Source organism: Myroides odoratus (genome assembly GCF_001549985.1).
Lineage (GTDB): Bacteria > Bacteroidota > Bacteroidia > Flavobacteriales > Flavobacteriaceae > Flavobacterium > Flavobacterium odoratum_A.
This window is the reverse complement of record NZ_LROZ01000022.1, coordinates 1-57,671: the sequence shown is the minus strand read 5'-3', so window position 1 is coordinate 57,671 and position 57,671 is coordinate 1. Positions and strand designations below refer to the sequence as shown.

Genomic DNA, 57,671 nt, shown 5'->3' with positions numbered 1-57,671 from the left:
TTTATTGTTGCAACGGTTATTCCGCTGTCTTTCTTGTTTGCCATTATTATGTTGAAAATCCAAGGATTGCCAGCAAACTTAATTTCTATGGGAGCCTTAGACTTTGGTCTACTCCTAGAAGGAACACTGGTGATTGTAGAACATGTCTTTGTTGGACTAGAAAAGAAAGCCCAAGTTGTTGGTATGAAGCGCTTCAATAAGATGTCTAAATTAGGAACCATCCGAAAAAGTGCAAGTAGCGTAGCAGGATATATTTTCTTTGCTTTATTGATTTTAATTGTAGCCTTAATGCCTATTTTCTCTTTTGAAAAAGTAGAAGGTAAAATGTTCTCTCCACTTGCGTTTACACTGGGATATGCGTTATTAGGTTCCTTAATCTTAAGCTTAACTTATGTACCTGCGATGTGTAAACTTCTACTAACGAAGAATATTGAGGAAAAAGAAAACTTCGTTTCTAGATTCTTTAAAAACTCCATTTACAAAATGTTCAATTGGAGTTTCTATCACAAAAAAGCTACATTTGCGTTATTTGGTTTAATCTTAGTGATTTGTGGAGTTCGTTTTCACTACTATGGTTCTGAATTCTTGCCTAAATTGAATGAAGGAGCCATCTATATTCGCGCTACGTTACCAAGTAGTATCAACTTAAATGAATCCGTTCGTCTAGCCAACGAAATGAAAGGTATTTTACGCAATTTTGAAGAAGTAAAATTTGTCTTAACCCAAACAGGTCGTCCGAATGACGGAACTGATCCAACGGGATTCTTTAATATTGAATTTCATACCCAGTTAAAACCCGAAAACGAATGGAAACGCTCTATTTCTAAGGATAAATTACTAGAAGAAATGCGCGTTGCCTTAGAGCAATATCCAGGAATTAACTTTGGTTTTAGTCAACCCATTCAGGATAACGTAGAAGAGTATGTAGCAGGAGTAAAGAGTTCTTTGGTTATTAAAATTTTTGGAGACAATCTTTTTGATTTAGAAAAATATGCCAACCAAGTCGCTCAAAGCATCAAAGATGTACCAGGAGTTGCTGATTTAAATATATTCAAGAACATTGGTCTTCCTGAATTGCGCATCTCTTTGAGTGATTCAAAAATGGCAAAATACGCTGTTACTACTGCAGATGCACAAGCTGTAATTGCCATGACCATTGGAGGGCAGGCAGCGACAACCTTCTATGAAAACGAGCGCATGTTTGATGTTGTCTTGCGTTTTGACAAGAATTACCGTGACTCTGCAGAGAAAATTGGAGATATTCTAATTCCGAGTTTAGATGGCAAACAAGTTCCTTTAAAAGAGATTGCAACGATTGATTATCATACGGGACCTGCTTTCATCTATCGCGAAGGAAATAGCCGCTATATTGGTATTGGTTTTAGTATTGAAGGCCGTGATTTAGGTAGTACGATTGCTGAAGCCAAAGCAAAAGTAGAAAAAGAAGTGCAATTACCTGCTATCAATAAAATGGAATGGGCAGGAGAATTTGAAAGTAAAGAACGAGCGGCTAAACAGCTAATTTTGGTTGTTCCGGTCTCTTTAGTATTGATTTTAATTTTATTATACTTCAATTTTGGCAATGTAAAAGATACGGCGATTGCTTCCTTAACCTTACCTTTTGCCTTTATTGGTGGATTTATTTCACTATGGGTAACAGGTACAACGTTTGGAATTTCAGCAGGTATTGGCTTTATTATTCTATTTGGGGTATCCACCATTGATGGTATTGTCCTCATTGGGGTCATGAAGGAAAACCTCAAGAAGCGAATGTCATTGGAAGAAGCAATTCGCGATGGAGTAAGAAGTCGTATTCGCCCTGTCATCATGATTGCTCTTATGGGATCGATGGGATTACTTCCTGCAGCATTGTCTAATGGTATGGGGTCTGAAATTCAAAAACCTTTAGCTATTATGATTGTTGGAGGATTAATCATCGGAATGATTCTAGCCTTTACAATTTTACCTCAAGTATTTTATTGGGCGTATAGAAATAATAGAGATGGGAAATGAGAGATGGATGAACGTTGAACGTCCCTAAATATGGTTGACTGTTAACGGTAAACTAAAAAAGGATGACTTGCGATTGCAAGTCATCCTTTTTTTTAATCTATGATTTACGATTTTTATCTGTATGTTATCTTAAGGAACGAAAAATCACATCCTAAACTTCTATACATTTTATCGGTTATTGATTATCGGTTTTTTACTTTCTCATCTCCGATTTCCAATTTCTCATCTCCAATTAATTTGTAAACAACAATTCACGGTATTTGGTCAACGTCCACAATTCATTGTCTACCATCATTTCTAATTTATCACTGTGGTAACGGATAATTTCGAAATACGGTTTCACTACGTGGCAATACATCTTCGCTTGTTCTTCGATGTCTTCAACTGCATTAGCGATCTTGCGTTGATCCACCATTTCAGCTACTTTAGTATTGACTTGAGCAATGTGGAATGATATTTTCTTCAATATACGCATTTGCTCTTCAGCATATTCTTTGTACTCTTCTTCTCCGAAAATTTCTTTCAACCCTTTTACGTTCTCAATAACTAAATTTTGGTACTTAATAGCAGTAGGGATTACGTGATTCTTAGCGATATCACCTAAAACACGTCCTTCAATTTGGATGCGTTTTACATATTCTTCTAGCTCAATTTCATAACGTGCCTCTACCTCTACTTTCGTCATCACCTGCATTTCTTCAAATAGAGCAATAGACTCTGGATATACTTTAGCTTTTAACGCTTCTGGTGTTGTTTTATGGTTGCTTAACCCACGTTTTGCAGCCTCTTCTTCCCATTCTTTACTATAACCATCTCCTTCGAATAAAATACGCTCACTTTGTTTGATATATTCACGTAATACGTTAAAAATAGCTTCGTCTTTTTTCAATCCATCTTGCTCAACCAAACGATCTACTTCCATTTTAAACTCTTTCAATTGTTTGGCAACAATCGTATTTAAAACGGTCATTGGGCCTGCACAGTTTGCTGTTGATCCAACGGCTCTAAACTCCCATTTATTTCCTGTAAATGCAAAAGGAGATGTTCTGTTACGATCAGTATTATCCAACAATACATCTGGAATTTTCCCTACTACATTTAATTTTAAATCTGTTTTTTCTTCTGGTGATAATTTACCATCTGTCACCTCTTTCAACTCTTCCAATACTTTGGTTAACTGTTGACCAATGAATACAGATACAATTGCTGGAGGTGCTTCATTTGCTCCTAAACGGTGATCATTACTTGCTGAAGCAATTGCTGAACGCAACAACTCTTCGTTGTCGTTTACCGCTTTAATTGTATTAATAAAGAACGTCAAGAATTGTAAGTTGCTCTTTGGCGTTTTACTTGGGCTTAATAGATTAATTCCTGTATCTGTAGCCAAAGACCAGTTGTTGTGCTTTCCTGATCCATTTACTCCTTTGAATGGTTTTTCATGAAATAACACTTTGAAATGGTGTTTTTCTGCTACTTTTTTCATCACATCCATCAATAATGAATTGTGATCTACTGCCAGGTTAATTTCTTCAAAAATAGGGGCTAACTCAAACTGATTGGGTGCTACCTCATTGTGTCTTGTTTTTACTGGAATTCCCAATAAGATACAGTGGTTTTCTAAATCGTGCATATAGTTTAATACGCGCGTTGGAATAGAACCAAAATAATGGTCATCTAATTGTTGTCCTTTTGCAGCAGTGTGTCCTAACAAGGTTCTTCCTGTTGTTAAGATATCTGGTCTTGATGCAGCTAAAGCAGCATCAACAAGGAAATATTCTTGTTCCCAACCCAAAGTTGGTGTCACTTTTTTTACGTTTTTATCAAAATAACGCGCTACTTCTGTTGCCGCATCATCAATTGCATTGATTGCTTTTAAAAGTGGCGTTTTATTGTCTAAAGCTTCTCCTGTATACGAGATGAATACAGTTGGAATACACAAGGTAGAACCAAAGATAAATGCAGGTGACGTAGGGTCCCAAGCTGTATATCCTCTTGCTTCAAATGTATTTCGGATTCCTCCATTTGGAAAACTAGAAGCATCTGGCTCTTGTTGTACCAACTGACCTCCATTAAATTGTTCTACAGGATCTCCATCAAATTGCGTTTCAAAAAAGGCATCGTGCTTTTCTGCTGTTGTTCCTGTTAAAGGTTGGAACCAGTGTGTATAATGTGTCACTCCTTTAGAAAGTGCCCATTCTTTCATCCCTAATGCGATGTAATCCGCTAATCGACGGTCAATCTTAATGCCCAACTGTGCATTTTTTACCGCCTGATAGGCTTCGGGTGTCAAAAATTGGCGCATCGATTTGTCATTAAAGACATGATCACCAAAAATTAATGATTTTCTACCCAGTTCTTCTACCTTCACAGCACTTCTTGAGGCTGCTTTTTCAATTGCTCGAAAACGAAATGTTGACATAATTACACTTTTTAAAGGGACACCCCCTATTTTTATGATGCAAAAATAATAAAAAACATAAAAAACAACACCACACCCCCTCTTTTTTTATGTTATTTTTTTTATTCATCTATTTACCTCTTTATATAAGGACATTTTTATATTGATATAGAAATCATTTTTCTATACCTCTATCTCCAAACGGAAGATCCAATCTATCTTATCCTATAGGATATGAATACTGTTAATTTCATTTGTCTCCTATATCGTATATCTTTTCAATACTTATCAAGCCAGTACCTTCTTTACTACGTAAAGAAAAAGATTCAATCTTTACTAGTACTTCAATAGACTGAAATTTACCTTGCCTTAAACCTATCCTGTCATACAAAAAAGAAAGACATCCCAAACAAAACATAAGTTTACAAAAAAAGCGATACTGAATCATCGGTATCGCTTTTCTTATTTTTTTATTTCATTTTTTTAACTGGTGAGTTAGTCAAATTATACTTTAAAAGTAATTCATCATAACTCAACGGAGTAGTATCCTTATTGGATGGGATAGCTGCGTTCTTTTGGATTGGGTCCTTTCCTGCAACATAAACTACTCTAAAAATCATATCCGTAACATAACCCGGCTGCTTTTCATCCCCTGGTACTCCATTAAATAGACCTAAAGGAGCCGTTGCACGTGCTACAATTTCAAAATCATCTAATCCAAAATTATAGATATACTCTAATTCTTCATCTTTTTGTGTTGTTGTATTCTCTACAAAATAACGCATAGGTAAAGGCGACCATATTGGATCTCCATTCTTATCCGTTTTTTCTAACACATAAACAAAAACAGCATCTCCAAAGTACACCTTCGTTGGGTGTTTTACAATTTGACTTGCAACATTTGCATTTAAATTTTGATTAAAACTTAAATGGTATTCAAACACATTTGCAATATCATTCCCACCTGGAGGTCCTTGCGGTCCACGGGGTCCTTCACAACTTACCGTAAACAAAGTTCCAAGTACTGCAACACATAATAATATCAATTTTTTCATAAGATTTTCTTTTTACTTTTTCCAAATGTATCGTTTAATTCATAATTAGAATCCTTTATTAAGACATTTTTAGCACTTTAAGTCGCTATAAACCTAACAAAATCCTCTTATATATTTCTAAAACTAAGATTCTTTTAGCAAAGAAAAAAACAAATTCCTAAAAAACGTATTTAATCACTTCAATCCTGTACTTTTATAAGGTAATTATTTAAAACTAGAACGAACACCATGAAAAAACTCGCTTGTATTTGTTTCGCTTTTTTAGGTCTCTCTTCTTTTGCTCAACAACTAAAACCTACCGTAGAGGTACAAGAGATTAAAAATAGCTTGCACTTGGCTCAAGATATTCAAAAACCATTTGCTACTGATTCCTTATATCAACTCACCCAGTACAAAAATTTGTATCGTTCTCCTGAAATGGGATTAACGAACCAATGGGGACTCTATTATAATGAAGAAAAGCAAGTAGCTGAAATGGTTATTCGTGGATCTGTTAACCGAGGTATTAGCTGGTTGGCTAATTACTACGCCGCTATGCTACCTGCCAATGGAACCATTTACCTCACTCCTGATCAACCTATTGCCTATCAATTCTCAGCAGATGAAAAAGCAAGTGTTCACGCAGGATGGGCCATTGCATCGGTTTATTTATTACAAGACATGAAACCTAAAATAGATAGTTTATATCAAACCAATCACAAAGAAATCATTATATCAGGTCATAGTCAAGGCGGAGTAATTGCCTACTTAATTACAGCCCAACTAAAACAATGGCAAAAGCAAAATATACTTCCTAACGATATTCGTTTTAAAACCTACACCTTAGCCGCTCCTAAGCCAGGAAATCTCTATTTTGCATACCAATATGAAAAGGAAATGAATCAGTGGAGTTACTCTATAGTCAATACACAAGATTGGGTTCCAGAAGTTCCCCCTACAACACAACGTTTTCAAGATTTCACTCCTATCAGCCCGTTCAGTCAAGATAATATTGACAAAGCCATTAAAAAAATCAGTTGGCCAAAAAGATGGTTTGCGCGTGGAATTTATAATCGCGTAAACAATCCCACAAAGAAAAGCGTAAAACGCTACGCTAAATTACTTGGTCCCTTTTTATTCAAACAAATACAAAAGACATTACCTGATTTACAAGAACCTGTATATCGTCAGGAAAGTAACTACAACCGCTGTGGCAATCCTATTGTATTAGATGGTTTACAAAATAAAACCTATCAAAAAAAATTCAATAATCCTGACAACACCATGTCTCATCATTTACCAAATGCTTACTTGTACTTGTTGGAAAACTAACTTTCATTTTTGCTTTTTGTGTTTTTGATCCAATTAATCTTAAGGGAAGTTCTGTATCACCCTCATTTAAACTGCACAAAAAACAGAAAGACAGAAAAGCAAAAAACTAAAACCTATAAAAACGCAAGAAATCAAACATAATTCCTAAAAATTATCACAAAAAACGACTTTACTGAAAAAAAAATTTAATATAAAAATCATACAGTTTACACAATGATAATTAAATATTAACGCTAAAAAAAACTTCGTTCCTTGTACTTCTTGATAAAAAACCAAACTTCCTTCAGTAATTTAACAGTGAAAAAATGCGATATTACTATTTTTCAATTTGGAAACTTAAGAAATTCTAAGTAAACTAGCATTGAAATTGCATTTATTCTAGTAATGCGATTTTAACCAACAAACAACACGAGCTAACCTTATGAAACTTGAATTATTTGAAGAAGTACAAAGTACGCTGCAGCACTTTGTACGGCATTTTTCTAAAATTGCCCCCTGTGGGAACCTTAATTCCCTTGCTTTTCAATATTATCACTTTAATAATTTTAAAGCAATGACCTCAACCTTATTTGAAGCCTTATTACATATCAATTATGCTCAGCTTCAAAAAAGTGAAGATAAAATAACCTACAATACTCCTTTTTCCCTTACACTCAATGAATCTTTAGGACTCATTAGGGAAATTGAATTCAACAAGATTAAACAAGAAAAACAAGAAAAAATACTAGCAGCAGTTCGTCAGGAAATTAAAGATAAGTTTAGTCATCAACCGGCTAATACATATACTAATATCCACTTCAACTGCCTAGATAGAACCAAACAAATGTGCTCCTTAGTTGGAACCATTCACATCTCTACAAATAGAGAATTTACAGTCAATCTTTTTTACTTAAAAATTGAGACTCAACTGGAAGACCTCCTTTTAGATTTTAATTTTTACCTCAAGGACAAAAACAAACATCAAACCATCTATCACAACTTATTACAAACAGAAACTGCCGATGATCTAAAACTACTTTCTCTACTACAAAACCACAATTTATCCCTAGAAGAATTTAATAACAACATCCTATATTTTTATGGGGATACGTTGACTAACTATCAAAGGAAAGAACGTTTCTTAAAGTCGCTTGAATTACTCCTTTTCTCTCAAAATTCAATGGAAGAAATTAAAATAGCATGCGAAGAAACTAGATCACCCTATAGTTTAAATCAGTTTTTTAATAACCCTCGAGGTTCTAGAGCTAATGCAGTTATCCGATATAATGTTAGTTAATGGTTGACAATAAACAATTAACAGTTTGCGGTTGGTCATAATAAATGATCAACCGCAAATTATTTTTTACCATATACTCCTGTTGCACAACCAAAAAAATACGTTTGATACTTCGTTGTTAAACCTGTTGATTGAAAAATAGTCTCAACTTCTTTTGCATTTTTAAATCGATGAGTATATTCCCAAAGCATTTTATACTCTCTTATCCCACCGAATAACATTTTTCCCAATAAAGGAATGATTGTACTGAGGTAAAAAGAATATAATAATTTCAAAACAATATTAGTAGGTTCAGAAACCTCAATGAATGAAAATTGCCCTCCTGGTTTCAAGATTCTTTTTACTTGTTGAGCTAAAATTTCTACCTGCTCTGGATTTAATGTTTTTAATCCAAAAGCACAAGTTACACCATCATAAAAATCAGAAGGTAGATCATTATGTAATACATTTTGCAATGTTACTTCAACTCGTCCATTAAATTTCTTTTTATTTTTATTTTGGGCATAAATCAACATACCCTCTGAAAAATCTAAAGCCGTGAGTTTAGCCTTAGGAAACGCCTGATGAATAGCGCCCCAAGTTTCTCCCATACCTGTCATTAGATCAATAATCTGAACTGGAGCAGTTGATGAAATTTCCATAGGCCGTAAAAACTGCTTTCTCCAACGAAGAGAAAAACCAAAAGAGGATAAATAATTTACTCTTTCATATGAACTACTCATTCGATTAAAAAGACCTTTAATATAGGCTTCACTATAAATACTTTCTTTCATTTTATTCTTGTCAAAAAAACAGTGCTAAATAACAAAAATAAAAAAGTTTCCTCATTAAATCCTATTGTATACTGATAAACAGTGAGTAAACGAATAACATTTTATTTTAAACTAAAAAAACAGTATATTTGTACTGAAGTGTATCACCTCTTTTAACTATTAATTCAAGTTAATGAAGAAATATTTATCCATAGTATTACTCTCGTTATCCGTACTTGTTACAGCAAATCCAATCATCAGTTGGAATTGTAGTGACATGAGTATGGCTATGGCTGGTTGTATGGAGATGGAGGAAGATGTGATGCCTTGTTGTGCTACAGATGGCATGGATAGTCATAGTAATATGGCTGACATGATTTGCTGTTCTCCTATGGCGCGTATTCATACCGTTCAGGCTGACTTGCAAATTGAACAAACGGCTACAACACCTAAAAACAAAGAAAAAAGAGCAGTAATTCAAGTAAAATGGTTTAATTCCAACTACTTGACCGATTTACAATCGGTTGATCTTACTGCTTCTTATACTACTCCTATTGCTGGTGATGGATTTAAATTTACTTCCGTCGACCGGCTTTCCTACATTTGTCTTTATCGTATATGATGCCGCTAAATCTCAGTTAGCCTCATTCTCTATGGGAGTTCTCCCTCTTTTGAGCTAACTCAGATCATTTTTCATTATTTTTTCGAAACCCAATTTCTGTTTAGTTTACACTAAAAAATAGAACGCACAACTGATTTATATTCAGTCATTTGTACGTGCTTTTTTTATATCTTTAACTAAAAAGATTGCTTAATTTGCATGAAAGATACTAATTCATGTGAAGTCCTTGGTGTTTCCTCTAGCGTATTATTAACACTTTAAAGAAATCTATATGCTTAATAAAATCATTAAGTATTTCCTACATAATCGATTAATTACGATGTTAATCCTAATTATCGTTATCGTATGGGGATTAATCACAGCCCCATTTAATTGGCATCAAAATCTATTGCCAAGTGACCCCGTTCCTGTAGATGCTATTCCTGATATTGGTGAAAACCAACAGATTGTAGCTACAGAATGGATGGGACGTTCACCCAAAGACATCCAAGAACAAATCACATACCCTCTAACGACTTCCTTATTAGGCGTTCCAGGAGTAAAAACCATCCGAAGTAGTTCGATGTTTGGTATGTCTTTCATCTACATTATTTTTGAAGAAGATGTAGAGTTCTACTGGAGTCGCTCTCGTATTTTAGAAAAATTAAACTCCTTACCAGCAGGAACACTTCCTGAAGGGGCTATTCCAACCTTAGGTCCTGATGCTACAGCTTTAGGTCAAGTATTCTGGTACACCTTAGAAGGTCGAAATCCTCAAACGGGAGAACCTACAGGAGGTTGGGATCCTGACGAATTGCGTACCATTCAAGATTTTTACGCGAAATATAGCTTAGCCGCTGCTGAAGGAGTATCTGAAGTAGCTTCTATTGGAGGCTATGTCAAAGAGTATCAAGTAGAAGTTAAACCCGATGCGATGCGTGCGTACAATGTGTCTATTATGGATATCATGAGCGCCATTCAAAAGAGTAACTTGGATATTGGTGCAGAAACCATTGAAATCAATAAAGCGGAATATTTAGTTCGCGGTTTGGGATACATCAAGAGTATCAAAGACCTTGAAGATGCCGTTATAACTGTGCGAAACAATGTTCCAGTTAAAATCAAAGACGTTGCTTTTGTCAACTTAGGTCCTGCTACCCGAAGAGGTGGTTTGGACAAGGAAGGTATTGAAGCAGTTGGTGGCGTTGTTGTTGCTCGTTATGGTGCTAATCCGATGGAGGTGATAGACAACGTAAAGGGTAAAATCAAAGAAATGGAAGCAGGTCTTCCACAAAAAACACTTGCTGATGGAACAATTTCTAAAGTAACAGTGGTTCCTTTTTACGATCGTTCTGGTTTAATTAAAGAAACTATCGGTACACTAGAGACTGCTTTAGCACATGAAATATTAATCTGTATTATTGTCGTTATCGTTCTTGTCATTAATCTCAGGGCTTCCGTCATTATTTCTAGTATTCTACCCATTGGTGTATTAGCGACTTTCATTATCATGAAATACATGGGAATTGAAGCTAATATTGTAGCCTTATCTGGAATTGCCATTGCCATTGGAGTAATGGTCGACGTCGGCGTCGTCTTTGTGGAGAGTATTATCCGCCACATGGAAGAAGAGCGAGAACGCGGGGTAGAAAGTCGAGGACAAGCATTTATCAACCTGATTATCAAAGCGGTTTCCGAGGTTTCTGGTGCTTTATCCACTGCCATGCTAACTACAATCATCAGTTTCTTACCTGTTTTTGCTATGGAGGCACAAGAAGGTAAACTCTTTAAACCTTTGGCTTACACAAAGACATTTGCCTTAGTTTCTGCTTTTTTACTAGGTATTGTTATTTTACCTACCCTAGCCTATTACATCTATTCGATTAAAACAGACAAGGCGAAAGTGCGTAAAATTGCCAATTACATCTTGTGTATTTTAGGTATTGCCCTGTGGATTTACACTGGAGTTTTTACTGCATTTGCCCTAACTTTAATTGGGATTAACAATCTTTATACCCCAACTTGGCGCAATGAAAAAATGGCAAACTATGTCAATGTAGCAATTACATTATTTATTGCTGTTTATTATCTAGCTATTGAATGGTTACCTTTGGGAACGCAAGCCAGTACAAGTCTTAACTTTCTTTTTGTTGTCTTAGCTATTGGTGTTATCCTAGGAGTATTGTGGTTGCTCGTGATTTATTATGAACAAATCTTGCGATGGGCATTAGCCAATCGTTGGAAATTCATGACTATTCCAATTATCACAGTTGTCTTTGGTCTATTGGTTTGGCTAGGCTTCAATACCTCTTTTGGTTTTGTTGCTAAAGGATTTGAAACTGTGGGTTGGAAATCCTTTAGAGAAACTGCCTTCTGGCAGAAATCTTCAGCTGCTTTCCCAGGTATTGGTGAAGAGTTTATGCCTAGTTTAAATGAAGGGTCTTTCTTATTGATGCCGACTAGTATGCCTCATACGGGAATTGAACAGAACTTAGCTTTTATTCAAACCTTAGATAAACGCATTCAACATATTCCTGAAGTAGAGCTAACTATTGGAAAATGGGGACGTGTCAACTCAGCCCTTGACCCTGCTCCTACGCAGATGTTTGAGAATACAATCAACTATAAACCGGAATATTTCTTGAATGAAGATGGACATCGAGAGCGTTTTAAAGTAGCCAAAAATGGAGCATTCGAGTTATTAGATGGTTCTACTTATGCTGTAGCAGATGGTTACCGTCAGATTCCAAGAGATAGTTTAATTCCAGATAAAAAAGGTAAATTCTTTAGACAATGGCGTCCAGAAATTAAAAATACAGAAGATATTTGGCAACAAATTGTCAATGTTTCTCATCTTCCTGGATTAACCTCAGCACCGAAGCTTCAACCCATTGAAGCGCGTTTGGTGATGTTGTCAACAGGAATGCGTGCTCCTATGGGATTAAAAGTTTCTGGCCCTGACTTAGAATCAATTGAAGAAGGAGGAAAAGCGTTAGAGACGGCTTTAAAAGACATTCCTTCCATCATGTCATCTACGGTATTCTATGACCGTGCAGTTGGAGCACCTTATGTTGAAATTCACCTGAATCGAAACAATATGGCACGCTATGGAATTACAGTTGCAGATTTGCAAGAAGTACTAGGAGCTGCTGTTGGAGGAATGCAACTGACAACAACGGTTGAAGGGCGCGAACGCTTCCCTGTTCGCTTGCGTTATCCAAGAGAATTAAGAGACAGTCCTGAAGCCTTAGGAAAACTATTAATCCCTACAGCTACAGGGGTACAAATTCCGCTTAGTGATGTTGCTGATATTACCTATGCCAAAGGGTCACAGATGATTCAAAGTGAGAATACCTTCTTATTGGGATATGTTATTTTTGATAAGATTAGTGGAAAAGCGGAAGTTGATGTGGTTCGTGAAGCTGATCAAATTTTAAAAACAAAATTGGAATCAGGTGAACTCACATTACCTAAAGGGGTAACCTATACGTTTGCAGGAAATTATGAACAGCAAGAACGCGCTGCACAACGCTTACTTTTTGTTGTTCCGATGAGTTTATTGGCCATTTTATTGATTTTATATTTCCAATTTAAAACCATCACAGCTTCCTTGATTCACTTTTCTGGTGTATTTGTTGCTTTTGCAGGTGGGTTCATCTTGTTGTGGTTATATGGACAACCTTGGTTTATGAATTTCTCTATTGGGGATATGAATATGCGAGATTTATTCCAAATGCACAGCATCAATTTAAGTATTGCCGTTTGGGTCGGATTTATTGCCTTATTTGGGTTAGCAACAAATGATGGGGTATTAATGGGAACTTATATACACGATACATTTGAAGCCAGAGGCCCAAAAACCAAACACGATATCCGAGAGGCTGTTGTTTATGCTGGACTTAAACGTGTTCGTCCTGCAGCCATGACAACCGCTACGGCCTTAATTGCACTGCTCCCTGTTATGACTTCAACGGGTAAAGGAGCCGAAATTATGATTCCGATGGCAATTCCAACTTTTGGAGGAATGCTCATCCAATCCATGACTATGTTTGTTGTTCCAGTATTTCAATGCTGGTGGAGAGAATGGGCCATTAAAAAAGAACAAAAATCAAATGAAAAATTCGTTGAAAATGAATAAGATATATGCTATACTTCTTGTTGTCTTGGGGCTATTTACACCTATGACAACGATGTGGGCACAAGAAAATAAGATTGATTCATTGGCCTACTATACCCAATTGGCACTAGAGAATAATCCTGGACTAAAATCGCAGCGATTAGCTTATGAAGCCTTTCTGGATAAAATTCCACAAGCTGGTGCATTTGAGGACCCTGAACTATCCATGGGCTTCTATACCAAACCCATGGATATTGTTGGAGGAAGACAAATTGGAGATATTACATTAATGCAGATGCTCCCGTGGTTTGGTACAAAAAAATCCGCCAAAAAGGAAGCCAATCACATGGCTAGCATGCAGATGCAACAATATAGAGAAGCAAGAGAAATGGTTATTCTACAAGTGAATACCCAATGGTATATCCTACAAAAGCTACAGCAACAAGTAAGTAATGCCAAACAAAATAAAGATCTTTTGGAACAATTAGAGCAATTGGCCATCAAAAAATTCTCTTCTCCTTCTGGAGCTACTGCCTCTAACAGCATGGCTTCGAGCACTCCTGTTGCATCTACCACAACGAATACCAGTGGTGGTATGGGCGGCATGAATATGGGTGGTGGTGCAACAGCAACGGCTAATATATCTACATCTACCTCCTCTTCCTCTAGCAGTAGCGCTATGGGGGGTATGAGCGGTGGTGGTAGTGGTTCTGGAATGTCCGATGTATTGCGCATCCGATTGGAAACCATTGAAATTGAAAATACCATCGAAAGTTTACAAGCACAAATCAAAGCAGAAAAGGTAAAATTCAACGCCCTACTTGATCAAGAAATCCAAGCAGCTGTTACTGTACCCCATGCCATTGAGAAAGTACCCTTTTTCCTCACAGATGAAGAAGCGCAAACCCTAATTGAATCCAACAACCCTATGTTAGCTATGCTAACAGAAGAAGGTTTAGCCTATCAGGCAAAATCGGCAATGGATAAAAAAATGAGCTATCCCATGGTAGGATTTGGGGTCCAATACATGATTATTGGCAAAACCAATGACCCTATGCTCGCCATGGGTGATATGAATGGAAAAGATATGATTATGCCGATGGTTACCGTGTCTCTCCCTATATTCAGAAAAAAATATAAGGCCCAACAAGAAGAAGGTAAAAAATGGTGGAAATCCAGTGAGGAAAAGTACAAAGACACCTACAATACTTTACTTGCCTCGTATTACAGCTTTAAAAACCAAGTGGAAGATACAGAACGTACCATTGCTTTGTTAGAAAAGCAAACCACCTTAGCAGAAACGACGTTTAACCTAATTGTCAAGGAGTTTGTAACGGGAAAAAGCGACTTAACGAATGTTATTCAAGTACAGCGCCAATTATTGGATTATCAGCTTAAAAAAGCAGAAGCCATCGCTAATTACAATACGCTAGTAGCCTCAATTGAAAATATCACGGCTACTCCTAACGATTTATAATACAGAAACCATGAGTAAATTAAACGATATATTTAAAAATAATGCAGTAAAATACGGAGCTATTTTACTAGTTGGACTTCTTTTGGGCTGGTTGGTTTTTGGAGGATCAGCTACACATGAACACAATGGAGAACCTGCACCAACAGAAGAGGCTGCAGTAGTTTGGACTTGTTCCATGCACCCACAAATCAAAATGGACAAACCTGGAAAATGTCCTTTATGTGCCATGGATTTAATTCCGCTAAAATCCGCAGGTGGCGGAGATGATGCAATTGATGATGACGCCATCCAAATGTCAAAAGAAGCCGTTGCTTTAGCGAATATTCAAACTACAGTAGTGGGTCGTCAGGATGCAGTCAAAGATCTGCAACTATATGGAACTATTCAGGTAGATGAGCGTTTACAGCAATCCCAAACCTCACACGTCAATGGGCGCATCGAAAAATTATTTATTAATTTTACAGGTGAATCCGTTAAACAAGGACAGCTCATTGCAACTATCTATTCACCCGATTTATTAAATGCACAGCAAGAGCTGTTAGAAGCGAAGAAATTAATCGATTTCCAGCCTTTATTACTCGATGCTGCCAAAGAAAAATTGAGATTGTGGAAAATGTCAGATGCTCAAATCAACAAAATCCTTTCAACGGGAAAAGTTTCACCTTATGTAAGTATAACGGCCAATACTAGTGGTATTGTAACAGCTAAAAATGTCAATCAAGGTGATTACATCAATCAGGGATCTGTCTTATATAGCATCTCTAATATGACTAAGCTTTGGGCCGTTTTTGAGGCGTATGAGGCTGATTTACCTTTCTTAAAAGAGGGAGATATGTTGGAATATACACTTCCCAGTATTCCTGGAAAAATATACCGCGGAAAGATTTCATTCATCAATCCTATTATTGATGCAACTTCACGTACAGCAAAAATTCGCGTAGAAACGGATAATAAGGATCAAGCTTTAAAACCGGAAATGTATGCTACAGCAACGGTTCAAGCGCCAATTCGCGAGCACAACAATCAATTGGTTATTCCAAAATCAGCGGTATTGTGGACGGGAAAACGTTCTGTTATTTATGTAAAACAACCGCATACTGATACACCCGCATTCAAAATGAGAGAAATTGTTTTAGGGCCCTCTTTAGGGGATAATTACGTAGTAACTTCAGGCTTACAAGATGGAGAAGAAATTGTAACGAGAGGAGTATTTACCGTTGATTCTAGTGCGCAATTGGAAGGAAAACCAAGCATGATGAACAACGATACACCTACTATTACAGCTGCAGCCAATGAAGGACATGCGATGTTTACTGTTTCAGGTAATTGTGATATGTGTAAAGCGAGAATTGAAAAAGCAGCAAAAAGCGTAGCTGGTGTAGTACGTGCAACTTGGAACTCCAAAGACCAACTACTACATCTCAACTATGATAAGACTAAAACAGATCAACGCAAAGTAAGTCAAGCCATTGCTCTTGCAGGTCATGATACTGAATGGGATAAAGCGTCAGATAAAGCCTATGATGCCTTGCCATCTTGTTGTTTGTATAGCAGAGATCAAGCCAAACACGGTCAACATCAAGCAACACCTGCTCAGCCAATGCCAAAAGAAGGGCATCAAGGACATGCCATGCTAAAAGTGAAAGGAAACTGTGCTATGTGTAAAGAGCGCATTGAAACAGCAGCTAAAAGTGTAGCTGGTGTTTCTACAGCTACTTGGGATGTCAATGCAAAGGTATTACACCTCAACTTTGACAAGGCTAAAACAGATGAAAAGAAGGTTAGTAAAGTCATTGCAGCAGCAGGACACGATACTGCTTTTGATCAAGCCCAAGACAAAACCTACAACAGTTTACACGGTTGTTGTCAGTATGAACGCTAATTTAGCTTAGAAACCAAGGGAAATCGCTAAAAAGAGAAGAATACAATTTTCTAATTTCCAATCAGTTATTCTATTATTTTCATTTTTATTCGATTATCCTTGGTGTTTCTATAAAAAATAGAATATATTTGCACCATCAAAATGAGAAAGTAGCAGTACTATTTCTTTTTGATGGTCTTTAAATCTTATATGATTTAATGGTCCAGTAGCTCAGCTGGATAGAGCAACTGCCTTCTAAGCAGTAGGTCTCAGGTTCGAATCCTGACTGGATCACAAAACGAAAACCTTATACATTTGTATAAGGTTTTTTTTTATACAAATAAGCCATTTTATGTGATTTAGTGAATCAGGAGCAAAAGTTGGGGACAGTATAAAAAAGAGTATTTTTTTTAAGTAGACTTTTCCAGTTCGTATGTCACCCTGAAAAATAAAAAAATCTCTTCCATTTTTGTCATCCTGACGAAGGAAGGAGAAGGGTCGCATCCTATATATCCTAGGCTATTTTTATCATTGTCAATTATTTAGAGATAAGTTGATTGTATATACTCCTTAATTTATTAGTTAATTTGTAAGCTTGCTCAATTTCAGGATATAGTTCAAAAAGCAGTTAGCTCTGTTTTGCTGATCCAATGTCCAATTATTAGAACTTTTGTATATCGATTATGGTACCTTCGATAACTTGTTCGACAATATCCAATACAGCAAAACCTATTAGTTCTGGATTAGAAGTTTCTTCACCATTTACAAATAGTTTACCATTTTTGATTTGAATGATTGTTTCTGTGTTTTCTGTGGAATTTGTTGTTGCAAATTCTTCTTGTAGAGTTCCCATTTAGTTTTTAGGACCTAGACCTATTCTTGAAATAGGCGAAATATGTGTGTCGCTAAGACATTAACAAAAATAGCTAAAAATCATTTAACTACAAAAGGTAAAATAGGGGTATAAAAAAGTGATTCTATCGAGCCGCTTATGTATATTATAAATTTTCATTATAATTTAATTGAGCATATTTTAATATAGCCATACCTAAATCAGTTAACTCATAACGTTTTCTATCAGAATTTATAAGATTACCTTTGTGATTTATCAACCCTAGTTGTAAAAACTGATTAACATTACTATCCTGATAAAGTGTGTTTTTGTTATTAAGCATATCTAATCCTTTTTGCATAAAATCACTTAAAATGCCTTTATTTCTCAGATGATTATATACATTTAAAACACCTTTATACTCATCTGAATAACCATACAGCCAATACAAAAATTTAATACCATAAGGGAGTAGTTTTATCCTTGTAACTTGACCACTTTGATATTCTTTTAAGAACTTATTTGATTCATCAAGAATAGAGAACAAAGGGTCTAATTTCATATTCATTGCTAAAGGGCTATTCTCTTCATTAAATATTTTTTTTAAAAAATCAAATACTTCTATTATATTAATGTAGTTATCTTCAAACCTTTTCACTTCTGTTTTAAAACTATTTATCTCTTCATCTAAATTATTATAATCCACATGTCTAGTAAATTTAATTACATCTTGTTTAAATTTATCTTTTTCTGCTTGTTCCTTTTGTAATTTTTTTTCTAATTCGGGTATCTTCTTATTTACCTGTTCTAAACTCATTTTATTTAGTACAATTTGTCCACTCAAATCATCCTTTTCTTTATTTAAACTATCAATCTGATCTTGAAGATCTTTTAATGATACGGCTCCAGTTCTTTTTCTCTGAACTTCAAATTCTTTTTCAGCTTTTTGTAACTCGATATCTAAAGCCGTTTCATTTCTTTTTTTTGTGATTTTACTTAGCGATAATTCTATTACAAGCATTATAAAAGGAAAAACAAAATTACCTGCAGCAGCTATTATTAATGGATATAAATATCTGTTTGGTTCAAAACCATTTTGTTTGATAATCTTTATTACATATTCAATAGGGTAATTTGATTTCCAAATAAATAAGATAATATCCCAATTCCAAACTAATAGTATGACAAAATAATAAAAGAAAATAGGCATCTTGAGTCTATCCATAGTATATTCTTTTATTTCATTGAAACTATTTTTTACATCGTCCATAACTAATATCCAATTATTGATTCTAAAACAGAATACATATTATCTAATTTTCTTTCTTTAATATTGATTTTATATTTCTCAATATCTTGTTGAGTAAGTTTTGAAGTGAATCTTGACCATGCAATCTCAATTGCTTTATAACCACATTCTTTTTCTATTCTATTAGGATTTTCCTTTAAAATATGATTTTCAGTACTCTTGATATCTTTTAAACAAGACTTAGCTTCATTAATTATGCTCATATTGCGATTTTTTATAAAGGAGCTAATTTACTTAAAATAACATAATTACTTTTTTTATTTTTTATGTAAAAGAAGTTGAAATCTTTTTTTTAGAAAATTGATATTATCTTAGCAATGGTTGCTGTTTTATGATTTCCATTTTAATTGATGGATATATCAAAAATAGTTATTAACATTATTTGATAAGTTAAAGTGAAATAACGTTGACATCATAGGAAGTATATACTACCTTAGCAAAGTGTTACAATAAAAAAATCCGCTAGTTAAAAACTGCGGACTAATTTTATATTTTAGTTCAATAAACTTCGGGTTTTGCCTACGATGGGCGCTGTCGATGAATATTATCTAACATCTAAATCTTTTTTTATGATTAAAGACATAAAAGACTTAGTTTGTTCAGTAAGTAAGTTAGTATGGTCAATCACAGCTTTACTTACTATTATTGCAATTTTCTACAAAATGTAGAAGTCTTATTAAATAGAGGTGTTCGTAGCACCTCTATTTTTAAACTCCTTCAAAAGTACAAACTTTTTACAAACACTCCAACCTTTTTGTAAAACTTTTTACATTTGTAAATATGTACATTTGTAAAAATAATTAAATAATCATTTAACTACATATATAGATAAAGACAATAAAAAAAGCGACTCAATGGTCGCTGATAAATGTTTTTATTACACTTATACTATCTTGTATTTGATGTTTATTAAGTCCTATTTCTTGTAAAATAATAATTAAAAATAAAGTTTTTCCTTTCTGTATTGTATTAAATAGTTTTTGGCCTTTTAATGCTTTGTTTTTTAATTTATTATCATAATGTGTGAAATAATTCCTCGTTTGTTTTATCTGCTTTATAAATATCGCTTTGTCATTGATTAAGACATTTAACAAATCACTTGGAACTTCTGAAATTAATTCCTCTAATCTAAAATGCAAACTGGGTTCATTTCCAAAATTTAGTTTTTCCTTGACAAAGTTTTTATGTTCAAGTGGCACAGAATCTACTATTTCATCCAGCATATTTTTAAATTCTTCCTTTCCATACACGGTATTTTTTCTGAATTTTCTATGAAATGACTCCATTGCTTGTAATAAGTTTAGAAATTTATTTTCTAGGATTCTACCTTCATTGTAAAAAACTTCCAAAAAAAGACCAAGTATTTCAGGAGCTTCTTTATCCAATTTATACCATTTTCTTAGAATATCTCCAAAATCATCTTCGATATTTTGATATGAAGTAACAAACAAAACTCTTTTATCTTCTTTTACTTTATTAAATCCAATCAATACTTCTACTGGATATTTATTATCTGTAATGATTATTTTTAGACTATTCAAATAAACTGGTCTGAACGAAAAAAGTGTTATTAAATCTCTAAAAACATATATTTGTCTCTCCAATTCAAAAAATGATTTATCCTTTGATGTTGTAATAGATATTATATTTTTTTGATGTGATCTAAAGCTATTTCTAGCTCCTACAGTATGTACAATATTAAAATTAAACTCTATTTTAAAATCCTCATTAATTGTATGTTTTATATCTAAAGGTGATTTATATTTTAAATCAAAATCATACAAACTTGTTTTAGATAATTTAAATCCATTTTTAAACATCCATTCATTTAAAATTGGAAAATACGCCATTATTTTATTTGGTTTAATATCACTTTCATTGTCAAATTGATGTCCAATAAAAACGTAATCTACAGACCATTTAGAATATGTTTTTTGTACAAGATTATTTTGATTATGTATTTCAATACAATTGTATAAGGTTATTCTTTTTCCATCAATAGTATTTCCGTGAATAATCTTTATGAGATGTAAGTCCTCTAAAAAAATTTCTTTTTCAAATCCTTCAAAAATAGATAGAATAATCCTTTCACCTGGCGCATATTTTAAAGTACCAAAAACTTTTTCTTCTATTTTACCAGGTAGAAACCATTCTCCTTCAAATACTCTTTCTTTATCCATAATTTATACAAAAGTCAAATATATAATAAACCTTAATTTTTAAATTAAATTAAGGTTTATTTTTCACATATTCAATTTGTCATTATACCAAAAATATGCTGGAACCAATACTACTATGCTTCCAGGTGCGGAAATAAGAAACATCCAAAAATTGTGATATTACCTAGTTAAACAAAAACAGCACCAATCATTACAATTGATGCTGTTTTAAACAAGGGGTATTTTCTTTTTTAATTCTTTTTAAACAAATATTTTTTGAAAATAAAAATCCCTAAGGTTACTGAAAATATAATTGAGAAAAAAATTGATTTAAGTACTTCTACTCTAGAAAAATCAAACATGTATAAATCGTAAATTTTGCAATACAGAAAATGATTAAATAATACAATAAAAGTAATAACAATTATTAAGTACAACCATTTTTTCATTATCCAAATAGTGCCGAGGCCATAGCCGATTCAACAGCAACCCATACTAATGCTCCCGCTCCTAAGGCAAATGTTGCTGGACCGAACATTACCCCCCAAGCACCATAAGCAGCAAGACCTAACATCCCTGTTGTCATTCCTTGTGCATCTGCTATTGCTGTATTTCTCCAATTTCTTTTCGTTTTTACAGCTGAGTTAGTAGTTCTAGATTCTAATAAAGAAAATCCGAATCCTTCTCCTCCCTCTTCTACAGAAGCCCAATAATAAGAAGACTCTTTTAATGTTTCAATATATAAAAGTATTGGTGTTTTGTACATTTCTCTTTCATCTGACCTAACACTTGCTGCTACTCTATCGAGTGAGCGATTTAATTCATTTAAATTTGCAGATCTATGTAGTACCTCATTGGCTTCTGCTAAATAGCTTTTTTCATAATCATAAATTAATAAATCTGCTGGGTTACCTACCCTGGCTACATTTCTTGAGAAATTAATCACAGCCTCTAGTTCCATTTCTCTTTCAAAACCAGACATATGTCTACGATACATGTCTCTAGTTAATTCTAATTTTTCATTTTCATCATACAAATAAACATCTCCCCTATTCAAATGAATATCTTTCAAAATTCTATTGTGCATTTTAGCCATTTCAGAAATCTGGTCGATAGAAAGCTCTATATTATTATCATTTTTTGTTTGATAATTTTTACCTTCAATATCTTTCGCATCATCTGAACATTTCACAAAAAATAATAGACAAACAATGCCGACAAATGTTGTTTTAATTTTACTCATGATATTTAATTTAAAGATTAGTTATTCTAAATATACATAATGTTAATTTAACCAAAAACAGAAACGTATCGAATTAACAAATTATACAGTTTTAATGTAATTCTAATTTTAAAAGAAAATAGAGCAATAAATAATCACATAACTATCTTTTCAGCGCTTATTTCGTACGCTTGGTGTATTTCATAATTAGTTCCCTGTTTAAGTCCGTAATGCACTTCTTTGTAACCAACGACTATATCTGAGACTAATCGAGGTAATTGTTCTGGATCTGTTCTTAAGTAAACTATTTGCTGTATCTCAAACTCAATAGATACTACGATTGTTTTTTTTTGTTTTTCCATAGCCCTGTTGCTTGTACTTCGTCCAATAAGGGGATTACGTTATCTAAAATCTCTTGTTTGTTTCTTAGGTCCTTGAAGTATTGCTTTATGGATGTATGAACTAACCTGTCTTTTTGATGAATCAAATAATAGTCACAAACAACATTCTGTACATATCGATTATAACCTAGTTCCGCAATGAAGCTTTTAATCTATTGTTCATCCATAATACATCGAATTAAAAAAGCACTCCTAATGAGTGCTCTAATGTTGTTTTAAATTTTTAAAACGGTAAATCATCATGATTACCTTTATTATACTGTGGTGTTGATGGAAACTCTTGTTCTTGTGGTGGTGGTTGATAATTTTGTTGCACCCCACCCCCATAGCTAGGATTGTGATAGAATCTTGGTTGTTGTGCCGGTTGCCCTGTATTAGCTTGGTAGTTCCTTTGTGATGCATTATTACCCATTGGCAATCTCTCAATCTTCCATCCTTGAATCGTATTGAAGTATTTTACTTCTCCTTGGGGAAGTCTACAAAATGTACGAGAAATTATTCCTTAGTTCTTACTATAAAAAAATCCTACTCTGATTAATCAAAGTAGGACTTCTTTTATTTTTAATTTAGCATTTTAAGGTAAAGCCATTATTGCTGCTTCTAATTGTTGATAGTCTGTTGTAGAAATCAAACTATTAGCTGATACTACATAAGTTGAATTATTTCCAAGAGTTGTAGATAAAATACTATAAACATAATTTCCATTCATTTCAGCTACAAAAATAAGATGAACATCTAAACCTACAGTTGCTATATCCGAAGAAAATTTAAATGCATTTGCTCCTGGATTAAATGTATCCAATTGAAAAATCATATTATTTTGTCCTTCAACCGCTAAATATACAGTAGAATTTGTTTGATCAAAATTCGATGGTACAATTACCCCTACATTGGTTTTGTCTCCTGGGAAATTAATTAATTTATCAACATTACACCATCCTAAACTACGAGAGTTCTTAATTAAGATATCATACTCTTGTTTCTTATCTCTATCACCTTTAAAGATTTCACCGTCTTGTTCGAAAATTAAATCATCTGGCTTTGCTGGTAGCCAGGTTAAATCATCATTTTCATCAATTTCTCCATTCCATAAAACCATACCTTCAGAATTTTCATCTGAATTCCATGTACCGATATTTACTTTAATAGGACGAACTATTTCTACTTGCTCTCTTTCGTATCTAATATCTATATAAAACTCGCCACCAGTTACCAATATGTCTTTTCGTCCATTGATTAAAGCCATTGTGGGTGTATTCGCTACGACCATTTTACTTCTCTCAAAAATCTCTATAAAATCGATCTCTACAATGCCATTAATATCTTCTCCATTTCTTGTTTTAATTGAATGAGGCGGAATCACAATACTAGAGTTACCTTCTGTCTGAAAAACAGCACCTCTTTCTGCATAATAATAAATTCTACCTCCTTGGTTAAAGTCGGTCAAAGCATTTTGTCTAAGAGCTCTTAAGTTCTCATTAACCCTTAATTCTGTTTTTGAATTTGGAGTTTCACTGTCAGTATTAACTGAATCCGAACTACAAGAAGCAAGCGTTAATGACAAAGTCAATAACATAAATAAAATTTTCTTCATAATTTAAAATTTAAATTGGTCATTATTTTTAATTCTACTTTCAATAAGTAAAATCAGCTATTACATCTCATAAAGTATTCCGGACTAATTTTTAAAAGACATTATAGTGATATAAATTTAGTTAAATAAAGTTAATTAACAATAGGTAACAACAAAATATTTAAAAAAACACAAGTAATACAGTTTTTTTTTAACCAATAACACATGCTTAAGTACTAAAAACATTGGTATTTAGTAATTTTACTAATCAATTCATATTTAGTAATTATTATTAATTGCCTAGTAAAAATAAAAAGCGCCAATGAATAGAAAGAAAAACTACCTATCTTGTTAAAAATCAAAAGTTTGTTTTTTTAACATTTCAACTTCTTCTATCTTTAAAAGAACCAATTTAAATAATATAATAATGAAAAAATTACTAGTAGGATTAGCTTTAACCCTTTCTTTTGGTGCATTAGCCAACACAGGAGAAATAGACAAACAAGAAGAGCAACGATTAGAAAGAATCAATTGTTACGAAATACAAATTTATGCAGTAACATTTAACCGAGGTGTACAAGTAAGTTCTACACAAATTGGTACACATCATAAAAGCTGTACAGAAAGTGAATCTCGCATTTGGTATCAAGAAGTTGTAGTCTCATATGACGGAATGTTCCATTATGATCGTCAAACGCAAACGGGAACCTTAGTACAGATACCGATGATACCTAACCAAATGGCTGATGACGTTTGTGGAGTATACACTACCATGCCCGTTACGCCTAAATAATATGCAAATAGGGTGTCTCAGCAAGACACCCTATTTATTTTTCTACTGCAATATATTCATTTCTACTTCACAACTGAATTAGATTTTTTAAACCAATTCCATACAAACCTATGCTTCTTTAATCCCATAGCAAGCTAGATATAACAGATGACAAACAAGTAGAGCCAACCCTGTTAAGAGTAATAAATCTACGGGGATTAAATTGGTAGCTGCAGAAACAATAAAGGTTAACATCAACTGCAAAGACCCAAGCAAGGCGGAGGCAGATCCACTATTTTCATGAAAAGGCTCTAGGGCTAATTTCGTTGTTGCAGGGAATAAAACCCCCAAGGTTAAAATAATAAAAAACAAAGGAACTAAAAGCCATTCGATTGGCTGTTGCAATATACATAATCCTAAGAAAATGATACTACAAAGAAAGCCCAATATAGTCGTATATAAAATAATCTGACGAATGGACCACCAACGGGTAAAGGCACTTGATGCCCAAGCCCCTACCATCAATCCCACTGCATTAAAAGCAAAGATATAGCTAAACGTAGCAGATGACAATTGACCATATTCCATAATGAGATAAGGGGCATTAGCTAAGTAAATCATTAAAACACTATAGGTTACACTCCCTATTAAAGTATATTTCAAAAAGATTCTCACTCGTAATATGGCTCTAAAATCTTGAAGCAAATTGCGCTTCTGCATAGGCGCTGTCGTCTTGACTTTCGTTTCTGGCAAGAAGAGCACAACCAAGAGTAAAGAAATAATCCCTAAAACTAAGAGGGTAATAAACGTAGATTGCCACGTAAAATGAGACACTAAAAAGTTTCCTGCAACAGGCCCAATAATTGGAGCAACACCAGCAATAATAGCTAAAAGGGAAAACACACGCATGGTATCATCCTGTTCGAAATACTCATTGACAATCGCCCTTGCTATCACTACTCCAGCACAACCAGCGAAAGCTTGGAAAAAACGAGCAATCCAAAACTGTTCAATACTCACGGAATAAATACAGGCAATGGTTGCAGCTATAAAAAGCAACAAAGAGGCAATCGTTGGCCATTTGCGTCCATATTGATCCGAAATAATTCCCCAAAACAATTGACCAACAGCAAACCCTGCTAAAAACGTTGAAATTGAAAATTGAACTGCCTTTAAATCGGTTTGATAGTACTGTGCCATTTTCAAAAATCCTGGCAAATACAAATCAATACTAAAAGGCTCTAATGCAGACAATAAGGCCAAAATAAAGACCACAATAAACTGCTGTTTCTTTAACTTACTCATACTCTTTTTCTAAAAGTGCAAAAATACATCGAGGTTAAAGAGTAAAACTTATCCTAATAGGACTTATCCTTGGACTTTTTTCACCTGAGCCCTAAAATCTTTGGGAGTTTGATGGGTAAGCTTCTTAAAAAAACGATTGAAATAGGAGACTTCAGAGAAATTCAATGCATCAGCTATCGTTTGAATATTCTCTTCACTATAGCCCACTAATCGTTTCGCTTCTAGTAATAACCGTTCTTGTAGTTGTTGTTTTAATGTCTTCCCAATAGCGTGATATAAAATTTCATTCATTCGCTTGACAGAGAGAGCAACTTGATCTGCATAAAACTCGTTTTTTCGCTGTGTTATATAATGTTCTTCTATCAGCTGTAATAATTTATGCATGCGTTCATCTAACACAATATGCTTTTCTGCTATTAGCGGCAAATCCTGTAAATGAACAATATACAATTGCAAATACTGCTCCAAAACGGTAGGTCGTTTATGCGTATTGAATTCAATTTCAATCAACAAATGCAGGTATTCTAAACGCCAACTTTCCTCTGTGGTAACCTCAAATTTCAACTGGTTATGGCCTGTAAAAAATTGTTGTTTGGCTTCTTTAAACAAGACACTGTGAAAGTAATTTTTATCGATCGCTAGACAATACCCTTTGCTATAACGTGTATCTAACTGATGAACTTGCCCAGGGTAAATAATCCAAATTTCTTGAGCCCTTACAGGATAAGAAATAAAGTCAATTTCTTGATGATGAGGAACGAGTACCGTTGTAAACCAATAGATTTGATAAAAATCATATTGGTAATGCCCTTCAACTTCAAAAAGATCTCCAATGGCTTCAATGCGATAAAACTCAATAGGAATGTTCTTATCGACTTGATGAACTTGAACAACTTTTGCTTTTGTCTTCATATACACTTTTGGATGAGTACTCACTACAGCACCTGACTTCCCTATACTGTCGTTTGTCTCCTAAATAAAAACAAAGATATTGTTTTTTAAAAAAACGAAACAACCTTATAAAATTCCCACAATTCCCCTTTCTATATTTCCTCTTGTTTTGTCATTATCTCAAAAAACATGTTTAACAACAAGTACAGAAAAACAACCTAAATAGTTAATAATCAAGTTTATTTAAACAAAAAATAAGTCATTATTATTAAATTAGAGTAACCAATTTTAATTTATACGATTATGAAAAATTTATTTTTAGTATTGACTTTACTATTGTCTTTTAGTGCTTTTGCACAATATGAACCAGCAAACCCCGATCGACCAGATATGGAACGTTGGATTACGTATGAGTTTTACACTTGTGATAGTGATGGCTATAGAATTACAGATCAAAGGCATCCTAAGTACAAGAAATATACAATAGAAATACTTCAGACGATTTATGGTACACCACCTACGGGTATTTTATATCCTATTGTTCAACAAATTTCAGATCAAATCTGCCAATATGGAGAACTTCAACGTTTCTATCCTAATGTAAGAATACTTGATATTGAATACTCTTCTTATATTGGTATAGGAGACCCAATAACACCAGATCCAATAATAATTAAACCCATAAAATAATAAAAAAGGCTCGTTTAAACGAGCCTTTTTTATTATTTTACAATTGAGTCATTGTTACTAACTGAGCATGAGGTACTTTAAAATGCTGCATACCATCACTAAAAATATAATGATTGACTTGTCGTTTATCTGTATAATCTAACGCAATTAATTTTTTATCTCTACTTACAGATTCTACTTTTCCATTGCGTTCTACTTTATACGAAACCATAAACCTTTTTCCAACTAATTCGCAAATGCTAGCGGTATCTAGCTCAAAAATCTCATTTGAGGTCATATTTTTAAATTTTAAATGATATTCTTGTAAGATACTAAAAATTAAACAGATAACCAAATTCGACTACCATAGGTCGTTGAAAAAAACAGGTTATTTGGCGTATAAAATGAAAATTAGTACCGAATAAAACATCCTTTTATCTTGGAATTGTATCAACCAATTACCTTTCATTATGATATGCAATAAATAAAAAACTATCTTTATTTTCTAATTGTTAGCATCAATGAAAATATCTTCTTTCAACTTAAATACAATAGAACTAAAAAGTTTTATTCCGGCAAAGGATTTTCAAACTTCCCTTGCTTTTTACTCCGCTTTGGGTTTCGAAATTTTGTGGCAAGAGGAACAACTATGTCTATTTGCACTAGGACAAACCAAATTCTTTTTACAGAATTTGTATACCAAAGAATGGGCAGAAAATACCATGCTCCATTTGCAGGTAGAAAATGCAGATGCTTGGCATACCCACATAAAAGAATTAAAGCTGCATCATACCTTTACTTTCACCTTGACAGATCCTGAAGATCGAGCATGGAACATGCGTGATTTTGTTCTCATAGATCCTTCTGGGGTGCTTTGGAGAATTGCGCATAACATCTAAAATCAAGATCATTTTTTATTCTTCTCTATATTTATTTTACTAGCTAAATCAATATGTCAACTTCTCTTCAAATTGAATTCCAACACATTGTAAGTCAATATTCAACAGATCAAAATCTCATACAATCCTATTGGCTTGAAATAAAAAAGCAATACGAAACGGTTGAGCGATATTATCACAACTTAACCCATCTCAAAAATATACTAGAGGAGCTAAATGAAATACGTACCGAAATAAACGATTGGGAGGCAATCTTATTCTCTGTTTTTTATCATGATATCATCTATGACGCCCGTGCTCAAGATAATGAAGAACAAAGTGCTCAACTCGCAAAAGAAAGATTAACTATCCTTCAACTACCAAAATCAAAAACAGACTTAATTGTCAATCAAATAATAGCAACCAAGCAACATCAAAAATCTACAAATTCAGACACCAATTACTTTTTGGATGCAGATCTTAGTATTTTAGGAAAGGATTGGGAGCAATACAAAAGTTATTATCAAAATATCAGAAAAGAATATGCCATTTACCCTGATGATGTATATAATCAAGGTAGAAAAAAAGCACTTACTCATTTTTTGACTCTTACCTCTATTTTCAAAACTCCATATTTCAAAGAGAAATACGAAAATCAAGCTCGACTGAATATAGCAAGAGAGATTAATCTTTTCTAATTGTCTTTCCATTTCAAAACAACCTAAATAATCTTCTTTAATTTTAAAAAAAAAAAATAAAAATATAATAATTATTCAAGCAGTAATCAGCAATAAAAACTAATTAACCATATTTGTTAAATTATTTTTTGTTAAATTTAACTAACTAATCTTTTAAACTATTTAATTATGAAAAAAGTATTATTAGCATGTTTAACATTAACGTTACTATCTTGCTCTAAAGATGATGCTTCATCAACGTCAACGCAATTGGATAAAAACATCCAAACCTCAGATCCCAACATTGGTTATGAATCCCCGTATAATTTCTATGGGTCTGGATCAAATATTGAGCATAATCAAATTGATTATTATTTTATTAATGAAACAGATTATTATTTTTATGTTACTCCAAATTTTGGAATTGGCTTTCACATTAATGACGGAAACTACTATGGAAACGGCTCTATGTTTAATACCTTAGGCACAGGTGGTCAAGTATATGGAAATTATGTACCCGCAGATGAACTGATTATAAAACCATATTCTTCTCATCTCATTTCTTCTTTTTTACCTGTTCCTAATACTGCTATAATGTCTGGTCCTAATCTTTTTAGTTTTTCAAACCCTATCATTACGAGTTCAGAGAAAAGTGAACTAGCCAAACGTGGTAAACTTTTCTTCTATGATTTCTCTGTACTTGATAACAATACTCCTATTGTAGCAAATGAACGAGTAAAATTAAATTTCCCTTATGATGTTAATAGCAGTACTGGATTACCAGTTCCATGGGCTAATTTACCTTTTAGTGATAACCACTTTGCAGATGAATTAATTTTTAATAAAGAAACCTTAGAGGTTTGTTCGACTATAAGTTCCTCAAGTATATACAAAAACAAATATACTTTTAATTATGGAGGTGTTGATTACTTAGTCTTTGTTGAACAAAGTACTTATAAAGTAATTATCACTTTACAAAAAGTGATTTAACTAATGGATCAACAAAAAAAGTCTTTGGTAAACCAAAGACTTTTTTATTTATTTTGCTTGAATCAACTCATCCAAGGTAACTCTAAATTTAGAGCTATTCCAATCGGCGGCTCTGAACTTCTGAACGACAATATTTCCTTTCTTATCAATTACATAAGAAGCAGGCAATGAAGTCGAATATAATGCTGCAGGTGGTCCATCTTGTTGAAAATAACTCGGTAAGGTATATCCATGTTTCTCTTTAAATACTTTTACCTTTTCAGGGGTATCGGTTGTGACAAATAAAAAGACAACGCTATTTTTATAATCATCATACAAGGCTTGAAAACTAGGTTTTTCTGCAATACAAGGTGGACACCAAGTAGCCCAAAAATTCAGTATCACTACTTTTCCTTTGGTATCAGCCATATCAAATACACGGCCTTCTTCATCTAACAAAGTCCAACCATCTAAACTCACTTGTTCAAAATTTTCCGGCTTTTCTAAACTGGGGCTCATGGCCAATAATTGATTCACCCAAACCTTAAACGTTGTCCCCAATGGAGTGAATAACAGCACAAAAAGAATAAGGATAAAAACCAAATTACCTATCCATCCCTTTTTCTTTTTTTCACCTTTATTAAACATACCTAAATTTATTTAGCATAAATATATAAAACTTACACCCATATTGCCAAATAAAAATTATTAATTTTATTTTTAATAACTTTTAACCTTTTTTATTTAATATATTCACAATATTATTCCTTAAACATATCATCAAAGGTAATTTCTTTCCTTCCTGGCAATACAATATTTAAAATAATACCAATAATGGAAGCTAAAGCCATCCCTTCAATGGACATTAAATCACCAATATGAATCGCTGCACCCCCTATTCCAATGATTAAAATGACAGAAGAGATAATTAAGTTGCGTTTTACTTTAAAATCTACATTATTTTCTACCAACATACGCAAACCACTTGAAGCAATAATTCCAAACAACAAAATGGATACTCCGCCCATTACAGGAGACGGAATAGTAGCTAACAATGCCGTTATTTTTCCACAAAATCCAAATAAAATAGCAAAACAAGCAGCTCCAATGAATACATAAATACTAAAAGCACGCGTAATTGCTAATACTCCTATATTTTCTCCATACGTTGTATTGGGTGGTCCACCAATTAAAGAGGCTAACATCGTAGCTACTCCATCTCCTAGCATCGAACGATCTAGCCCGGGGTCCTTAATTAAATCTTTATTGACAACTTTACTCAATACCAATTGATGTCCGATGTGTTCTGCAATAGGTACAATAGCCACAGGCAACATCACAAATACAACATATAATGTTACGCTCGGTGTATAATCTACAAAAGGAATAGTAAAATTTGGAATTTGAAACCAAGCAGCTTCCATTACAGGAGTAAAGTTGACTACTCCCATAGTTGCTGAAAAAATATACCCACCAACAATACCAACCAAAACAGGGATTACACTTAAAAATCCCTTGGTAAAAATAGCGGCAACAATAGTAATCATTAACGTCACTAAACCAATCGTAACAAAAGTAATATCATAGTCACCTTTGGGATTATTGGTAATCATCCCAACAGCTGTACTTGCCAAGCCCAAACCGATAACCATAATCACAGGTCCCACTACGATAGGAGGTAATAATTTCATCAACCAATTGGTACCCGCTTTAGCAATTAAAAGAGCAACTAAAGCATATACCACACCCACCAAAAAGCTTCCTACTAAGAAACTTCCCACAGGAACATCATTTGTTGTAACTTGTTCCATTGCCTTAATAGCAATGATGGGATTAATAAAAGCAAAAGAAGACCCTAAATACGAAGGAACTTTTCCTCTCGTAATGGCGATAAAAACCAAAGTACCTATTCCACTTGATATCAATGCAATGGCAGGATCCATTCCGGTTAAGGTAGGGACTAATACCGTTGCCCCAAACATGGCAAATAGATGTTGAATACTCAACAATAACCATTGTCCTACTTTGGGTTTTTCATCAATAGCCAATACAATGTTTTGATCTATATTTTCGTTCATGTTGTTATTTATTTAAAAACAGGTACGAAAATAGAGCATTTTCTCACAAAACGGAAACAATAACAGCGTATACTTCTTATTTAGCAGTTCTACTTCTCGTTGTAACATAAGTAGATAGCAACGCAAGAGAAGCTAAAATCACAAGGGTAATAAAGAATCCACCCCAATTGTCGTTGTTGATAAAAAAACCAGTCGAACTTCCAATTAAAGTAGAACCCATATAGTAAAAGAACCAATACAAAGCAGTTGCTGAACTTTTCGCCTTGCCTCCCAATTGGGTAACTACACGGCTAGCAATGGTGTGTCCGCTAAAAAAAGCAACCGTAAAAATCGTCAACCCCAATAAAATGACAGCTAAATTAGCGATATACATCAATCCTAATCCCAACAGTAATAAGGTCAAGGCTAATAATAAGATATTCTTAGCTGCATAGCGATCGGATAAGCGCCCTGCAACTAAATTACCAACAATACCAAAAGCATACATCAAGAAAATTAGAGCAATGATATAATGAGGTAAACTATAGGGTGGTGCTTCTAATTTAAACCCCAAATAATTATAAATGCTGACGAAAGTTCCCATTAAGCAAATCGCAACAACATACATCGCTAAGATTTTCTTATTTCGAAAGATGCTTTGCATCTGGCGCATTTTCTTATTAAATTTTACTTTTTGAGGTTGAAAAAATTGAGATTCCGGAAAAAGATAGTAAAATACAATGGCAATACTAAAAGCAAGCAAACCAATAGTAAGCACTGCAATTTGCCAATTAAACCAACCACTGACTAAAGCGGCAATTATACGCCCAAACATTCCCCCAAAGGTATTCCCTGCGAGATAAAAACTAATCGCCGTTCCTATGGATTTGGAATCGATTTCTTCTGCTAAATAGGCCAACGTAACCGCAGATACACCAGAGATACAGATTCCTTTTAAAAAGTTAATATTGATTAGTAGTGCAAAATCATATACAAATACAGACAACAAAGTCAACAAGGTAGAAGTCACCAAGGAGAACAACATAATATCTTTGCGAGGGTAACGATCCGCTATAAAGGCAAACAATAGTAATCCAATAGCCATTCCAAACGTAGATGCTGAAACCAAATAGCTACTTTCAGCAGGGGTTATCGCAAAAAATTGAGTGATTTCTGACAAGAGCGGTTGATAGTTATACAACTGGGCGAACACTGAGACTCCTATTAAAAAGATACCCCATTTGATTCGCTTGTAGCGCACACTACCTTTGACTGCTTTTTCTGCCTCGCTAAAGTCAACATAAGCGGTTGTTGCCATTTTTATCTTGATATTTGAAGTAAAGTTAAGCTTAAGTTCTAAATTTGTAAAACGGTATTTTTCTATAACATCAATCGGTAAAAACGATCAATCATGGAACTAAGACAACTCAAGTATTTTTTAAAAGCAAAAGAGCTTCTCAATTTTACGGAAGCCGCGAAAGAGCTATTCATCACACAGAGCACACTCTCTCAACAGATTAAACAATTAGAAGAGGAATTGGGCATTCCCCTATTTGATCGCATTGGTAAACGTGTTTCCATTACTGAAGCAGGCGAACTTTTTGCTATTTATGCAGAAAAGAGTATTCAAGCATCCAATGATGGCAAACTCATCCTCGATGATTTAAAGCAAGTGAACACGGGTACGTTGAATATTGGCTTGACTTGGGGACTCAAATCGATTGTTATTAATGCGTTTAAAAATTTCATCGCACAATTTCCTAAAATTAAATTGCAAGTGACTTTTGGAACCACAACCGAATTAATTGACGCTTTGCTCAAACAAGAGATTGACTTTGCCTTGACCTTCTATGAAGGCAAACACAGTGATGAACTTGTACACGAACCCATTATGAGTTCAGATATGGCTGTTATTGTTGCTGCCACAAGTCCTTTAGCAACGAAGAAAAGTATCGACCTGAAGGAAGTGGAGCAATTGACTTTAGCACTTCCTGTCAAAGGATTCAGTACCCGCGACTTCTTAGATCGTCAATTTGAAAAATACAAAATTCACCCAAATGTAACTGTAGAAGTGAACTACACAGCTACAATCGTCGATTTGGTGCGTACTGGGGCTTTTCAAACGATTCTTACCCTAGCGACCGTACATGGTGAAAAAGATTTATGTGCCATCCCTATTCGCAATAAGAACATGAGAAGAGAAGCGGTCACCTTGCGTTTAAAAGATAGTTACCAGAAAAAAGCGGCTATTTATTTTATCAATTTATTGAAAGCAGAAGATAAAGAAGAATACAATCAACTTTAGAATGGAAAGAGGAAAGGGGAAAGAGGAAATTGGAAAAGGGATCCCCCCTTAACCCTTAACCCTTAACCCTTAACCCTTAACCCTTAACCCTTAACCCTTAACCCTTAACCCTTAACCCTTAACCCTTAACTCATAATCCATAACTATATAAACCAATAAACACGTTATAATAAAAAAGCGAAAGATAAAATCTTTCGCTTTTTTATGTAATGTCGATATTGTTAGTTGAGTAATCGGTTGATCAAACTCTTCATTTTCCCCTTTCCAATTTCCCTTCTCCACTACGCTATTTACCAGCTGCAATTAAATTCAAAGCAGATCCAGCTTTAAACCAATTCACTTGACTCGCATTATAGGTATGATTGGTTGCAATTACGTCTTTAGATCCGTCTGCATGGACAAATTCTAAGTGCAATTGTTTTCCAGGAGCAAATTCAGTTAAGTCTAAGAAGTTGATGGTATCATCTTCTTGTACTTTGTCATAATCTGCTTCATTTGCAAACGTAAGAGCTAACATTCCTTGTTTTTTCAAGTTTGTTTCGTGAATACGAGCAAATGATTTCACTAATACTGCAGTAACCCCTAAATGACGAGGCTCCATAGCCGCATGCTCACGAGAAGACCCTTCTCCATAATTTTGGTCTCCCACAACAATAGAAGGAATTCCTGCTGCTTTATACGCGCGTTGTACTGCAGGTACTGCATCATATGCGCCCGTCAATTGGTTTTTTACTTTATTCGTTAAATGATTAAATGCATTTTCAGCACCAATCAACATATTGTCTGAAATATTGTCTAAGTGACCGCGGAAACGCAACCATGGACCCGCCATAGAGATGTGATCCGTTGTACATTTTCCAAAAGCTTTAATCAATAATTTAGCTCCTGTAATATTTTGTCCATTCCAAGGAGCAAACGGTTCTAACAGCTGAAGGCGACTCGATGTTGGAGAAACGATTACTTCTACACTTGAACCATCTGCGGCTGGTGCTTGGTACCCTGGATCCTCTACATCAAATCCTTTTGTAGGCAATTCATCTCCTGTCGGAGGCAATAATTTTACTTCTTGTCCTTCGTCATTGATTAACGTATCTGTAATTGGATTGAATCCCAAATCTCCTGCAATAGCTAACGCAGCTACCATTTCTGGAGAAGTAACGAAAGCATGGGTATTTGGATTCCCATCGGCACGTTTAGAGAAGTTTCGGTTGAACGAATGTACAATTGTATTCTTTTCTCCCTTATCAGCTCCTTCACGATCCCATTGTCCAATACACGGTCCACAAGCATTGGTAAATACTTTGGTTCCCATTTTTTCAAACGTCTCAATGATTCCATCACGTTCAATAGTATAGCGAATTTGCTCTGATCCTGGATTAATTCCAAATTCAGCTTTAGGCGTAATTCCATTTTTAACGGCTTGTTCTACAATCGAAGCTGCTCTTGACATATCTTCATACGAAGAGTTTGTACAAGATCCAATTAACCCCCACTCTACTTTTAACGGCCAACCATTCTTTTCTGCATCTTCTCGCATTTTCGATACAGGTGTTCCTCTATCTGGTGTGAAAGGTCCGTTGATATGTGGCTCTAATTCTGATAAGTTAATTTCAATTAATTGATCAAAGTATTGCTCTGGGTTTGCATATACTGCAGCATCCGCTGTTAAGTGTTCAGCCACTTTATCTGCTGCATCGACTACATCTTGGCGTCCTGTTGCAGCTAAATAACGACGCATTGAATCATCATAACCGAAAGTTGAAGTTGTCGCTCCAATTTCTGCCCCCATATTACAGATGGTTCCTTTTCCAGTACAAGACATCGATAAAGCGCCTTCTCCAAAATATTCAACAATAGCTCCAGTTCCTCCTTTTACCGTAAGGATATCCGCTACTTTTAAAATTACATCTTTCGGTGCCGTCCATCCGTTTAATTTTCCGGTTAACTTCACGCCAATTAATTTTGGAAACTTCAATTCCCAAGCCATGCCCGACATTACATCCACAGCATCTGCTCCCCCAACTCCGATAGCCAACATTCCCAATCCACCTGCATTTACTGTATGTGAATCCGTTCCAATCATCAATCCTCCTGGGAAAGCATAGTTTTCTAAAACAATTTGGTGGATAATTCCAGCTCCTGGTTTCCAGAATCCGATTCCATATTTATTTGATACAGAAGATAGAAAATTAAATACTTCCGAAGATTGGGTTTCTGCTACTTTTAAATCTGTTGCAGCTCCTACTTTTGCTTGAATTAAGTGGTCACAATGTACGGTTGTAGGAACAGCTACCTTTTCTTTTCCAGCATGCATAAATTGCAATAACGCCATCTGTGCTGTTGCATCTTGACAAGCAACGCGATCTGGAGCAAAATCAACATAATCATTCCCTCGTTCAAAGGTTTGCGCAGGCATACCCTCCCATAAGTGTGTGTATAAAATTTTCTCTGTAAGTGTCAAAGGACGTCCAACTAATTCGCGTGCTTTTGCTACGCGATCTGGCATCTTTTCATACACTTTTTTAATCATTTCAATATCAAAAGCCATAATAACAATTCTTTTTAAATGTTTAATTTATAACACAATTTACCGCTTTTAATGCAGACAAAAATTATGGAAATGTTAAAAGGAAATATTTAAAATGATTCTATTTTATTGGAAAGAGGAGAGAAGAAAAGGGAAAGAAGTGAATTTTCAATACTTAAATGTATTTGCTTTTTATTACTTCATCCCTAGTGAACACATAAAATAAAATCTATCCTAATATGAAGATGATATCCTATAAACATATTGGATACGTCTCTTCTTGTATTAAGACATATTAGATAGAAAATCACAATCAAGAACTAAATCAATTAATAATGATAAATGTATGCTCAATTTAGTGTTTTCTTCTTTCTTCTTTCCAAAAAAAAAATAAGAAGAAAAGGGAAATGAGACGTAATCGAGAATTGACAATATAAAAAAAGCTTGCATTAAAAAACGCAAGCTTTTTTGTATGTATTCAATGTTTTAAAACAGTCCCCCCCTATTAAGTGAGGGCTCTGTTTTATATGAAGTTGTTAGAGTTTTCGGTTAAAGGAAGCTTATCTTACATTAGAAAATTTCACTCTTCTCTACTTTCCCTTCTCCCATCTCTCACAAAATATTATTTTGTCGAAATTGGTTTGAACTTAGTCAAGTTAATTCCTTCCACAGAAGCTTTGTATTCTTCCATTGTTGGAACTCTACCTAAGATTGCAGAAAGAACCACTACTGGAGTAGAAGCTAATAAAGATTCTCCTTTTTTGCGTTCTGAATCTTCTACCACACGTCCTTGGAATAAACGAGTTGATGTAGCCATTACCGTATCTCCTTTTGCTGCTTTCTCTTGGTTACCCATACATAAGTTACAACCAGGGCGCTCTAAATACATGATGTTTTCATATTCAGTACGTGCATTGTTTTTTGGTAAAAGGTCACTGAATTCAAATCCAGAATATTTTTGTAAATATTCCCAATCTCCTTCTGCTTTTAACTCATCAATGATGTTGTATGTTGGAGCTGCAACGACAAGAGGAGCATTAAATTTCACAGCACCTGTTTGTTTTTCAATATTTTTCAACATCTGAGAAACAATTTTCAAGTCATCTTTATGAACCATACATGAACCTACGAAACCTAAATCTACTTTTTTATCACCACCATAGAAAGAAAGCTCTCTAATTGTATCGTGTGTATAGCGTTTAGAAACGTCATCATTGTTTACGTCTGGGTCGGCAATCATTGGTTCTTCAATGATATCAAGATCAACAACAACCTCAGCATAGTATTTTGCATTTGCATCTGGCATTAAAGCAGGTTTATCACCTGTTCTAATTTCTTCAATACGCTTGTTTGCTTTGTTGATTAATCCTTGTAACACTTGGTTTTTGTTATCCATTCCTTTATCAATCATGATTTGGATACGGCTCTTTGCGATTTCCAATGATTCGATTAAAGTATCATCTTGTGAAATACAGATAGACGCTTTTGCTTTCATTTCAGCTGTCCAGTCTGTGAATGTAAACGCTTGGTCTGCAAGTAAAGTACCGATATGAACTTCGATAATTCTACCTTGGAACACGTTTTCACCTCCAAATTGTTTCAACATTTGTGATTGAGTTGCGTGTACTACGTCACGGAAATCCATGTGTTCTTTCATGTTTCCTTTAAACGTAACTTTTACAGACTCTGGAATTGGCATTGAAGCCTCACCTGTTGCTAAAGCTAAAGCTACAGTTCCTGAATCTGCTCCAAAAGCAACACCTTTAGACATTCTAGTATGTGAATCCCCACCGATGATGATTGCCCATTCGTCCACTGTAATATCGTTCAATACTTTGTGGATAACGTCTGTCATTGAGTGGTATTCTCCTTTAGGGTCACGTGCAGTAATTAAACCGAAATCATTCATGAATTTCATCAATTTCGGAATATTTGCTTGTGCTTTTTTATCCCAAACTGATGCTGTATGACATCCTGATTGGTAAGCACCATCCACAATAGGAGAAATAACAGTTGCTGCCATTGCTTCTAATTCCTGAGCAGTCATCAATCCAGTTGTATCCTGAGATCCCACGATATTCACTTCTACGCGAACGTCAGAACCTGCATGTAATACTTTTCCGTTAGTTACCCCTACTGCGTTTCTATTGAAGATTTTTTCAACTGCTGTTAATCCTTGTCCCTCAACAGAAATCTCTTTAGAAGGAGCAAAAACTACAGGAGCTTCCATTCCTAATAATTTTGAAGCGAATGTTTGGATTTTTTTACCAAATACGATAGCATAAGATCCACCTGCTTTGATAAATTCCATTTTTTGTGGAGTTAAAGCTTTCGAAATATCGATTAACTCTTGATCTCCGTTGTATAATTTTTTTGTTTTTGTATTAATTGTCAATACTGTACCAGTAGCTACAGAGTAAACCTCTTCTAATACAGGCTCTCCTTTTTCATTGCGAACTACTTCACCAGCTGCATCTGTTTTTTTCACCCAGTTTTTCAAGTCAATTCCAATACCTCCAGTTACATCAACTGTAGTTAAGAAAATTGGAGAAATTCCGTTTGTCCCTGCAACAATTGGAGCAATGTTCACGAATGGAACATATGGACTTGCTTGTTTACCTGTCCAAAGTGCCACGTTATTTACCCCTGACATTCTTGAAGATCCAACTCCCATCGTTCCTTTTTCAGCAATTAACATCACTTTTTTACCAGGATGTAATTCTTGTAAAGCTTTGATTTGTTGTTGAGCTTCTGTACTAATCATACATAATCCGTGAAGTTCACGATCTGCACGAGAGTGTGCTTGGTTCCCTGGAGAAAGTAAATCCGTCGAAATATCTCCTTCACCAGCGATGAAAGTAACTACTTCAATTTTTTCATCTACTTCAGGTAATTTAGTAAAGAATTCTGCTTTTGCATAACTTTCTACGATATCTTTTGCTACAGCATTACCGTTTAAGAATGCTTCTTTTAAACGATCTGTATCAGCTTCGTATAAGTATACTTGCGTTTTCAATACTTTCGCAGCCTCTTGAGCGATTGCTACGTCATTTCCTAATGCTAAATCTAACAACACCTCAATAGAAGGTCCACCCTTCATGTGTGATAATAATTCAAAAGCAAAAGCAGGTGTAATTTCACTTACCACAGCCTCACCTAAGATGATTTCTTTTAAAAATTTAGCTTTAACCCCAGCAGCACTAGTTGTACCAGGTAAAACGTTATAAATAAAAAGCTTAAGAGATTCTGCGCGGTGCACGTTCTCTGTATCTTTAATCTGTGCTATAATTTCACTTAATAGCTCAGCTCCATCAATTGGCTTAGGGTTAAGTCCTTGATTTTTTCTTTCTTCAATCTCGTTGATGTAATCCTTATAAAAGCTCATAATTCAGGTCTATTACTTACAGGTTGTTGAAAATCAAAGATCTCCTCTTCCCCATAACTGATTATTTTGTATTAGTTATTTTTTCACTTGTACTTCTTCTCTTCCAAGTCTGTTGATTTTAAATTTCACTTACTACATCAGCATCATAGCTTCCACTTTTGAATCCCTCCAAAAGCATTTGGAACAGTACGCTATTTTGCTTCTAGCAATCCTAACCCTTTGCTTTTGAGTCAAAAATTTAAAACCGACAACCTCTTACTTCGAAAGAGCATTTGACTTGTATTTTATTTTTTGTCGTCGCAAATTTAATCAATCTAATTAATTTTCAAAAGTTTTTAATATTTCCCTCAAATCCAAAAATTATTATTTATAAACATTCTACTTTGATGAAAAAACAACAATACTTTTAGTGTTTCTTATCAATTAATCTGAAATAAATTATTTTTTACCTTATAATTTTAAGATATTTCAACTTTTCATTCTTATTTAATAAAAAAACGACATTTTAGTCTATTGCTAAAATGTCGTTTTCAATCGTTTAGATTATTATTTTCTTATTTTTTGAGCCAATTATTATGGAATTTGCAGTCTCTATATTCCCCTTGAATGTTAATATAGGCGTCATTTATCTTCTTTGTAATCCATTTTTGAAGCTCTCCTTCTTGTTTTTTATTCAAAGCCATGTTCTTTACCTTCGTATAATCGTCAACAAAGTCGATTTTATGTGAGGCAATTTTCTTATTGATTGTTACAATACGATAGCTTTTTTGATCTCTGTAATCCGTTTTTAATGCCACAGGAGAAACCTCTTTTTCTTTAAGTGAATTAACTAAGAAATACAATTCTCTATCTTCCATTGTATTTAAGTCAAAACGAGGATCCATTGTCATTGGATCTCTTAACACTCCACCATTTTGTTTTGTATCCTTATCATCAGAAGAAGCTGCTGCTGCTTCAGCAAATGTAATTTCATTGTTCACAATTTTCTCACGAACACCTTCTAACTTTTTCTTTGCCTCTTCCATTGCTTGTTCTGTTGGTTTAGGAACCAACAAAATATGGCGAACATCTAAATGTTGTCCTCTAATTTTCTCTAAATAGATGATGTGAAATCCAAACTCCGTTTCGAAAGGAGCTGATATTTCTCCTTCAGCTAAACTAAAAGCAACCTCTTTAAATTCTTTAGCAAAAGGAGATTTTTTCGTAATCGAATAAAATCCTCCATTAGCAGCTGAACCTTTATCATCTGTAAACAAAACCGCTTTACTGAAGAAACTTGCTCCATTATCCAATACGTCGCGACGCATTTCGTTTAAACGATCGATAACCTTTTGCTTTTGTTCTTTTGAAATTTCTGGTTTGATTATAATTTCAGCAATTTCTACCTCATCTCCTACAGTCGGTCTTTCATCTTCTGGTATAGATTTAAAGAACTGTCTTACTTCTTCAGGTGTAATCGTTACTTTCTCAACAATGTGTTTCTGCATTGCTTGAGTTAATTTATTTTGTTTTACAATATCAAAGAAATAATCTCTAAATTCTTCTTCTGTTTTTTTGTTGTAAAATCCTAAAATACGATCAATTCCCCCAACTTCTTCCACCATTCTGTTGATCTGGTCATTCATGAATCCCGTTACTTCAGCATCATTCACTTCAATACTATCTTGAACTGCTTGGTGGGCATATAATTTATCTTCTAATAAACGCTCAAATAAATCACATTTTGACAAATTATCAATAGGAATACGCTGTGCTTTTAACTCCAATAAGGTTTTATCAATTTCTGATTCTAAGATTACATAATCTCCAACTACCCCAACTACCCCGTCAATTTTTCTCTTTCCCGCTGGATTTTGTGCTTGCATACCGCCTATCATCATACATGATAGTCCTAGTGCAAACAGCACCTTCTTACTGATAAATTTCATAATTTTTATCTTTTTTTGCATCTTTTAAAATATCTTCTTCTATCTGTTTTAGTAATTCCATTTTTCGATTATTTAAAACCATTAATCGCAATGAGGGTTCTAAATAAGAATAAGGAACCATATCTCCTTTTTTCAAAACTTGATTGATACGCACAAAGTACGTACTATTTTCATCCTTAACCTCGAAATAGGTATTATTTTTTAAATATTGTTCTCTGTTTTCTGCATTAATAAAAGGTAGTTTCTCATAGATTTGAGAAACATTGACCCATAATGAATCATTTAATACATAGGATTTCATTTGCAAAGAAAGCTGATCGAGCAATTCATACTTGATATCCTTACCTCCATTAAACCCATTCTTTACCTTATTAAAATGCGTATTAGAATTTAAAATATTGACATAAGAAAGCTTGACTAGCATATCATCTACTCGAAATCCTTGTTTAACTTGATCATAATACGTTTTAAGATCACTTGTTCGAACAACTGTATCAATGGATTGTTGTACTAATTTTTCCAGATATCCTTTGATGAGCAATTCCGATTTGAAATTGGCCACTAATTCATCTATTTCTTTCTTTTTCTCATCCGATAAATTAAACTCTGCCGCATTCATCAACAGCTGTTTGGTTGCCCATTTATTGATGAATAATTCCACCATTGCGATACTGTCCTTTACCGTACTTTGTGGAGGTACGATATTTTGCAAAGAGGAACGTTCTAAATATTTATTATCCACTCGAGCAACATAGTTATCTCCATCGAGCTTCTTTTGCTTGTCACAACTCGTATAGCCCAAAAGTATTGCTAGCAAAACAACGCTATATTTGATGGATCTAATTTCTCTATACTTCATTACCTATACCTATTTTATATTTCTTATTCGCTAACAAAAATAACATATATAAGCCATAAATGGATAATTTTTAAAAAAACGAATCAAAATACGCTTAAATAAACAAGTTAAAAAACGTAATTAACAATATTACTAATACCTCATTTATTTACCTTAAGGATTAACATTCTATTTAGTTTTTTCAATCTATTTTCCCTTTCTCAGCTGCCTTTAATTCCTGTATTCAAGTTCGTTTAACCCTTCTTTTAGTAGAGAAACGTCTCCTTAAAAAAACGATTGCTATTCATTATTATTATTTTCAGCAAATAATGAGTATTTTTGCAACCTAATTTTTTTAGAGATGAGTTTTTTAACAGAAATAGAACGCAGAAGAACATTTGGTGTAATTGCTCACCCTGATGCTGGTAAGACAACCTTAACAGAGAAATTGCTACTTTTTGGAGGGGCAATTCAAGAAGCTGGTGCAGTAAAAAATAATAAGATTAAAAAAGGAGCTACTTCCGATTTCATGGAGATTGAACGCCAAAGAGGAATCTCAGTTGCAACATCTGTATTAGCCTTTAACTATAAAGATAAAAAAGTAAACATCTTAGATACACCTGGTCACAAGGATTTTGCTGAAGATACATTCCGTACCTTAACAGCCGTTGATAGTGTGATTGTAGTAATTGACGTTGCTAAAGGGGTGGAAGAACAAACGGAAAAATTGGTTGAAGTATGTCGTATGCGCAACATTCCGATGATTGTTTTCATCAATAAATTAGACCGTGAAGGACGTGATGCTTTTGACTTGATGGATGAAGTGGAACAAAAACTTCAATTGAAAGTAACCCCTTTAAGTTATCCTATCGGAATGGGGTATGATTTCAAAGGAATCTACAACATTTGGGAAAAGAATATTAACTTATTCACCGATGACAGCAGAAAGAATATTGATGATGTGATTAATATTTCTGACTTAGAATCGAAAGAATTAGACGCATTGATTGGCAACAAGCCAGCAGATAAATTAAGAGAAGAATTAGAGATTATTCATGAGATTTATCCTGATTTTGACCGCGAAGCCTACGTACAAGGACAACTACAACCTGTATTTTTTGGTTCAGCCTTAAACAACTTTGGCGTTCGAGAATTATTGGATTGTTTTATTCAAATTGCACCTTCTCCAAGAGCAAAAGAATCAGATACACGTGTGGTTGAACCAACAGAAAAAGGGTTTAGTGGTTTTGTATTTAAAATTCACGCCAATATGGATCCAAAACACAGAGACCGTTTGGCTTTCATCAAAATTGTATCAGGTACGTTTGAAAGAAATACGCCTTATTTACACGTTCGTCAAAATAAAAAACTAAAATTCTCAAGTCCGAATGCCTTCTTTGCAGAGAAAAAGGAAATTGTTGATATTTCTTATGCGGGAGATATTGTGGGCTTACATGATACAGGAAACTTCAAAATTGGAGATACCTTAACAGAAGGAGAAATCATGAGTTTCAAAGGAATTCCTAGTTTCTCTCCTGAACACTTCCGATACATCAATAATGCAGATCCGATGAAGTCGAAACAATTGGAAAAAGGAATTGACCAGTTGATGGATGAGGGAGTTGCTCAGTTGTTTACATTAGAAATGAATGGACGTAAAGTAATTGGAACTGTTGGAGCTTTACAATATGAAGTTATTCAATATCGTTTAGAACACGAATACGGCGCAAAATGTACCTATGAAAACTTTCCTGCTTACAAAGCTTGTTGGGTACGACCAGAAGATCCGAAAAATGAAGAATTCAAAGAGTTTAAACGCATCAAACAAAAATTCTTAGCGACAGATAAATCAGGTCAATTGGTTTTCTTAGCAGATAGTGAATTCTCCGTTCAAATGACACAGAGTAAATTCCCTACAGTAAAACTAGGATTTACATCAGAAGAGATTGAAAAATAATCAGTTATATAGATACGCAAGTATTGTTCAAATAAGAAGAGGGTGTTTTTTACACCCTCTTCTTATTTTTTGTCCCTGTAAGATTCGTTTTTTGTAAGAGTAACATACCGACTTTACAAACCTCATCGTCTCACCTTCTCATCGTCTCACCTTCTCATCGTCTCACCTTCTTTCAACTGTCTCAAACTTCGATTTAAACTTCGAAGAGAAATTCCCAAATAAGCCGCCATGTCTTCTTTTGATAACGTAATAGCTTGTTTTTTCTGCATCTCAACCAATTGATGCAAGCTGTATTCTATGGTATACAACTGCTGATAAGAGGCTCTACGTGCTGTATTGACAATACGCGCAGCAAAAGCATCCAAGAGCAATTCATACAACACATGATCTTTGTTCAATAGGGTTTGGAAAAAAGCGTAAGACAACCGATAAGTTTCCACAACATCTAAGGCCTGTACATTACACAATCCATCAATTTTTCGGATGTATTCAATATCGCCAATAATCTCCCCTTTGCCTAAAAACTCAACGATGTATTCTTTTTCATTTTCTTCTTCAAAGAAAACCTTAGTCACCCCTTGTTTGATTAATAAAACATGAGATGCTTTTTCATTTTGAAAAAATAAATAATCTCCAGGAGCAAATGTTACGACTGCGATAGCATCACTAGGATACGTATGTTGAAAATAAAGTTCGTCCAGATAGTGCAAAAAAGTTTCGTTGGTTCGTATCATAGTCTGTAAGACAATTGTCCCTTTTAGTCATTTTAATTTACCTAAATTTACCGCAAAATTGCAAAAACACAAAACATGCGACTACAAAATAAAATAACGACTCTTGCTTTTGATGCTGATGACACGCTCTGGGTAAATGAGCCTTATTTTCAAGAAGCGGAACAGCAATTCGTTCATTTTTTACAAGATTATCAAACAGCAGAACAACTTTCAAGTGAATTATACCAGACTGAAGTTAAGAATTTACCTTTATATGGTTTCGGTATCAAAGGATTTATCTTATGCATGATTGAAACTGCTCATCGAGTAAGTAATCATCAAGTGTCCCCACTAATTATATCTAAAATTATTGATTTAGGTCATGCCTTATTGCAACGTCCTGTTGAGTTACTCCCAGGTGTGCAACAAACCCTTGATGCCCTACATGGAAAGTATGATTTAATTCTCGCTACCAAAGGAGATTTACTCGACCAGCAGCGAAAAATCAAAAATTCTGCTCTTGGTGATTATTTTCATCACATCGAAATTATGAGTGATAAACAAACCGTAGATTATGAACATTTGCTGCATCGCTTGTCATGTAAACCCGAGCATTTTTTTATGGTAGGTAATTCAATGAAATCAGATATTTTACCTGTCTTGACCTTGGATGCCCATGCGGGTTATATTCCCTATGCTGTTACCTGGTCTCATGAACAACATGATACTGCCATGCAACACGAAAAATTAATTACCTTACAAACACTACCTGATCTTTTACATTATTTATAATTTTATGAGACATTTAATCAACCTGGAAGAATGGAACAGAAAAGAACAATTTAAATTCTTTTCAACGTTTGATGAACCTTTTTTTGGTGTCACAGTAACCGTCGATTGTACACATGCTTATGCACAAGCGAAACAAAATAAACAATCGTTTTTCTTGTATTACTTATACCGCGCTTTACAAGCGGCTAATCAGATAGAAAATTTCCGCTATCGTATCGTTGATCAACAGGTTTATTTGTATGACCAAATTCACGCTTCTCCAACCATCAATAGACCTAATGGAACATTTGGTTTTGCTTATATGAATTACCAGGAGCATGAATATACATTTATTCAACACGCACAAGAAGAAATCAAAAAAACACAAGAATCAACGGCTTTACTCCCTGCAATAACAGGAGAAAACGTCATTCATTTTTCTGCAGTTCCTTGGTTAAATTTCACCGCTCTTTCTCATGCGAGAAGTTTTTCTTTTCCTGATAGTTCTCCCAAAATTTCCTTTGGGAAGGTCACAGCACATCAAGGTATTTTAAGCATGCCTGTTTCTATTCATGCACATCATGCATTGGTTGATGGTTACCACATAGGGTTATTTGTAGAAGAATTTCAAAAATTAATGGAAAAGAGAAAATAGAAAAAGGAAAAGAGAAAAGGGAAAAGAGAAAAGGGAAAAGGGAAATCGAAACGTAGTGTAGATTCATCGAACACCAAAGCCAATATAAAATAGGTGAGATAAAGTGGAGAAGAATGAATTTTCGAATTTAGAAAAATCTGCTGTTCATCAAAAATTAATCTATTATATAAAAGCAAGAAGACCATCCCTACAAAGGATGGTCTTCTTATTTTTAAACTTTTTTATGCTATTAACCGTACACCGTTAACCGTCAACTGTAAACTATCTTATCCCTGATTGATTCAACCAAGTACTATATTTTCTACTATTCTGGTTGTGTTGTGCTAATGTTTCGGCAAATTCATGATATCCCATGCGATCAACACTAGCGCAGAAATAGATATAATCGTGTTTTTCAGCATTTAATACAGCATCAATGGTTCCTTTATCTGGCATAAAGATTGGCCCTGGAGGAAGTCCAACATTTTGATACGTATTATACGGAGAAGCAATTTCAGTATCCTTGTGATATACTCTTTTGATTACTTGATCAAAATCATCCGTATACAATTTTTTTGCGTATACCACTGTTGGGTCTGCTTGAAGTGGCATTCCAATGCGCATACGGTTTAAGTATACACCAGCTACTTTAGATTTCTCGTCGTTTTTACTTGTTTCTTTTTGTACAATAGAAGCTAAAATAGCTACTTCTACTGGTGTTAATCCTAACGCTGCAGCCTTTTCTTTTCTTTCTTCATCCCAGAATTTCAGATATTCCTTATGCATTCTGTTGCGCATTTTTAAAGGAGTAACCGTCCAATAGAATTCATAGGTTTCTGGTAAAAAACCAACTAAGACACTTTCTTTGGTAAAGCCATTTTCTTTTAAAAATTGAGGATCGTAAAACACTTCCATCATCGCAATACTATCCGCTTCAACTTGAGAAGCAATTCTTCCTGCTAAATTCTCAATGCGTTCCTGATTATTAAATGTTAGACGCACAGGAATATTTTTTCTCAATGCTTCAATCAAGCTATAGCTATCCATTCCATTAGTCAACTTGAATCGACCTGCGATTAAGTTGCTGTTGAAGCTTCGTTGACTGGCAATCTCTTCAAATCCTTCTGGATCATTTAAATAGGGACGTAAAGCTTGCAATACATCCAAAAAGTTATCAGATGTTCGAATATAAAAATACTCTTTTTCATCCCAGTTTTTTAAATTGGGGGAAAAGGCCTTTTGATACCACACATACAAATAACCTAAAAAAACAAAAGCACCTACTACCGAGAGTGCAATCAGTATATTTTTTAATTTCATCTTCTTTTTAAAATATTAACTGGTACATTATTTCATCTTTATACGTTTGACCCACTCTAGTCCACGCTTTTTTTATTCCTATTTCTCTAAAATCAAACTTTGCAAACAACTGAATACTCGCTTGATTATCGGATGCAATATTAGCATAAAGTTGATTCAAATATAGATATTCTCTACTATAATTCAGCACTAATTCCAATGCCTGAGAACCAACTCCTTGCGCTCGATTAGTATTTTTTTGAATCACAATTCCCACACCCGCTCTACCATTCTTTGGATCAAAATCAAATAAATCAATCAAACCCAAGGTTTCTGTTGTTGCTTTTGAACAAATCACCAAGCGCAATTGTTTGGCTTCATATATATCCAAATGGGCATTTTCCAAATATTGGTGAATCAAAAAACGGCTATATGGAGTTTGTGTATTACTCACTTCCCACAAGCTTAGATCATTTTCTATTTGATAAATAAACTCTAAATCTTCTGGTTCTAAGGCACGAAGATAAATCGTTTCGTGTTCTAATCTAATCATAATTATACGCTAATAGATCCTTGAAAAACGAAAGAGGCAGGTCCTTTTAAAAATACCTTTTGATAGGTTTGGTTGATGTATTCAAAATGAACAGCTAATTCACCACCTTCTACCTCTATCTTCACTTCATTGCTATCTACCTTTCCTAGTGTATGCATGGCTAGCGCTACTGCTGTTGCGCCAGTTCCACAAGAAAGTGTTTCATCTTCCACCCCTCTTTCAAAAGTGCGAATCCTAAAGTGATTGGGACCTTCTTGCTCTACAAAGTTGACATTAGTTCCCTTTGGAGCATAATCTTCCCTATTTCGAATCTGTTTTCCTTTTTTATAGACATCAAAGTAAGCCAAGTCTCTTACAATCTCAACATGATGAGGCGAACCTGTATTAAGAAACGCACCGTTCTTTTTTAACTCAACGGATGCCACATCAATCATTTGCAAAGAAACGATATCCTGTGCATCAATCGTTGCATAATGCAACCCATCCACTGCATTAAAACGACACACATCTTGTATGATGCCCAATTGCTTCGCAAAAGCAACGATACAACGTCCACCATTTCCACACATGGTACTTTCCTTTCCGTCAGAATTGAAATATACCATTTTAAAATCTGCCTGTTCATCTTCTTCCACAAGAATCAATCCATCTGCTCCTATTCCAAATCGGCGATCACATAAATAAGCAATCAACGCTACATTAGACGCATCAAAAGTTTTGTTGCGGTTATCTAGCATAACGAAGTCATTTCCTGTTCCTTGGTATTTCCAAAATGATAACATATCCAATTATTTTTTCTGTGTTCGGTATCAAATTTACGAATAATCCCTTGTATTTGGTACATTGTTAACCATTGGTTAAACACTTTTTAATTTCCGACATCCTTTTTTAATTTTACTAGTATCACATTTTATTCGTTCTATTATGAAAAAATTTTTTACAACTTTTTTCACCTGCCTCCTTACAGCAGGTATTACGTTAATAGGCTATACATATTATTTAGACAAACGAGCAGCAGCTAGAGAAGAAACACCTTTACTAGAATCTTCTTCCTCATTGCATGCGCTATCAACAGCTCAACCTGTTGATTTTACAAGCGCAGCAGAAAATACTGTCAATGCCGTGGTTCACGTAAAAAACTTAAGTTACATCACCACGCGTAGCAATCCTTTATTGGAATTTTTCTACGGGTATAAAGGTGGTACACAAGCCCAAGTGGGAACAGGTTCTGGTGTTATTATTTCTGAAGATGGATACATTGTAACAAATAACCATGTTATCGCTAATGCTTCAGAATTGGAAATTACCTTAAACAACAACCAAACATATAAAGCTCGATTAATTGGAACAGAAAAACAGATGGACTTGGCGCTACTCAAAATTGATGCACCAGAAAAGCTTCCTTTTTTAACCTTTGGAGATTCTGACGCCATTCAATTAGGTGAATGGGTATTAGCTGTTGGAAATCCATACAACCTAACCTCTACCGTAACAGCAGGTATTATTTCAGCAAAAGCGAGAAATTTATCTGAAACGGGCATTCAATCTTTTATTCAAACAGATGCGGCAGTTAATCCTGGAAATAGTGGTGGTGCTTTAGTGAATGTAAAAGGCGAGTTAATTGGTATTAATACCATGATTTCCTCCAACACAGGTTCTTATGTAGGGTATGCCTTTGCTGTTCCTTCGAATGTGACCAAAAAAATTGTCGAAGACTTCTTAGAATTTGGCAATGTACAACAAGGAGCACTTGGGGTATCTGGTTTTGAAATAAATGCCAATACAGCCAGACAACTCAACTTAACGACGAATCAAGGATTCTATATCCAAGAGGTTGTACAGGATTCTGATGCAGCTAAAGTGCAGCTAAAAAAGGGAGATATTATTACAGCCATCAATGGACGAACAATCACCTCCTTTGTTGATATTAAAAATATCCTCAACACCAAACGCCCTGGAGATCGAGTAGCACTAACAATCAATAGCAACAATAAAATCCAGCAAAAAGAGATTCGCTTAATTGCTGCTCAAGCCGCTACTTTTGCGTTTAACGGCATCGAATTCGAAGACTTAACCCCAGAAGAACAGGCGAAATACAAGGTAAACTATGGGGTAAAAATTACAGCAATTACCAATAAAAAATTTATGCCCTATCAAGGGGAATTAGTAGATGCTATTTTACTTGCTATCAATGGACAAAAAATTAACTCGATTGACGAGGCGAAAACACTATTTAGTCAAATCAATGAAAATCAACGCATCAAATTGGATATTTTATCTCCTAAGGGTGAACTAATTAAAGTTTATTTATAAGCATAGGGGGATTTAAATCAAAATTTAACTTTTGCTTTATTCATAAAAAAAGTAGACTTTTGCACTAATTTTATACAACACAATCTAACACAATATGAAAGATACAAGTTTATACGAAAAGGAATTGGCTTTTCAAGCAGACAGAAGAAAAGCATGTGTAGAGTTTATCAAAATCGTAAGTGATTTATGGTTTGACAAATCTATTGAATTATTAATGTTCCGCAATCAATTAATTGACCGTAGCGTTAGTGATATCATCAATTTACATGAATATGCTGCTAAGTTTGTTGAGAAACCGATTAACATTTTTGATACGGTTGAAATAGCGAAAGCAATTCAACAAGCTGATCTTCCACCTTCACGAATCGATATTGGTCGTCTAACTTACGAATATCATTTAGAAGACAACAAGCACAGCAATGCGTTAGGTTTTGTTGTTAGCAAATTAAAAGATGCTAAAAATACAGGAGAAATTGTTCCTAAGGATGTAGTACTTTACGGTTTTGGACGTATTGGTCGTTTATTAGCTCGTGAGTTAATGAACAAAATTGGAAAAGGACAACAAATGCGTTTAAGAGCTATCGTTACTCGTGATAAAAACGATGCGGTTTTATTAGAGAAAAGAGCTTCTTTATTGAAATACGATTCAGTACACGGTGATTTCGAAGGTTCTGTAATTGCAGATCCAGCAAACAATGCTTTAATCATCAACGGAACAACTGTTCACATGATTTCAGCTGCAACACCAGAAGAAATTGACTATACTGCTTTTGATATTGACAATGCATTAATCATTGACAATACAGGAGCATTCACTACAGAGGAAGCGTTAAAACGTCACTTATCATCAAAAGGAGCTTCAAAAGTATTATTGACAGCACCTGGAAAAGGAATTCCTAATATTGTACACGGAGTAAACCACACAGAATACAACCCTGCGGAAGTAAACATTTGGTCAGCAGCTTCTTGTACAACCAATGCTATTACACCTATTTTAAAAGTTATGGAAGATAACTTTGGTGTAGTAAAAGGTCACTTAGAGACAATCCATGCGTATACCAATGACCAAAACTTGGTTGACAATATGCATAAAAAATATCGTCGTGGTAGAGCAGCTGCATTGAACATGGTAATTACAGAAACAGGAGCGGGAAGTGCTGTTGCGAAAGCATTACCTTCTTTAGCTGGTAAATTAACTTCAAATGCTATCCGTGTACCAGTTCCAAACGGATCTTTAGTTGTATTAAACTTAGAGATTGGAAAAGAAACTTCGGTTGATGCATTAAACGAAGTAATGCGCAATGCTGCATTAAACGGTGATTTAGTAGAGCAAATCAAATATTCATTAAACAACGAGTTAGTATCTTCTGATATTGTTGGAACATCTGCACCTGCTATCTTCGATAGTAAGGCAACGATTGTTTCTGCTGATGGTAAAAACGTAGTTCTATATGTTTGGTATGATAACGAATATGGTTACAGCCACCAAGTTATCCGCTTAGCGAAATACATTGCACAAGTAAGACGTTATACGTACTATTAATAGATATAAAATCCCGCCAAAAGCGGGATTTTTTTATGCTATAAAAGGAAATTCTCTTGGTATAACATAATTGTACATTGAGTCCTTTTCTAGCAAAGTCAACCCTTCATCATAAAACCAAAAAGAGAGCCTAAGCTCTCTTCTTTTTTAACTAACTGTAACCAAAACCTACTTTTGTCTGAATATTTACTTCTTATACTTGTTGCATTTCTACTTGACTTAGCTTTTGATGTAAGCTGGGTTTGTCTTCGACATATTTTTCAACCCACTGTTCTAATCGATCTACATCATAAGGCACCATTTGGAGTAAAGCTTTATTAAATTCTTTTACAAATAGTCCTGAATCAAAACTTACATTTTCTAGTATTCTTTTTGCGTAGTCAAACATCAATCTGTTTTCCATTTTTATTTACTCTTTTTCACATTAAACAACAATCAAAAATAATCCATTAACAAATAAAAAGCAAATTATCTATCATTTTTTACATTTTTTTAAAGTAAAATCAATATTAGCAAAACATCATACCTCTCCCTTTAGTTTTCGTCCTAATTTGTTTACACTTTGTTTATTTAACCTTCCATATTTTCATATAAATGACAAATACAAGAACGATATTCTTATAATTGCTTGAATTTATCCTCGTGTTTTTTTATTTCGTATAGTCGAATTTCTACTTCCATCTACAGCAATTAGTTGAATAAAAAAAGAGGGGGGCCTGGTGCCCCCCTCTCTTCTTACTCAATATTTATCATTTGTTATTGAACCGTGTAATCTACATTTGTATTTTCCTGTACATATTGAATTGCCCAAGCAATTGCATTGGCATATACAAAACTGTTAAATACCGTAACTCCACCATTATAAGCTTTACTTAATGGAGCTCCTCCAGACGTAATAGCCGCAGGCCAAATTGTAGTTGAATTATTCGTAGCACTTCCCGCAGTCCATCCTGAATCTCCAATATAAACATAACCTAGTGAATTGTGTTTCAACATCCAAGAACGATTCGAATCATTATTTTGATGCGATAAACTGGTAAATTCAGCTGAATATCCTGTTACATAGTAGGAATTATTTACATCACTTCCTCCATTTTTCCCTCTCACATCACCAAATGGTCCATTCAATAAAGGATCATCAATATTTAAGATTGGATTTGTATACGTTGTTCCTGTTCCCGATACAGCAGTAGTTGCAGAATAAGCAATAGCATTAATTAAATCTCTTGTACCATTCGCATCATTCTCTTGTGAGTGAATAATTACTCCTTTCTTATTCTTCACAAAATCATTTAATATTGCGATTGAAGCTGCATTTGGAGTATAGTTATAACCAATAACAATAACGTCAATTTTATTATTATTAATGTTATTTCTCAATGTAGTTCCTTGTCCTGTACCACCATTAGTAATCGTAATACCATCTACTTTCACTATTCCATTTGGTCCAAAATTAGCAACAGCTTGCATTAAAGCTCTTGAAGTTTCAGTATTAGAAGCTGTTGCTGGTTGATACGCTCCACCTCCTAATCCAAGGACATTTATTTTGCGATAAATAAACTCTACATTTTTATTACATGTATTTGCTCCAATAGCACTATTCGTTGATAATGTATAACGATGTGTACCTCCACTTATTCCTGTACCTGAAGCCTGTAGTATTACATCTTGTGTACCGGTCAAAGTAAATGTTCCACTTGCCGAGAACGTCACACCATTTACTGCATTAGTAGATATAGTATAAGCTCCTGGATATTGTACGTTTACACTTAATGTCATGGTATTTGTAGCATTCATTGCTATATTAGGAGCATATGTTCCATTTACCACTATAGTAGAACAAGTTAAACTATAAGCTACAGGTTGCCCTGTCACTGTAACATCAAATGCACAAGTAGCAATCATACCTGGTGCAGCATCTAAAGTAAAGGTATTTACACCTGGAGTAGTTGGTATTCCTACAGCAGTAAGTACCACATTTCTTTCTCCTAAAGTATCGAACGAAAGTGGACCAGAAGTAAAGTAAATTCCTCCAACAGTATTTGTACGAATAGTAGTTTCTCCCGTAGCAAGTACATTAGCCTTAATCGTTACTGTATTAGAAGCCGTCATTGCCTCGTCTTGTTTGTAGATTCCAGCTACAATTGCATTTGAACAATCTACAGCATAACGTATTGGTTTTACAATGACTTCAATTCCCATACAGTTTGTTCTAGTTCCTGCATCTGAGTTTGAAGTCAAATTGAATGAATTTGTACCCGATGCAATTGGTGCTCCTGTACCTAATAATTCGATAACTTGCCCAGCACCTGTCTGTGTAAATGTTCCCGATCCTCTAAATGAATAACCATTTATTGTATTAGTTGTTACACTCCAATATCCTGTTGACTGAACATCTACTACTAAAACCATTTTATTTGTACCATCTAAAGCTCTTCCGATCATATATTCTCCTTCTACTGAAGCTCCATTACAATCGATTTCATAGCTTACACTTGCTTTACTTACAAAAACATGTTTATCAATACATGTACTTGTTTTGCTGTTCAATGTAATTGTTAACAAATCTCCATCTTCACCGGCATCGTATCCTATACTAGGCGTTCCTAATCCTTCTAAAATAAGAGTATAATTACCTGCAGAAGGAAAAGTTCCTTTTGCTGTAAAATAATATCCATTATTAGTTGTTGCGACCACCTCATAAGTACCTGCTTGTGTAACCGTAACAGGCACTGTCAAATAATTAGAAGACGTTAGATAATCCCCTTGTTTGAAGGTTCCGTTTACAGTTAATGCATTACATTGTAACGCTGTAATATCAAATACCGCAGGCGGTGGTGTTCCACACAAACTCAACCAATTATCTTGGCTCTCACTCCAATAATTAAAACACCCCGTTGTTTTATTGTAAATCAATAACCCATCTGTCCTATTAGCAACTGCAATAGCATCTCGTTGCTGAGTTGTCAATCGCGGGGTTAAGAATCCTTTATTAGCACTTTCTAATTCAAGTATGACACCTAAACCTGGAACAGCAGATGAACCTGAAATTGTACCATCCTTAATTTTGGTCATATTCGTTTGGGCAATACCTGAAAAGATGCCTATAAAAAGTAGCAATAGTAATGAAATAACATATTTCATTCCTTTATATCTTGTATTATTATAACGCATAATTAATCGTTTAAAAAGTTAGTTTTTTTGCATGAAGTCTAGAAGCATTTTCTCTAATTGTTCTACTTTTTGTTGAACATGTTGATTAGCTTGCTCTAATTCTTTAATTCTAGACTCTTTTTCCTCTAATTCTTTATTTTGCTCAATAATATGTAAATACAATTCTTCTGTTTTTTCTAAAAGTTGAATTGATAATTCTGAAACATTAAAAGAATAGCCTTCCTCTGATTTATTCAATTCATGAATTGGCGTTATCCCAGGTAAATGACGATTTTCTTTAATAAAATCTTCAACAGCATCTAAACCTTTAAAATTATAATCATATTTTAAGGATGAATACCCATCAAAATACTTTTCAAATACATAATCTGCATAATAACTATTTACTGCTGTAATACTACCATTTACTCTTAATTTTTCATTTGGAGCATCAGATGGTTCGGTAAATCCAATTCCAACCCATCCTTTGGTGTAAATATTAGCGGTACTATTCGTAGCGATATTATGTGTTGAAGAATCTAACCAAGGATGTTTATTAATGGATTCGATTTCAATCGTATGAATGATTCCATCCTCATCTGTATACAATAAAGAATTGGTTGCTGTATCAAATTCCAACTTCGTTAACGATTCCCCATCACCAACTAAATCTGTCAATTTTAAATTTGTAACTTCTCCTTTCTCATTTTTATAAGTTAAGACATGCTCCATTGGATCATAAACCAAAGTAGTTACTGTCTCAGTCCCTTTTACTAATACTTTGATATCAATCGGATGAGCATCTCCATTTTCATCTTTATAAGTTAACGTATAAATATCTAATTCCTGTCCATGTTCATCCTCTTCTTGAGTAACCACATTTTCAAGAACCGTTAACGTTTCATTAGACTTAACTAAAGTAGGAATATCAACTACTACTGGTACATTAGCCTCATTTGTATAGGTTAACACACCATCTACATTGGCTAAGGTAGTTATCGTTTCATTATCTTTCACAAACGCCTCTAAATCGATAACATGTATACCTGTTGCATCTACATAAGTAAAAGAAGTACCATCATAACTTACGTTTCCATACTTATCACTTAATTCGGTGATGATATTGGTAATGAAATCCTCATTGTTGGTAATGTGATTGATAAACTCAAGATTATCT

The 57,671-nt window shown here is 34.3% G+C and carries 44 protein-coding genes, 1 tRNA gene and 1 pseudogene (1 of these 46 running past the window's edge); 19 read left to right on the top strand and 27 right to left on the bottom strand.

Annotation, left to right across the window (positions count from 1 at the left end; translation table 11 throughout):
- Positions 1-2,013: the 3' portion of an efflux RND transporter permease subunit gene (locus AWV75_RS16550; RefSeq protein WP_060875422.1), read on the top strand. Its footprint begins 1,083 nt before the window's first position; only the last 2,013 of its 3,096 coding nucleotides appear in the window; the start codon falls outside the window, past its left edge; the stop codon is at positions 2,011-2,013.
- A gap of 232 nt (positions 2,014-2,245) precedes the next feature.
- Here AWV75_RS16550 and AWV75_RS16545 read toward each other — a convergent pair whose 3' ends face one another.
- Both AWV75_RS16545 and AWV75_RS16540 read right to left on the bottom strand, forming a co-directional pair.
- Entirely contained in the window at positions 2,246-4,432 is a 2,187-nt protein-coding gene (locus tag AWV75_RS16545; protein ID WP_060875421.1) for a glutamine synthetase III family protein, read from the bottom strand.
- Positions 4,433-4,881: 449 nt separating this feature from the next.
- Positions 4,882-5,466 carry a hypothetical protein gene (locus AWV75_RS16540; RefSeq protein WP_060875420.1) on the bottom strand — a complete coding sequence of 195 codons (585 nt, stop codon included), beginning with the start codon at positions 5,464-5,466 and terminating at the stop codon, positions 4,882-4,884.
- 228 nt (positions 5,467-5,694) lie between these two features.
- On the opposite strand from AWV75_RS16540, the gene AWV75_RS16535 reads away from it, so the two are divergent.
- Positions 5,695-6,777: a lipase family protein gene (locus AWV75_RS16535; RefSeq protein WP_060875419.1), complete on the top strand. Its 1,083-nt coding sequence runs from the start codon at positions 5,695-5,697 to the stop codon at positions 6,775-6,777.
- Between the two features lie 421 nt (positions 6,778-7,198).
- Positions 7,199-8,053 carry a hypothetical protein gene (locus AWV75_RS16530; protein WP_060875418.1) on the top strand — a complete coding sequence of 285 codons (855 nt, stop codon included), beginning with the start codon at positions 7,199-7,201 and terminating at the stop codon, positions 8,051-8,053.
- A 59-nt stretch (positions 8,054-8,112) separates the two neighbouring features.
- Here AWV75_RS16530 and AWV75_RS16525 read toward each other — a convergent pair whose 3' ends face one another.
- Positions 8,113-8,826, bottom strand: a complete 714-nt coding sequence (locus AWV75_RS16525) for a class I SAM-dependent methyltransferase (protein ID WP_060875417.1) — start codon at positions 8,824-8,826, stop codon at positions 8,113-8,115.
- 172 nt (positions 8,827-8,998) lie between these two features.
- Between AWV75_RS16525 and AWV75_RS16520 the strand changes: the two genes are divergently transcribed.
- The 5 genes from AWV75_RS16520 (at position 8,999) to AWV75_RS16500 (ending at position 17,155) form a co-directional block, all read left to right on the top strand.
- Positions 8,999-9,427: a hypothetical protein gene (locus AWV75_RS16520; RefSeq protein ID WP_060875416.1), complete on the top strand. Its 429-nt coding sequence runs from the start codon at positions 8,999-9,001 to the stop codon at positions 9,425-9,427.
- Between the two features lie 271 nt (positions 9,428-9,698).
- Positions 9,699-13,544 (top strand): efflux RND transporter permease subunit, encoded by a 3,846-nt coding sequence (locus tag AWV75_RS16515; protein ID WP_060875415.1) that lies wholly within the window; start codon positions 9,699-9,701, stop codon positions 13,542-13,544.
- Positions 13,537-15,000 (top strand): TolC family protein, encoded by a 1,464-nt coding sequence (locus AWV75_RS16510; protein WP_060875428.1) that lies wholly within the window; start codon positions 13,537-13,539, stop codon positions 14,998-15,000. The genes AWV75_RS16515 and AWV75_RS16510 overlap by 8 nt, the downstream gene beginning before the upstream one ends.
- A gap of 10 nt (positions 15,001-15,010) precedes the next feature.
- Positions 15,011-16,882 (top strand): efflux RND transporter periplasmic adaptor subunit, encoded by a 1,872-nt coding sequence (locus AWV75_RS16505; RefSeq protein ID WP_060875414.1) that lies wholly within the window; start codon positions 15,011-15,013, stop codon positions 16,880-16,882.
- A 199-nt stretch (positions 16,883-17,081) separates the two neighbouring features.
- Positions 17,082-17,155: transfer RNA gene (locus tag AWV75_RS16500), tRNA-Arg, on the top strand.
- A 367-nt stretch (positions 17,156-17,522) separates the two neighbouring features.
- Here AWV75_RS16500 and AWV75_RS16490 read toward each other — a convergent pair.
- From AWV75_RS16490 to AWV75_RS16455, 7 genes are all read right to left on the bottom strand, one after another.
- Positions 17,523-17,714, bottom strand: coding sequence for a hypothetical protein (locus AWV75_RS16490; RefSeq protein ID WP_060875412.1), 192 nt, complete (start codon positions 17,712-17,714; stop codon positions 17,523-17,525).
- 145 nt (positions 17,715-17,859) lie between these two features.
- The gene (locus AWV75_RS16485) at positions 17,860-18,963 is read right to left on the bottom strand and encodes a coiled-coil domain-containing protein (protein WP_060875411.1); all 1,104 of its coding nucleotides are present in this window, start codon (positions 18,961-18,963) and stop codon (positions 17,860-17,862) included.
- 2 nt (positions 18,964-18,965) lie between these two features.
- Positions 18,966-19,205 carry a hypothetical protein gene (locus AWV75_RS16480; RefSeq protein ID WP_060875410.1) on the bottom strand — a complete coding sequence of 80 codons (240 nt, stop codon included), beginning with the start codon at positions 19,203-19,205 and terminating at the stop codon, positions 18,966-18,968.
- A gap of 648 nt (positions 19,206-19,853) precedes the next feature.
- Positions 19,854-21,182 (bottom strand): HEPN domain-containing protein, encoded by a 1,329-nt coding sequence (locus AWV75_RS16475; RefSeq protein ID WP_060875409.1) that lies wholly within the window; start codon positions 21,180-21,182, stop codon positions 19,854-19,856.
- Positions 21,183-21,609: 427 nt separating this feature from the next.
- The gene (locus AWV75_RS16470; protein ID WP_060875408.1) at positions 21,610-22,404 is read right to left on the bottom strand and encodes a hypothetical protein; all 795 of its coding nucleotides are present in this window, start codon (positions 22,402-22,404) and stop codon (positions 21,610-21,612) included.
- A gap of 134 nt (positions 22,405-22,538) precedes the next feature.
- A complete protein-coding gene (locus tag AWV75_RS16465) occupies positions 22,539-22,745 on the bottom strand; it encodes a hypothetical protein (protein ID WP_060875407.1) in 207 nt (68 codons plus the stop codon).
- A gap of 613 nt (positions 22,746-23,358) precedes the next feature.
- Complete coding sequence (locus AWV75_RS16455) at positions 23,359-24,378, bottom strand: hypothetical protein (protein WP_060875405.1); 1,020 nt, start codon at positions 24,376-24,378, stop codon at positions 23,359-23,361.
- A gap of 406 nt (positions 24,379-24,784) precedes the next feature.
- Between AWV75_RS16455 and AWV75_RS16450 the strand changes: the two genes are divergently transcribed.
- Entirely contained in the window at positions 24,785-25,150 is a 366-nt protein-coding gene (locus AWV75_RS16450) for a hypothetical protein (RefSeq protein ID WP_060875404.1), read from the top strand.
- Positions 25,151-25,258: 108 nt separating this feature from the next.
- Here AWV75_RS16450 and AWV75_RS16445 read toward each other — a convergent pair whose 3' ends face one another.
- The gene (locus AWV75_RS16445) at positions 25,259-26,434 is read right to left on the bottom strand and encodes a multidrug effflux MFS transporter (protein ID WP_060875403.1); all 1,176 of its coding nucleotides are present in this window, start codon (positions 26,432-26,434) and stop codon (positions 25,259-25,261) included.
- A 63-nt stretch (positions 26,435-26,497) separates the two neighbouring features.
- Positions 26,498-27,346, bottom strand: a complete 849-nt coding sequence (locus AWV75_RS16440; RefSeq protein ID WP_060875402.1) for a helix-turn-helix domain-containing protein — start codon at positions 27,344-27,346, stop codon at positions 26,498-26,500.
- A gap of 282 nt (positions 27,347-27,628) precedes the next feature.
- Here AWV75_RS16440 and AWV75_RS16435 point away from each other — a divergent pair, with 282 nt between their 5' ends.
- Positions 27,629-28,015, top strand: coding sequence for a hypothetical protein (locus AWV75_RS16435; protein ID WP_060875401.1), 387 nt, complete (start codon positions 27,629-27,631; stop codon positions 28,013-28,015).
- 37 nt (positions 28,016-28,052) lie between these two features.
- On the opposite strand, the gene AWV75_RS16430 is transcribed toward AWV75_RS16435, so the two are convergent.
- A complete protein-coding gene (locus AWV75_RS16430) occupies positions 28,053-28,292 on the bottom strand; it encodes a hypothetical protein (RefSeq protein WP_060875400.1) in 240 nt (79 codons plus the stop codon).
- Between the two features lie 223 nt (positions 28,293-28,515).
- Here AWV75_RS16430 and AWV75_RS16425 point away from each other — a divergent pair, with 223 nt between their 5' ends.
- The 3 genes from AWV75_RS16425 to AWV75_RS16415 all read left to right on the top strand — a co-directional run bounded on the left by AWV75_RS16425 (position 28,516) and on the right by AWV75_RS16415 (position 30,539).
- Entirely contained in the window at positions 28,516-28,893 is a 378-nt protein-coding gene (locus tag AWV75_RS16425) for a VOC family protein (RefSeq protein WP_060875399.1), read from the top strand.
- 53 nt (positions 28,894-28,946) lie between these two features.
- A complete protein-coding gene (locus tag AWV75_RS16420) occupies positions 28,947-29,570 on the top strand; it encodes an HD domain-containing protein (RefSeq protein WP_060875398.1) in 624 nt (207 codons plus the stop codon).
- 168 nt (positions 29,571-29,738) lie between these two features.
- Positions 29,739-30,539 carry a hypothetical protein gene (locus AWV75_RS16415; RefSeq protein ID WP_060875397.1) on the top strand — a complete coding sequence of 267 codons (801 nt, stop codon included), beginning with the start codon at positions 29,739-29,741 and terminating at the stop codon, positions 30,537-30,539.
- 48 nt (positions 30,540-30,587) lie between these two features.
- Here AWV75_RS16415 and AWV75_RS16410 read toward each other — a convergent pair whose 3' ends face one another.
- The 3 genes from AWV75_RS16410 to AWV75_RS16400 form a co-directional block, all read right to left on the bottom strand.
- Positions 30,588-31,166, bottom strand: a complete 579-nt coding sequence (locus tag AWV75_RS16410; RefSeq protein ID WP_060875396.1) for a TlpA family protein disulfide reductase — start codon at positions 31,164-31,166, stop codon at positions 30,588-30,590.
- A 113-nt stretch (positions 31,167-31,279) separates the two neighbouring features.
- Positions 31,280-32,596, bottom strand: coding sequence for a solute carrier family 23 protein (locus AWV75_RS16405; protein WP_060875395.1), 1,317 nt, complete (start codon positions 32,594-32,596; stop codon positions 31,280-31,282).
- 76 nt (positions 32,597-32,672) lie between these two features.
- Positions 32,673-33,893 (bottom strand): MFS transporter, encoded by a 1,221-nt coding sequence (locus AWV75_RS16400; RefSeq protein ID WP_060875394.1) that lies wholly within the window; start codon positions 33,891-33,893, stop codon positions 32,673-32,675.
- A gap of 93 nt (positions 33,894-33,986) precedes the next feature.
- On the opposite strand from AWV75_RS16400, the gene AWV75_RS16395 reads away from it, so the two are divergent.
- Positions 33,987-34,880: a LysR substrate-binding domain-containing protein gene (locus AWV75_RS16395; protein ID WP_060875393.1), complete on the top strand. Its 894-nt coding sequence runs from the start codon at positions 33,987-33,989 to the stop codon at positions 34,878-34,880.
- Positions 34,881-35,166: 286 nt separating this feature from the next.
- Here the strand turns inward: AWV75_RS16395 and AWV75_RS16385 are convergent, their stop codons facing one another.
- The 4 genes from AWV75_RS16385 to AWV75_RS16370 all read right to left on the bottom strand — a co-directional run bounded on the left by AWV75_RS16385 (position 35,167) and on the right by AWV75_RS16370 (position 43,579).
- The gene (locus AWV75_RS16385; RefSeq protein WP_060875391.1) at positions 35,167-37,428 is read right to left on the bottom strand and encodes an aconitate hydratase; all 2,262 of its coding nucleotides are present in this window, start codon (positions 37,426-37,428) and stop codon (positions 35,167-35,169) included.
- A 601-nt stretch (positions 37,429-38,029) separates the two neighbouring features.
- Positions 38,030-40,792 carry a bifunctional aconitate hydratase 2/2-methylisocitrate dehydratase gene (locus tag AWV75_RS16380; RefSeq protein WP_060875390.1) on the bottom strand — a complete coding sequence of 921 codons (2,763 nt, stop codon included), beginning with the start codon at positions 40,790-40,792 and terminating at the stop codon, positions 38,030-38,032.
- A 554-nt stretch (positions 40,793-41,346) separates the two neighbouring features.
- Positions 41,347-42,720, bottom strand: coding sequence for a peptidylprolyl isomerase (locus tag AWV75_RS16375; protein WP_060875427.1), 1,374 nt, complete (start codon positions 42,718-42,720; stop codon positions 41,347-41,349).
- Positions 42,704-43,579 carry a hypothetical protein gene (locus AWV75_RS16370; protein WP_060875389.1) on the bottom strand — a complete coding sequence of 292 codons (876 nt, stop codon included), beginning with the start codon at positions 43,577-43,579 and terminating at the stop codon, positions 42,704-42,706. Before AWV75_RS16370 ends, AWV75_RS16375 begins: the two co-directional genes overlap by 17 nt.
- 340 nt (positions 43,580-43,919) lie before the next feature.
- On the opposite strand from AWV75_RS16370, the gene AWV75_RS16365 reads away from it, so the two are divergent.
- A complete protein-coding gene (locus AWV75_RS16365) occupies positions 43,920-45,515 on the top strand; it encodes a peptide chain release factor 3 (protein ID WP_060875388.1) in 1,596 nt (531 codons plus the stop codon).
- 146 nt (positions 45,516-45,661) lie between these two features.
- On the opposite strand, the gene AWV75_RS16360 is transcribed toward AWV75_RS16365, so the two are convergent.
- Positions 45,662-46,249 (bottom strand): Crp/Fnr family transcriptional regulator, encoded by a 588-nt coding sequence (locus AWV75_RS16360; protein ID WP_060875387.1) that lies wholly within the window; start codon positions 46,247-46,249, stop codon positions 45,662-45,664.
- Between the two features lie 75 nt (positions 46,250-46,324).
- On the opposite strand from AWV75_RS16360, the gene AWV75_RS16355 reads away from it, so the two are divergent.
- Both AWV75_RS16355 and AWV75_RS16350 read left to right on the top strand, forming a co-directional pair.
- Positions 46,325-47,020 (top strand): HAD family hydrolase, encoded by a 696-nt coding sequence (locus AWV75_RS16355; protein WP_060875386.1) that lies wholly within the window; start codon positions 46,325-46,327, stop codon positions 47,018-47,020.
- Positions 47,021-47,024: 4 nt separating this feature from the next.
- On the top strand, positions 47,025-47,654 hold the full coding sequence (locus AWV75_RS16350) for a chloramphenicol acetyltransferase (RefSeq protein WP_060875385.1): 630 nt from the start codon (positions 47,025-47,027) through the stop codon (positions 47,652-47,654).
- 261 nt (positions 47,655-47,915) lie between these two features.
- On the opposite strand, the gene mltG is transcribed toward AWV75_RS16350, so the two are convergent.
- From mltG to dapF, 3 genes are read right to left on the bottom strand one after another with little or no spacing between them, the layout of a single operon-like run.
- A complete protein-coding gene (mltG, locus tag AWV75_RS16345) occupies positions 47,916-48,953 on the bottom strand; it encodes an endolytic transglycosylase MltG (RefSeq protein WP_060875384.1) in 1,038 nt (345 codons plus the stop codon).
- A 7-nt stretch (positions 48,954-48,960) separates the two neighbouring features.
- Entirely contained in the window at positions 48,961-49,485 is a 525-nt protein-coding gene (locus tag AWV75_RS16340; RefSeq protein WP_060875383.1) for a GNAT family N-acetyltransferase, read from the bottom strand.
- Positions 49,486-49,487: 2 nt separating this feature from the next.
- A complete protein-coding gene (dapF, locus tag AWV75_RS16335; protein WP_060875382.1) occupies positions 49,488-50,267 on the bottom strand; it encodes a diaminopimelate epimerase in 780 nt (259 codons plus the stop codon).
- A 142-nt stretch (positions 50,268-50,409) separates the two neighbouring features.
- Here dapF and AWV75_RS16330 point away from each other — a divergent pair, with 142 nt between their 5' ends.
- Both AWV75_RS16330 and AWV75_RS16325 read left to right on the top strand, forming a co-directional pair.
- Entirely contained in the window at positions 50,410-51,798 is a 1,389-nt protein-coding gene (locus AWV75_RS16330) for a trypsin-like peptidase domain-containing protein (protein WP_060875381.1), read from the top strand.
- Positions 51,799-51,892: 94 nt separating this feature from the next.
- Entirely contained in the window at positions 51,893-53,341 is a 1,449-nt protein-coding gene (locus tag AWV75_RS16325) for a glyceraldehyde-3-phosphate dehydrogenase (protein ID WP_060875380.1), read from the top strand.
- Between the two features lie 193 nt (positions 53,342-53,534).
- Here AWV75_RS16325 and AWV75_RS16320 read toward each other — a convergent pair whose 3' ends face one another.
- The 3 genes and pseudogenes from AWV75_RS16320 to AWV75_RS18915 all read right to left on the bottom strand — a co-directional run.
- Positions 53,535-53,744, bottom strand: a complete 210-nt coding sequence (locus AWV75_RS16320; protein WP_060875379.1) for a hypothetical protein — start codon at positions 53,742-53,744, stop codon at positions 53,535-53,537.
- Positions 53,745-54,097: 353 nt separating this feature from the next.
- Complete coding sequence (locus AWV75_RS16315; RefSeq protein WP_060875378.1) at positions 54,098-56,515, bottom strand: hypothetical protein; 2,418 nt, start codon at positions 56,513-56,515, stop codon at positions 54,098-54,100.
- An 18-nt stretch (positions 56,516-56,533) separates the two neighbouring features.
- Positions 56,534-57,671, bottom strand: a pseudogene (locus AWV75_RS18915) (tropomyosin); the annotation flags it as partial.

Coding starts and splice junctions, on each gene's coding strand:
- AWV75_RS16395 (WP_060875393.1), top strand. CDS start 33,987: ATGGAACTAAGACAACTCAAGTATTTTTTAAAAGCAAAAGAGCTTCTC.
- AWV75_RS16530 (WP_060875418.1), top strand. CDS start 7,199: ATGAAACTTGAATTATTTGAAGAAGTACAAAGTACGCTGCAGCACTTT.
- AWV75_RS16340 (WP_060875383.1), bottom strand. CDS start 49,485: ATGATTAGATTAGAACACGAAACGATTTATCTTCGTGCCTTAGAACCA.
- AWV75_RS16455 (WP_060875405.1), bottom strand. CDS start 24,378: ATGAAGAAAATTTTATTTATGTTATTGACTTTGTCATTAACGCTTGCT.
- AWV75_RS16410 (WP_060875396.1), bottom strand. CDS start 31,166: ATGTTTAATAAAGGTGAAAAAAAGAAAAAGGGATGGATAGGTAATTTG.
- AWV75_RS16445 (WP_060875403.1), bottom strand. CDS start 26,434: ATGAGTAAGTTAAAGAAACAGCAGTTTATTGTGGTCTTTATTTTGGCC.
- AWV75_RS16375 (WP_060875427.1), bottom strand. CDS start 42,720: ATGAAATTTATCAGTAAGAAGGTGCTGTTTGCACTAGGACTATCATGT.
- AWV75_RS16400 (WP_060875394.1), bottom strand. CDS start 33,893: ATGGCAACAACCGCTTATGTTGACTTTAGCGAGGCAGAAAAAGCAGTC.
- AWV75_RS16465 (WP_060875407.1), bottom strand. CDS start 22,745: ATGGAAAAACAAAAAAAAACAATCGTAGTATCTATTGAGTTTGAGATA.
- AWV75_RS16540 (WP_060875420.1), bottom strand. CDS start 5,466: ATGAAAAAATTGATATTATTATGTGTTGCAGTACTTGGAACTTTGTTT.
- AWV75_RS16405 (WP_060875395.1), bottom strand. CDS start 32,596: ATGAACGAAAATATAGATCAAAACATTGTATTGGCTATTGATGAAAAA.
- AWV75_RS16545 (WP_060875421.1), bottom strand. CDS start 4,432: ATGTCAACATTTCGTTTTCGAGCAATTGAAAAAGCAGCCTCAAGAAGT.
- AWV75_RS16380 (WP_060875390.1), bottom strand. CDS start 40,792: ATGAGCTTTTATAAGGATTACATCAACGAGATTGAAGAAAGAAAAAAT.
- AWV75_RS16435 (WP_060875401.1), top strand. CDS start 27,629: ATGAAAAATTTATTTTTAGTATTGACTTTACTATTGTCTTTTAGTGCT.
- AWV75_RS16480 (WP_060875410.1), bottom strand. CDS start 19,205: ATGAGCATAATTAATGAAGCTAAGTCTTGTTTAAAAGATATCAAGAGT.
- AWV75_RS16430 (WP_060875400.1), bottom strand. CDS start 28,292: ATGACCTCAAATGAGATTTTTGAGCTAGATACCGCTAGCATTTGCGAA.
- AWV75_RS16425 (WP_060875399.1), top strand. CDS start 28,516: ATGAAAATATCTTCTTTCAACTTAAATACAATAGAACTAAAAAGTTTT.
- AWV75_RS16365 (WP_060875388.1), top strand. CDS start 43,920: ATGAGTTTTTTAACAGAAATAGAACGCAGAAGAACATTTGGTGTAATT.
- AWV75_RS16515 (WP_060875415.1), top strand. CDS start 9,699: ATGCTTAATAAAATCATTAAGTATTTCCTACATAATCGATTAATTACG.
- AWV75_RS16485 (WP_060875411.1), bottom strand. CDS start 18,963: ATGGACGATGTAAAAAATAGTTTCAATGAAATAAAAGAATATACTATG.
- AWV75_RS16525 (WP_060875417.1), bottom strand. CDS start 8,826: ATGAAAGAAAGTATTTATAGTGAAGCCTATATTAAAGGTCTTTTTAAT.
- AWV75_RS16355 (WP_060875386.1), top strand. CDS start 46,325: ATGCGACTACAAAATAAAATAACGACTCTTGCTTTTGATGCTGATGAC.
- AWV75_RS16325 (WP_060875380.1), top strand. CDS start 51,893: ATGAAAGATACAAGTTTATACGAAAAGGAATTGGCTTTTCAAGCAGAC.
- AWV75_RS16505 (WP_060875414.1), top strand. CDS start 15,011: ATGAGTAAATTAAACGATATATTTAAAAATAATGCAGTAAAATACGGA.
- AWV75_RS16490 (WP_060875412.1), bottom strand. CDS start 17,714: ATGGGAACTCTACAAGAAGAATTTGCAACAACAAATTCCACAGAAAAC.
- AWV75_RS16535 (WP_060875419.1), top strand. CDS start 5,695: ATGAAAAAACTCGCTTGTATTTGTTTCGCTTTTTTAGGTCTCTCTTCT.
- AWV75_RS16330 (WP_060875381.1), top strand. CDS start 50,410: ATGAAAAAATTTTTTACAACTTTTTTCACCTGCCTCCTTACAGCAGGT.
- mltG (WP_060875384.1), bottom strand. CDS start 48,953: ATGAAATTAAAAAATATACTGATTGCACTCTCGGTAGTAGGTGCTTTT.
- AWV75_RS16350 (WP_060875385.1), top strand. CDS start 47,025: ATGAGACATTTAATCAACCTGGAAGAATGGAACAGAAAAGAACAATTT.
- AWV75_RS16315 (WP_060875378.1), bottom strand. CDS start 56,515: ATGCGTTATAATAATACAAGATATAAAGGAATGAAATATGTTATTTCA.
- AWV75_RS16510 (WP_060875428.1), top strand. CDS start 13,537: ATGAATAAGATATATGCTATACTTCTTGTTGTCTTGGGGCTATTTACA.
- AWV75_RS16520 (WP_060875416.1), top strand. CDS start 8,999: ATGAAGAAATATTTATCCATAGTATTACTCTCGTTATCCGTACTTGTT.
- AWV75_RS16470 (WP_060875408.1), bottom strand. CDS start 22,404: ATGAGTAAAATTAAAACAACATTTGTCGGCATTGTTTGTCTATTATTT.
- AWV75_RS16320 (WP_060875379.1), bottom strand. CDS start 53,744: ATGGAAAACAGATTGATGTTTGACTACGCAAAAAGAATACTAGAAAAT.
- AWV75_RS16370 (WP_060875389.1), bottom strand. CDS start 43,579: ATGAAGTATAGAGAAATTAGATCCATCAAATATAGCGTTGTTTTGCTA.
- AWV75_RS16440 (WP_060875402.1), bottom strand. CDS start 27,346: ATGAAGACAAAAGCAAAAGTTGTTCAAGTTCATCAAGTCGATAAGAAC.
- AWV75_RS16450 (WP_060875404.1), top strand. CDS start 24,785: ATGAAAAAATTACTAGTAGGATTAGCTTTAACCCTTTCTTTTGGTGCA.
- AWV75_RS16385 (WP_060875391.1), bottom strand. CDS start 37,428: ATGGCTTTTGATATTGAAATGATTAAAAAAGTGTATGAAAAGATGCCA.
- AWV75_RS16360 (WP_060875387.1), bottom strand. CDS start 46,249: ATGATACGAACCAACGAAACTTTTTTGCACTATCTGGACGAACTTTAT.
- dapF (WP_060875382.1), bottom strand. CDS start 50,267: ATGTTATCATTTTGGAAATACCAAGGAACAGGAAATGACTTCGTTATG.
- AWV75_RS16420 (WP_060875398.1), top strand. CDS start 28,947: ATGTCAACTTCTCTTCAAATTGAATTCCAACACATTGTAAGTCAATAT.
- AWV75_RS16475 (WP_060875409.1), bottom strand. CDS start 21,182: ATGGATAAAGAAAGAGTATTTGAAGGAGAATGGTTTCTACCTGGTAAA.
- AWV75_RS16415 (WP_060875397.1), top strand. CDS start 29,739: ATGAAAAAAGTATTATTAGCATGTTTAACATTAACGTTACTATCTTGC.